This is a genomic window from Streptomyces sp. NPDC093510, from assembly GCF_040683555.1.
Classification (GTDB): Bacteria; Actinomycetota; Actinomycetes; order Streptomycetales; family Streptomycetaceae; genus Streptomyces.
This window is the reverse complement of the sequence record NZ_JBFBEE010000007.1, coordinates 57,979-115,649: the sequence shown is the minus strand read 5'-3', so window position 1 is coordinate 115,649 and position 57,671 is coordinate 57,979. Positions and strand designations below refer to the sequence as shown.

At 71.8% G+C, this 57,671-nt stretch carries 35 protein-coding genes (2 of these 35 only partly in view); 17 read left to right on the top strand and 18 right to left on the bottom strand.

All coding sequences use genetic code 11. The annotated features are described in order from the left end of the window. The 4 genes from AB0N81_RS13385 to AB0N81_RS13370 all read left to right on the top strand — a co-directional run. Nucleotides 1-4,048, top strand: the 3' portion of a protein-coding gene (locus AB0N81_RS13385) for an SDR family NAD(P)-dependent oxidoreductase (protein ID WP_365357928.1). 8,234 nt of this gene lie to the left of the window's left edge; only the last 4,048 of its 12,282 coding nucleotides appear in the window; the start codon falls outside the window, past its left edge; it ends in the stop codon at nt 4,046-4,048. 44 nt (nt 4,049-4,092) lie between these two features. Continuing rightward, a complete protein-coding gene (locus AB0N81_RS13380; RefSeq protein WP_365357927.1) occupies nt 4,093-9,183 on the top strand; it encodes a type I polyketide synthase in 5,091 nt (1,696 codons plus the stop codon). Further along, nucleotides 9,180-12,002: an AAA family ATPase gene (locus AB0N81_RS13375; RefSeq protein ID WP_365357926.1), complete on the top strand. Its 2,823-nt coding sequence runs from the start codon at nt 9,180-9,182 to the stop codon at nt 12,000-12,002. The genes AB0N81_RS13380 and AB0N81_RS13375 overlap by 4 nt, the downstream gene beginning before the upstream one ends. Before the next feature lie 80 nt (nt 12,003-12,082). Beyond that, entirely contained in the window at nt 12,083-12,475 is a 393-nt protein-coding gene (locus AB0N81_RS13370) for a hypothetical protein (RefSeq protein WP_365357925.1), read from the top strand. A gap of 23 nt (nt 12,476-12,498) precedes the next feature. On the opposite strand, the gene AB0N81_RS13365 is transcribed toward AB0N81_RS13370, so the two are convergent. From AB0N81_RS13365 to AB0N81_RS13335, 7 genes are all read right to left on the bottom strand, one after another. Next, nucleotides 12,499-13,407, bottom strand: a complete 909-nt coding sequence (locus AB0N81_RS13365; protein WP_365357924.1) for a hypothetical protein — start codon at nt 13,405-13,407, stop codon at nt 12,499-12,501. A gap of 153 nt (nt 13,408-13,560) precedes the next feature. Continuing rightward, complete coding sequence (locus tag AB0N81_RS13360) at nt 13,561-14,778, bottom strand: S1 family peptidase (RefSeq protein WP_365357923.1); 1,218 nt, start codon at nt 14,776-14,778, stop codon at nt 13,561-13,563. Between the two features lie 282 nt (nt 14,779-15,060). Continuing rightward, nucleotides 15,061-16,506 (bottom strand): FAD-dependent monooxygenase, encoded by a 1,446-nt coding sequence (locus AB0N81_RS13355; RefSeq protein ID WP_365357922.1) that lies wholly within the window; start codon nt 16,504-16,506, stop codon nt 15,061-15,063. Then, the gene (locus AB0N81_RS13350; protein ID WP_365357921.1) at nt 16,503-16,925 is read right to left on the bottom strand and encodes a nuclear transport factor 2 family protein; all 423 of its coding nucleotides are present in this window, start codon (nt 16,923-16,925) and stop codon (nt 16,503-16,505) included. The genes AB0N81_RS13355 and AB0N81_RS13350 overlap by 4 nt, the downstream gene beginning before the upstream one ends. Nucleotides 16,926-16,965: 40 nt before the next feature. Then, nucleotides 16,966-17,400, bottom strand: coding sequence for a nuclear transport factor 2 family protein (locus tag AB0N81_RS13345; protein WP_365357920.1), 435 nt, complete (start codon nt 17,398-17,400; stop codon nt 16,966-16,968). Then, nucleotides 17,397-28,535, bottom strand: coding sequence for a type I polyketide synthase (locus tag AB0N81_RS13340; protein ID WP_365357919.1), 11,139 nt, complete (start codon nt 28,533-28,535; stop codon nt 17,397-17,399). The genes AB0N81_RS13345 and AB0N81_RS13340 overlap by 4 nt, the downstream gene beginning before the upstream one ends. Before the next feature lie 135 nt (nt 28,536-28,670). Next, entirely contained in the window at nt 28,671-33,689 is a 5,019-nt protein-coding gene (locus tag AB0N81_RS13335; protein WP_365357918.1) for a type I polyketide synthase, read from the bottom strand. Nucleotides 33,690-33,926: 237 nt separating this feature from the next. On the opposite strand from AB0N81_RS13335, the gene AB0N81_RS13330 reads away from it, so the two are divergent. Next, on the top strand, nt 33,927-35,177 hold the full coding sequence (locus AB0N81_RS13330; protein WP_365357917.1) for a cytochrome P450: 1,251 nt from the start codon (nt 33,927-33,929) through the stop codon (nt 35,175-35,177). A gap of 66 nt (nt 35,178-35,243) precedes the next feature. On the opposite strand, the gene AB0N81_RS13325 is transcribed toward AB0N81_RS13330, so the two are convergent. Next, the gene (locus AB0N81_RS13325; RefSeq protein ID WP_365357916.1) at nt 35,244-36,050 is read right to left on the bottom strand and encodes an AfsR/SARP family transcriptional regulator; all 807 of its coding nucleotides are present in this window, start codon (nt 36,048-36,050) and stop codon (nt 35,244-35,246) included. Then, nucleotides 36,047-36,865: an alpha/beta fold hydrolase gene (locus AB0N81_RS13320; RefSeq protein WP_365357915.1), complete on the bottom strand. Its 819-nt coding sequence runs from the start codon at nt 36,863-36,865 to the stop codon at nt 36,047-36,049. Before AB0N81_RS13320 ends, AB0N81_RS13325 begins: the two co-directional genes overlap by 4 nt. Nucleotides 36,866-37,805: 940 nt before the next feature. On the opposite strand from AB0N81_RS13320, the gene AB0N81_RS13315 reads away from it, so the two are divergent. Continuing rightward, complete coding sequence (locus AB0N81_RS13315; protein WP_365357914.1) at nt 37,806-39,179, top strand: phenylacetate--CoA ligase family protein; 1,374 nt, start codon at nt 37,806-37,808, stop codon at nt 39,177-39,179. Between the two features lie 33 nt (nt 39,180-39,212). Here AB0N81_RS13315 and AB0N81_RS13310 read toward each other — a convergent pair whose 3' ends face one another. Next, nucleotides 39,213-39,944: a 2-phosphosulfolactate phosphatase gene (locus tag AB0N81_RS13310; protein ID WP_365357913.1), complete on the bottom strand. Its 732-nt coding sequence runs from the start codon at nt 39,942-39,944 to the stop codon at nt 39,213-39,215. Nucleotides 39,945-40,060: 116 nt separating this feature from the next. Beyond that, a complete protein-coding gene (locus tag AB0N81_RS13305; protein ID WP_365357912.1) occupies nt 40,061-41,569 on the bottom strand; it encodes an MFS transporter in 1,509 nt (502 codons plus the stop codon). 102 nt (nt 41,570-41,671) lie between these two features. Between AB0N81_RS13305 and AB0N81_RS13300 the strand changes: the two genes are divergently transcribed. After that, nucleotides 41,672-42,175, top strand: coding sequence for a MarR family transcriptional regulator (locus AB0N81_RS13300; protein WP_365357911.1), 504 nt, complete (start codon nt 41,672-41,674; stop codon nt 42,173-42,175). Nucleotides 42,176-42,181: 6 nt separating this feature from the next. On the opposite strand, the gene AB0N81_RS13295 is transcribed toward AB0N81_RS13300, so the two are convergent. The 4 genes from AB0N81_RS13295 to AB0N81_RS13280 form a co-directional block, all read right to left on the bottom strand. Next, nucleotides 42,182-43,174, bottom strand: a complete 993-nt coding sequence (locus tag AB0N81_RS13295) for an alpha/beta fold hydrolase (protein ID WP_365357910.1) — start codon at nt 43,172-43,174, stop codon at nt 42,182-42,184. Nucleotides 43,175-43,289: 115 nt separating this feature from the next. Further along, nucleotides 43,290-43,610 (bottom strand): hypothetical protein, encoded by a 321-nt coding sequence (locus tag AB0N81_RS13290; protein WP_365357909.1) that lies wholly within the window; start codon nt 43,608-43,610, stop codon nt 43,290-43,292. Next, nucleotides 43,562-43,873, bottom strand: a complete 312-nt coding sequence (locus AB0N81_RS13285; protein WP_365357908.1) for an aminotransferase class V-fold PLP-dependent enzyme — start codon at nt 43,871-43,873, stop codon at nt 43,562-43,564. Before AB0N81_RS13285 ends, AB0N81_RS13290 begins: the two co-directional genes overlap by 49 nt. A 399-nt stretch (nt 43,874-44,272) precedes the next feature. Beyond that, nucleotides 44,273-44,749 (bottom strand): hypothetical protein, encoded by a 477-nt coding sequence (locus tag AB0N81_RS13280; RefSeq protein ID WP_365357907.1) that lies wholly within the window; start codon nt 44,747-44,749, stop codon nt 44,273-44,275. Nucleotides 44,750-44,972: 223 nt separating this feature from the next. On the opposite strand from AB0N81_RS13280, the gene lipB reads away from it, so the two are divergent. Together lipB and AB0N81_RS13270 are read left to right on the top strand one after the other, a co-directional pair. Beyond that, a complete protein-coding gene (gene lipB, locus AB0N81_RS13275; protein ID WP_365357906.1) occupies nt 44,973-45,629 on the top strand; it encodes a lipoyl(octanoyl) transferase LipB in 657 nt (218 codons plus the stop codon). Between the two features lie 128 nt (nt 45,630-45,757). Then, the gene (locus AB0N81_RS13270) at nt 45,758-45,970 is read left to right on the top strand and encodes a hypothetical protein (RefSeq protein ID WP_365357905.1); all 213 of its coding nucleotides are present in this window, start codon (nt 45,758-45,760) and stop codon (nt 45,968-45,970) included. Between the two features lie 33 nt (nt 45,971-46,003). Here the strand turns inward: AB0N81_RS13270 and AB0N81_RS13265 are convergent, their stop codons facing one another. Further along, complete coding sequence (locus AB0N81_RS13265; protein ID WP_365357904.1) at nt 46,004-46,930, bottom strand: cation diffusion facilitator family transporter; 927 nt, start codon at nt 46,928-46,930, stop codon at nt 46,004-46,006. Between the two features lie 73 nt (nt 46,931-47,003). Further along, the gene (locus tag AB0N81_RS13260) at nt 47,004-48,095 is read right to left on the bottom strand and encodes a mechanosensitive ion channel family protein (RefSeq protein ID WP_365357903.1); all 1,092 of its coding nucleotides are present in this window, start codon (nt 48,093-48,095) and stop codon (nt 47,004-47,006) included. A 310-nt stretch (nt 48,096-48,405) separates the two neighbouring features. Here AB0N81_RS13260 and AB0N81_RS13255 point away from each other — a divergent pair, with 310 nt between their 5' ends. The 7 genes from AB0N81_RS13255 (at nt 48,406) to AB0N81_RS13225 (ending at nt 55,981) form a co-directional block, all read left to right on the top strand. Beyond that, nucleotides 48,406-49,506: an amidinotransferase gene (locus AB0N81_RS13255; RefSeq protein ID WP_365357902.1), complete on the top strand. Its 1,101-nt coding sequence runs from the start codon at nt 48,406-48,408 to the stop codon at nt 49,504-49,506. 123 nt (nt 49,507-49,629) lie between these two features. Continuing rightward, complete coding sequence (locus tag AB0N81_RS13250) at nt 49,630-50,763, top strand: ROK family transcriptional regulator (protein ID WP_365357901.1); 1,134 nt, start codon at nt 49,630-49,632, stop codon at nt 50,761-50,763. A 66-nt stretch (nt 50,764-50,829) separates the two neighbouring features. After that, on the top strand, nt 50,830-52,086 hold the full coding sequence (locus AB0N81_RS13245) for a sugar ABC transporter substrate-binding protein (RefSeq protein ID WP_365357900.1): 1,257 nt from the start codon (nt 50,830-50,832) through the stop codon (nt 52,084-52,086). After that, on the top strand, nt 52,083-53,030 hold the full coding sequence (locus tag AB0N81_RS13240) for a sugar ABC transporter permease (RefSeq protein WP_365357899.1): 948 nt from the start codon (nt 52,083-52,085) through the stop codon (nt 53,028-53,030). The genes AB0N81_RS13245 and AB0N81_RS13240 overlap by 4 nt, the downstream gene beginning before the upstream one ends. Further along, nucleotides 53,023-53,859 (top strand): carbohydrate ABC transporter permease, encoded by an 837-nt coding sequence (locus AB0N81_RS13235; RefSeq protein ID WP_365357898.1) that lies wholly within the window; start codon nt 53,023-53,025, stop codon nt 53,857-53,859. Before AB0N81_RS13240 ends, AB0N81_RS13235 begins: the two co-directional genes overlap by 8 nt. Before the next feature lie 50 nt (nt 53,860-53,909). Further along, on the top strand, nt 53,910-54,965 hold the full coding sequence (locus AB0N81_RS13230; protein ID WP_365357897.1) for a Gfo/Idh/MocA family oxidoreductase: 1,056 nt from the start codon (nt 53,910-53,912) through the stop codon (nt 54,963-54,965). Further along, entirely contained in the window at nt 54,962-55,981 is a 1,020-nt protein-coding gene (locus AB0N81_RS13225) for a Gfo/Idh/MocA family oxidoreductase (protein WP_365357896.1), read from the top strand. The genes AB0N81_RS13230 and AB0N81_RS13225 overlap by 4 nt, the downstream gene beginning before the upstream one ends. Here AB0N81_RS13225 and AB0N81_RS13220 read toward each other — a convergent pair. Next, nucleotides 55,933-56,919, bottom strand: a complete 987-nt coding sequence (locus tag AB0N81_RS13220; RefSeq protein ID WP_365357895.1) for a DMT family transporter — start codon at nt 56,917-56,919, stop codon at nt 55,933-55,935. The genes AB0N81_RS13225 and AB0N81_RS13220 overlap by 49 nt on opposite strands. A gap of 214 nt (nt 56,920-57,133) precedes the next feature. On the opposite strand from AB0N81_RS13220, the gene AB0N81_RS13215 reads away from it, so the two are divergent. Beyond that, nucleotides 57,134-57,671: the 5' end (the start) of a tetratricopeptide repeat protein gene (locus tag AB0N81_RS13215; protein ID WP_365357894.1), read on the top strand. The gene runs 1,598 nt beyond the window's last position; the window shows 538 of its 2,136 coding nt (coding positions 1-538); its start codon is at nt 57,134-57,136; the stop codon falls past the right edge of the window.

Below are 57,671 nucleotides of genomic sequence, written 5' to 3'. Positions count from 1 at the left end.
GTTCCCGGCCGACCCCGCGCCTCGCACGGTCGAGCTGCCCACGTACGCGTTCCAGCGGGAGCGGTTCTGGCTGGCGGGGCGTGCAGGCAGTGGGGACGCGGCGGGGCTGGGGCTGGTGGCGGCGGGGCATCCGTTGCTCGGTGCGGCGGTGGAGTTCGCAGATCGGGGCGGGTGCCTGCTGACCGGGCGTCTGTCGCGGTCCGGTGCTTCGTGGCTTGCCGACCATGAGGTCGGCGGGACGGTGCTGGTGCCGGGTGCGGCGTTGGTCGAGTGGGCGTTGCGGGCCGGTGACGAGGTCGGCTGCGCGACGGTGGAGGAGCTGATGTTGCAGGCGCCTGTGGTGGTGCCTGCGGCGTCGGGGCTGCGCGTGCAGGTCGTGGTGGACGAAGCCGGGGAGGACGGGCGGCGCGGCGTACACGTCTACAGCCGCCCCGACGCCGATGCCGGTGTTTCAGCTGCCGTGGGTGGTGAGGACTCCTGGATCCGCCACGCCACCGGCGTCCTCGCCCCCGAAGCCGAGCCTCAAACGGTCGAAGGGGCCGGGGCATGGCCCGGTGCGGGCACCGTGCCCGTGGACCTGGAAGGCTTCTACGAGCGCGTGGCCGACGCAGGCTATGCGTACGGCCCGGCGTTCCGAGGCCTACAGGCCGTGTGGCGGGACGGTCAGGACCTGCTGGCCGAGGTCGCCCTGCCCGAGGCCGCCGACGCGCACGACCGCTACGGAATTCACCCCGCCCTCCTCGACGCCACCCTCCACCCGGCCCTGCTGCTCGACTGGTCCGACGGTCAACCGCAGGACGACGGCAAGGTCTGGCTGCCGTTCACCTGGAACCAGGTTTCCTTGTGGGCTGCGGGAGCCGGCACCGTACGCGTGCGACTGTCGCCCGGCGAGCACGACGAGACCGAGCGGGAAGTGCGGGTCCTGGTCACCGACACCACCGGCGCGAACGTCCTGAGCGTGGCATCGGTGACGTTGCGGCCCGCCGACCTCGGGCAACTGCAGTCCGCGCGGACGCAGGACGATGGTCTGTTCACCGTCGACTGGACACCGCTTCCGGCTCCGCAGGCAGACGTGTCCGACGGTGGCGGTCGGGCCACGCTCTCGGACGAGGGCGGCGGTCTGGCCGGTGTGGTGGCGTCGGTGGGTGATGAGGTGCCGTGGGCGGTGCTGGCGCCTGTCGATGCCTCCGCGGGTGATGGGCTGCGGGTTGCCGAGCGTGTGCTGTCGTCGGTGCAGGAGTTCCTGGCCGCGCCCGAGCTGGTCGAGTCCCGGCTTCTCGTCGTGACGCGGTCCGCGGTCGCCACGGATGGTGACGACGATGTGGAGGCGTCAGCGGCCGCGGTGTGGGGTCTGGTGCGCAGTGCGCAGTCGGAGAATCCGGGCCGCCTCGTCCTGCTCGACATCGATGACGCCTTGCCCGCGGATGACTCCGGCGTGGTGCTGCCGCAGTCTCTGCTGCGCCAAGCCGTCGAAGACCTCGACGAGTCCCAACTCGCCCTCCGCGAAGGCACACTTCTGATTCCCCGACTTGTTCGCGCAAGCGGTGGTGCCGGTATCACTCTGCCCGATGACCGCGCCTGGCGCCTGGACAAGGGGAGCGCCGAGACGCTGGAAGGCGTGGCGCCGGTCGCGTACCCCGAGGTGCTTGAGCCTCTGGGGCCCGGCCAGGTGCGCCTCGCCATCCACGCGGCGGGCATCAACTTCCGCGACGTCCTGGTCGGTCTCGGCATGGTGCCGGGGCAGATCGGCCTGGGCGGCGAAGGCGCCGGTGTCGTGACAGAGGTCGGCCCGGAGGTGACGCACCTGTCGGTGGGCGATCGCGTCATGGGCGTACTCCACGGTTCCTTCGGGCCGACGGCCGTCGCGGACACGCGGATGGTCGCGCCGGTCCCGAGGGGCTGGGACATGCGGCAGGCGGCCGCGATGCCCGTCGCGTATCTGACGGCTTGGTACGGCCTGGTCGAGCTGGCCGGGTTGAAGGCGGGCGAGCGCGTGCTGATCCATGCCGCCACGGGTGGAGTGGGCATGGCGGCGGTGCGGATCGCCCGGCACCTCGGAGCCGAGGTGTTCGCCACCGCGAGCCCGGCCAAGCACGCCGTGCTTGAGGAGATGGGGATCGACGCCGCCCATCGTGCGTCCTCCCGGGACCTCGCCTTCGAGGACGCGTTCCGGCAGGCCACCGACGGCCGGACCATGGACGTCGTACTCAACAGCCTCACCGGCGAGTTCATCGACGCCTCCCTGCGGTTGCTGGGGGAGGGCGGGGGCCGGTTCCTGGAGATGGGCAAGACGGACCTGCGGGAGCCCGAGGAGGTGGGCGCGGAGTACCCGGGCGTCACGTACACCGTCTACGACCTCGTCACCGACGCCGGGCCCGACCTCATCGAGGTCATGATGCGGGACCTCGGCGAGAAGTTCGCGTCAGGGACCCTGGCCCCCCTGCCCGTGCGTTCCTGGCCGCTGGACAGGGCACGCGAGGCGCTCCGGTTCATGAGCCGGGCGAAGCACACGGGCAAGCTCGTGCTCGACGTACCCGCCCCGCTCGACCCTGAGGGCACGGTGCTGATCACCGGTGGCACCGGCGCGCTGGGGCAGGTCGTGGCGGAGCACCTGGTGCGGGAGTGGGGCGTACGGCATCTGCTGCTGGCGAGCCGACGCGGCCCCGACGCCCCGGGTGCTGAGGAACTCATGGCTCGCATAGCCGAGTTGGGCGCAGAAGCAACCCTCGCTGCGGCTGATGTGGGCGATCCCGCGTCAGTGGCGGAGCTCGTCGGCAAGACGGACCCAGCGCATCCGCTGACCGGCGTCGTGCACGCGGCGGGTGTGCTGGAGGACGCGGTGGTGACCGCGCAGACGCGGGACGGGCTTGCGCGGGTATGGGCGGCCAAGGCTGCCGCCGCCGCGAACCTGGACGAGGCGACCCGAGACCAGCGTCTCGGACTGTTCGTCGTGTTCTCCTCGGCGGCCGCGACGCTCGGCAGCCCGGGGCAGGCCAACTACGCGGCGGCCAACGCGTACTGCGACGCGCTGATGCAGCACCGCAGGGCTCGGGGGCAGGCAGGACTCTCGGTCGGATGGGGCCTCTGGGAAGCCGCGCACGAGAAGGGGGAGGCCGCGCACGACAAGGGGGAGGCCGCGCACGAGAAGGGGGAGGCCGCGCACGACAAGGGGGAAGCCGCGCACGACAAGAGGGGCAACGACATGGTCGGCGCGACCGAAGCCCAGCCGCCCGGCCACACCGAGAACGCGCCCGCCGGAATGACCGGCTCCCTCAGCGCCACCGACGTCGCCCGCATGGCCCGCATCGGCGTCAAGGCGATGACCACCGCCCACGGTCTCGCCCTCCTCGACGCCGCCCACCGCGACGGCCGCCCTCACCTGGTGGCCGCCGACCTCGACCCCCGCGTCCTCGCCGGCAAACCCGCCACCGCCCTCCCCCCGCTCCTCCGCGCTTTCGCCGGCGGCAGGGGAGCCGCGCGGCCGACCGCCGCCACGGCGGCCCGGCAGAACATCGACTGGGCGGGCAAGCTGTCCGCGCTCACCGCCGAAGAACAGCACCGCACCCTGCTCGACCTGGTGCGGACGCACGCGGCGGCCGTCCTCGGGCACGCGGGGACCGACGCGGTCCGCGCCGACGCCCCCTTCCAGGACCTCGGCTTCGACTCCCTCACGGCGGTCGAACTGCGCAACAGGCTGTCCGCCGCAACCGGCCTGCGCCTGCCCGCCACGTTCATCTTCCGGCACCCCACCCCGTCGGCCATCGCCGAAGAGCTGCGCACGCAGCTGTGCCCCGCGGGGGCCGACCCGGCGGCGCCGCTCTTCGGCGAGCTGGACAAGCTGGAGACGGTGATCGCGGGGCACGCGCACGACGAGGACACGCGTGGCCGCCTCGTGGCGCGCCTTCAAAGCCTGCTGTGGCGCCTCGACGACACCGCGAGCGCGGCGGGCGACACCGGCGGGGACGCCGCCGGGAGCGACGACCACGACCTCGAATCCGCGTCGGACGACGAGCTCTTCGAGCTGATCGACCGAGAGCTGCCCTCTTGACCAGGAGGGAACCAGGAGTGGACTTGACCAGGAGTGGAGAAGACATGCCGGGTGGGAAAGACATGCCGGGTACGGAGGACAAGCTCCGCCACTACCTGAAGCGCGTGACGGCGGATCTCGGGCAGACCCGTCAGCGCCTGCGCGACGTGGAGGAGCGGCAGCGGGAACCGATCGCCGTCGTCGCGATGGCCTGCCGGTACCCGGGGGGCGTGACCTCACCGGAACAGCTCTGGGACCTGGTGGCCTCGCAGGGCGACGCCATCGAGGAATTCCCCACCGACCGCGGCTGGGACGTGGGCGGCCTCTACCACCCCGACCCGGACCACCCGGGCACCACCTACGTACGCGAAGCCGGGTTCCTCCGGGACGCCGCCCGCTTCGACGCCGACTTCTTCGGCGTCAACCCGCGCGAGGCGCTCGCCGCCGACCCGCAGCAGCGCGTACTCCTCGAAGTGGCCTGGGAGCTGTTCGAGCGGGCGGGCATCGACCCGGGCACACTCAGGGACACCCTCACCGGCGTGTACGCGGGCGTGTCCAGCCAGGACCACATGTCGGGGGACCAGGTACCGCCGGAGGTCGAGGGGTACGCGACCACGGGCACCCTGGCCAGCGTCATCTCCGGCCGCATCGCGTACACCTTCGGCCTGGAGGGCCCGGCGGTGACCCTCGACACGGCGTGCTCGGCATCGCTGGTGGCGATCCACCTGGCCTGCCAGGCGCTGCGCCAGGGTGACTGCAACCTGGCCCTGGCGGGCGGCGTGACCGTGCTGTCCACACCCACGGCCTTCGTGGAGTTCTCCCGCCAGCGGGGCCTGGCCCCCGACGGGCGCTGCAAACCGTTCGCGGAGGCCGCCGACGGCACGGGATTCTCCGAAGGCGTCGGCCTGATCCTCCTGGAACGCCTCTCCGATGCCCGCCGCAACGGACACCAAGTACTCGGCGTCGTACGCGGATCCGCCGTCAACCAGGACGGCGCGAGCAATGGCCTCACCGCCCCCAACGACGTCGCCCAGGAACGGGTGATCCGCCAGGCCCTCACGAACGCACGCGTCACCCCCGACACCGTCGACGCCGTGGAGGCGCACGGCACCGGCACCACGCTCGGCGACCCCATCGAGGGCAACGCGCTCCTCGCCACGTACGGGAAGGACCGACCTGCGGACCGGCCGCTGTGGCTCGGCTCGGTGAAGTCGAACATCGGCCACACGCAGGCCGCCGCGGGTGTCGCGGGCGTCATCAAAATGGTGCTGGCGATGCGCCACGGAGAGCTGCCCGCTTCCCTGCACATCGACCGTCCCACGCCTCACGTGGACTGGGAGGGCGGGGGAGTGCAGCTCCTCACGGCCCCCGTGCCGTGGCCCCTTGCCGACCGCCCCCGCCGGGCGGGCGTCTCCTCCTTCGGCATCAGCGGCACCAACGCCCACCTGATCCTGGAACAGGCCCCCGCACTGTCCACACCGTCCGCCGCGTCCGCCGCCGAAGGTTCTGAGCCCCGGCAGGGTCTCGTGGTGCCGTGGGTCGTCTCGGCACGCAGCCGGGAAGCGCTGCGGGCGCAGGCTCGCGCTCTCGCCGAGCGGACCCCTGAAGGCGACCGGTCGGGTACCGCTGTCGACGTCGGCTGGTCCCTGCTGAAGGCGCGCGCGCTGCATGAGCGCCGGGCCGTGGTGGTGGGTGCGGAGCACGCCGAGCTGATCGCAGGACTTGAGGCGTTGGCGGCGGAGGAGCCGCATCCGGCACTGGTGGGACCGCCTGCGGTGCCGATCGGCGTGGGTAGGGACCTGGTCTGGCTGTTCAGTGGTCAGGGCAGTCAGGTGGTGGGGATGGGTGCTGGGTTGTATGAGCGGTTCCCTGTGTTTGCTGCCGCGTTTGATGAGGTGTGCGGGCTGCTGGGTGGGGAGTTGGGTGGTTCGGTTCGGGAGGTGGTGTTCGGGGGTCCGCGGGAGCGGTTGGATCACACGATGTGGGCGCAGGCGGGGTTGTTTGCGTTGCAGGTGGGTCTGGCGCGGTTGTGGGGGTCGGTGGGGGTGCGGCCGGATGTGGTGGTCGGGCATTCGGTCGGTGAGATCGCGGCGGCGCATATTGCGGGGGTCTTCGGTCTGGCGGATGCGTGTCGGGTGGTGGGTGCGCGGGCGCGGTTGATGGGTGCGCTGCCTGATGGTGGTGCGATGTGTGCGGTGCAGGCCACGCCTGATGAGCTGGCAGCGGACCTTGAGGGTTCCGGTGTGAGTGTCGCTGCGGTCAACACCCCGGATTCCATGGTTGTTTCGGGTCCTTCGGGTGAGGTGGAGAGGGTTGCTGCGCTGTGGCGGGAGAAGGGTCGTAAGACCAAGGCGTTGTCGGTCAGTCACGCGTTTCACTCCGCTTTGATGGAGCCGATGCTGGGGGACTTCACCGAGGCGGTACGTGGGGTGGAGTTCGCCGCACCGAAGATCCGGCTGATCAGCAATGTCACGGGACGGGAAGCCGGGGCGGAGATCACGGCTGCGGAGTACTGGGCCAAGCATGTGCGCCAGACAGTCCTCTTCCAGCCCGCCATCGCCCACCTCGCCGACCGCGCGCGTGTGTTCGTGGAGTTGGGGCCCGCCCCGGTACTGATCACCGCCGCCCAGCACACCCTCGACGCGGTCGCCGACCCGCAAGGAGGGTTCGAGCCCGTCGTCACCGCGTCCCTGCACCCGGACCTGCCGGACGACGTCGCCTTCGCGCAGGCCATGGCCCGCCTGCACACGGCCGGAATCACGGTGGACTGGTCCGGCTACTTCCCGGCCGACCCTCCGCCCCGCACCGTCGACCTGCCGACCTACCCCTTCCAGGGGCGGCGCTTCTGGCTGGCGGACGTCGCGGTGCCCACCGCCACATCTGTGGCGGACGGCGAAGAGGCCGGGTTCTGGGCGGCCGTCGAAGGCGCGGACGTCCAGGCCCTCTGCGACACCCTGCACCTGAAGGACGACGCACACCGGACCGCTCTGGAGACGGTGTTCCCTGCGCTGTCCGCGTGGCGGCGCGAGCGGCGGGACCGGTCCACGGTCGACGCCTGGCGGTACCGCGTGGACTGGCGGCGCGTAGACCTGCCGACGCCCGCGCCGGGCACCGGGGCCTGGCTGGTCCTCGCCCCCGAAGGCAAGGTTGAGGCCTGGTCGCGTACGTGTGCCCGCGCGTTGGAGGAGACAGGTGCGCCGGTACGTCTCGTCGAGGTCGGGCCGGGCGCCGGCCGCGCCGAGCTTGCCGGGCTGATCCGCTCGTGGCAGTCGACGTTCTCGGGCGACGACATACCGCTCGCGGGAGTGCTCTCCTTGCTGGCGCTCGACGACGGTACGGACGCCGACGCCGACGCCGACGTGGACACTGACGCCGAGGTTGACGTCAGCGCCGGCGCCCGTCGCCGGCCCACCGGCGCCTCGGCCACCCTCAACCTGCTGCACGGCCTCCTCGACGCCGCAGTCCAGGTGCCCCTCTGGTGCGCCACCCGGGGCGCGGTGTCGTGCGGCGACACCGATCCGGTCGTCTCCCCGGAACAGGCGCCCGTCTGGGGCATCGGCCGCGTGGCAGCCCTGGAGCACCCGGAGCTGTGGGGCGGACTGCTGGACCTGCCCGCCGATCCCGACGCACTCGACCCCACCGCGCTGTACGCGGTGCTGTGCGGGGACAGCGGCGAGGACCAGGTGGCGCTGCGTCGCGGAGGAGTCCTCGGCCGACGCCTGGTGCCCGACGCGCCGATCGGCGACGAGGCGGCCGGAAGCCGGCGGCCGGAGGGAGCCGTCCTCGTCGCGGGCGGCGTCGGCCGGCTGACGGAACAGGTCGTGCGGTGGCTCGCCGCGTCCGGCGCCGAACACGTCGTACTGCTGGACACGGCCCCCGACGACGGTCGCGGAAACCACCAGGACGGCCAGGACGGCCAGGACGGCGAGCTCGCCGCCGAAGTGGCGGCCCAAGGAGCGCAGTTCACGGTTCTGGCCGTCCCGTACGGCAGTCGGAGCGAGGACCGGAGCCTGAGCCGCGCACTCGCCGAACTCACGGACGTATACATCCGAACCGTCATCCACACCTCCCTGCCCGGCGAGCTCGCCCCCCTCGACGAGGTCACGCCCGACGCGCTCGACGCGGCCACGGCCGCAGCCATGGAGCTGGGAGAACTGGCGGCCGCTGTCGGATCCGGCGGCGGCTCCGTGGACACGGTGCTGTACTTCTCCTCCGTGGCAGCCACCCTCGGCAGCAGGGAGCACGGAGCGTACGCCGCCGCAAACGCCTATCTCGACGCGCTGGCCCAGCGGCACGGCGCCGAGGGACACGGCCCCCGAACCGTCTCCGTGGGATGGGGCATCTGGGATCTCCCGGAGGACGGCGACCTGGCGCGCGGCGCGGCCGGGCTGTCCCGGCGTCAGGGCCTGCCGCCCCTGGAACCCCGGCTGGCCCTCGGCGCGCTGCACGCCGCGCTCGACGCGGGCCGGGGGCACAGCCTGGTCGCCGACATCGAATGGGAGCGGTTCGCGCCGCTGTTCACCCTGGCCCGCCCGACCCGCCTGCTCGACGAGGTCCCCGCGGCCCAGCGGATTCTCGACGCCTCCTCGGAGAGCGGGGAAAGCGCCGAGAACGCCTCCGCTCTTCGGCGTGAGCTGGCCGTGCTGCCCCTGCGGGAGCGGACCGGAAGGCTGCTCGACGTGGTCCGCGAACAGGTCGCCGGCGTGCTGCGGTACGAGCCGGGGCAGGAGGTGGAGCCGGAGAAGGCGTTCAAGGACCTGGGCTTCGACTCCCTCGTCGTGGTGGAGCTGCGCAACCGGCTGCGCGCCGCCACGGGGCTGCGCCTGCCCGCCACCCTGGTCTACGACTATCCGACGCCCCGCGCCCTCGCCGAACACCTGCTGGACAGGGTCCTGCCCGACGGCGGCGCGGGCGAGCTCCCCGTGGCCGGGCACCTGGACGACCTGGAGGAGGCCCTCGCCGGACTCGCGGTCGACGACCCCCGCCGCAAGGGCCTGATCCGGCGACTGCAGACCCTGCTGTGGAAGCAGCCGGACGACACCGTGGCGACCCCGGGCCCCGCCGACGAGGACGGGCGGGGCGACGCGGACGACCTGTCGGCCGCGAGCGCCGACGACATGTTCGCGCTGATCGACCGCGAGTGGGGCACACAGTGACGCGCGCCGCCTGGCACAGTTCGGCCGCCCGGCACAGTGCGGTCGACCTGGTGGAGCGGGCCGAGGAACTGGCCGCCCTGCGGAGCGCGTACGAGGACGCGGCGGATACCCGCGGCAGCGTGGTGGTGCTCGGCGGAGCGATCGGCACCGGCAAGACCGCGCTGCTGCGGGCGTGGGCGGAGCGGATCGCGCCCGACGCGCTGGTGCTGACCGCCACCGCCTGCCGGGCCGAGCGCGACCTGCCCCTCGGAGTCCTGGAGCAGCTGGTGCGCGGCTGCCCGGAACTGCCCGCCGCGACAGCCGAACGTACGCTGGCGTGGTGCGACGAAGCCGCCTCCGCCTCCGCACCCGCCTCCGCACCCGCGCCGACACTGCCCGCGCCCCCGCCCGTTCCGGCCTCGCCCGCACTGCGCGGGCTCTGCGAGGCGCTGCGCGGCCTGGTCGCCGAGCGGCCCGTCCTGATCGCCGTCGACGACGCGCACCACGCCGACGCGGCTTCACTGCGGTGCCTGCTGTACGTGGTGCGCAGGCTGCGCTCGGCGCGGCTCCATGTGATGTTCACCGAGTACGTCCATCAGAAAGCGGACAACGCCCTGCTCGCCAGTGAGTTCCCCCACGAGCCCACGCTGCGGCGGATCCGGCTGGAGCCGCTGTCCAAGGCCGGGGTGGAAGCCCTGCTCGCCCGGCAGCTCGACCAGGAGACGGCCCACGACCTCACGCCCCTCGTCCACGGCATGAGCGCGGGCCACCCGCTGCTCGTACGGGCACTGGCCGACGACCACCGGACGACGGGCCGCGCCGGCGAGGCGTTCGGGCGGGCGGCACTCGGCTTCCTCTACCGGCACGAGGCGCCGGTGACCGAAGTCGCCCGTGCCGTCGCCGTGTTGGGGCAGCAGGCCACCCCGGCGCTGGTCGGCCGGCTCCTCGACGTGGACGCGGCCTCCGTGGCCCGTGCCGTGCACCAGTTGACGGTCGCAGAGGTGTTGCACGAGGGGCGCCTGTGCCATCCGGCGTTCGGAGCGGCGGTCCTGGACGGGATGCCGACGGAGGAGCGTCGAGCCCTGCACGGGCGGGTGGCTGTCCTCCTGCACGAGGAGGGCGCCCCGGCCGACGAGGTGGCCGCCCACCTCGTCGCCGCCGACCGTTCGGACGCACCGTGGGCGGTCCCCGTGTTCGAGGAGGCGGCTCAACTCGCCCTGGAGAACGACCAGGTGGAGACGGGAGTGGAGTACCTGCGGGCGGCGTACCGGCGGTGCCGGGGGCTCGCGCAGCGGACCGCGGTCGTGGGCGCGCTCGCCGACGCGGAGTGGCGCCTGGACCCCGCGAAGGTCCTGCGCCACCTCCCCGACCGGACCCCGGCACCAGCCCCCGCCCCGCCCTCCACCCCCGACGACCCCCCTCTCCCTCTGCCTCCCCCTCTCTCCCTCCCTCTCTCCCTCCCCACCCACCTCCTCTGGCACGGTCGCGTCGACGAAGGTCTGGACGCGATCAGTGCGCTCGCCGGACCGAACCCGGCCGGCGCACCGCCCATGAACGCCGCGGACCTCGACACCCCGTGGCTCTGGGGCGCCTACCTCTACCCCGGGCACGTCAAGGAACGCCTGGGGTCCGGCGTGCTGTCCGCGCAACGCTCGGCCCCGCCGGCGGTCACCCCCGAACTGCAGGGCGCGGGCACCCTGATGCACGACCTGCTGCACGGCGGCGGGAGCGACCCGGCCGAGGCGGTCGACGCGGCCGAACGCACCCTCAACCGCTACCGCCTCGGCCCCCGCACCGTCGCCGTCCAGACCGCCGCCCTCGCCACGCTCACCTACCGCGACCGGCCACACCGCGCGGCCGCCTGGTGCGACGGGCTCATCGCCCAGGCCGGCGAACGCAACAGCCCCACCTGGCAGGCCTGGTTCACCGCGTGGCGTGCCCTCATCCACCTCAGGCAGGGCGACCCGGCGGCGGCGAGCCGACGCGCCGACACCGCGCTCGACATGCTCGGCCCCAAGGGCTGGGGCGCCGCGATCGGCCTCCCGCTCGCGGCCGCCGTACAGGCGAAGGCGGCCGTCGGAGACGTCGACGGCGCGGCGGCCCTCCTCGAACGGCCCGTGCCCCGGGCGGTGTTCCAGACCCGCACCGGACTGCACTACCTGGCGGCGCGGGGCCGCTACCACCTGGCCACCGGCTGCCACTACGCCGCCCTGTGCGACTTCTACGCCTGCGGTACGCGGATGAGCAGCTGGGGCGTCGACCTGCCCGCGCTGGAATCGTGGCGGCTCGGCGCCGCCGAAGCGTACCTGGCCCTCGATGAGTCCTTCCTGGCCCGCCAACTCGTCGACGACCAGATGACGCTGCCCGCGCCGGCCGACGGCCGCACCTGGGGGATGACGCTGCGGCTGCGGGCCGCGACCTCCCCCGCCCCGGACCGCGTCGAGCTGCTCGACGAGGCCGTCGCCGTGCTCAGGGGCGCCGGTGACGTCTTCGAGCTGGCCCGGGCCGTGGCCGAGCAGAGTGAGGCCGTACGGGAAGGGGGTGAGACGGAACGCGCGCGGCTGCTCGCCCGCAAGGCCCAGCTCCTGGCCCGGCGCTGGGGCGGCGCGCCCCCGCCCGCGACCGGCCCCGCGGCACCGCCCCCGCCCGGCCGCCCGGAGCCGGACACCGAACTGACCGACGCCGAACGCCGCGTGGCCGAGCTGGCCGCCGACGGACTCACCAACCGGGAGATCTCCCGCAAGCTGTACGTCACGGTCAGTACCGTCGAACAGCACCTGACCAGGATCTACCGGAAGCTCGACGTCAAGCGGCTGGACCTGCAAGCGGTGCTCGGATGACACGCGGGCCGGCAGGCCGGAACGGCTGACCCGGTCCGCCGACCGTGCAACCTTTCCGCTGCTCGGGCGGTCATGCAGTCATGATCCTTGCGTCCGAGGACCCCGGTCTCTGGGCTCTGCCCGAACTGCTCTTCTTCGGGGCGGCCATCGTCGCGCCCCTCGCCGGTGCGGTGCTCGCCGGGCGCGTCGTCCTGCGCATCGCGCGATCCGCGGCCGCCGGTGACGTCTGGAGTGCGCTCACCCCCGGCACGTGGTTGCTCGCCGCGGGAGCGGGTGCGCTCGGCGCGGGCGTCCGTCTCTCCGCCGCGGTGTTCGACAGGTCCGCCGCATGGGCCGGGTCGGTGAGCCTCGTCTGCGGCAGCTTCGCCCTGGCCGCCGCGGCGATGGCGGGGCTCACGGCAGCCCTCGACCGGCACCTCAAGGCGGTGCGCGGCACGCCCCGGTCCTCTTCCGAGCGCGGTACGCGGCGGTGAGCGTCGTGCGCGGAGCGTGGCAGTCAGTCCGGCCACTCCCACTCGATCCCATAGACGCCGGGCCTGCAGTGCGTGGGCAGCAGGTGGGTCGTGTGGAAGGCGTCGAGTGTGGTGCGGCGGCGGTGGCGGGGCTCGGCGCCGATCTGCTCGCGCTGATAGCCCCAGCAGCCGGTGGGCAGCGCCAGGGGGTGGAAGCGCACGTGCAGCAGGTAGGCCCTCAGTGGCGTGGTGACGCGGCGCTCGTGCTGGTGGGAGACGTCCGATGCCGCCCGGAGCGTGTAGGCGACCACCGCGGTCTCGGTTCTGGCGAGTTGCCGCCCGAGCGGAATGTCGGCGGCCACACACCCGAGCTCCGGTAGGAAGCGGCTGCGCGGCGGCGGCCCGTAGGGGACGGCGAGGTCGACCGTGCCCGCCTTCGGGGAGTCGAGGAAGTGGACGACGGTCAGGTGCTTGACGGCGTCGCGGACGGCCTGCACGACGGTGGTGATCGACGTCTCGTGGATGGAGCGGTGCTCGTCGAGGCTCACCGTCTCCTGGACGGTCAGCGGCCGTAGGCCCTCGTTGAACCGTGGGAACGCGTCACCGAGGGCCTGTTCCACGTCCGAGTTCTCGCCGTAGACCGTGCGGGCGACGGTCGGGTCGACCGGTGAGGGCCCGCCGCGCGGCCGGTGCGGGCCCAGCAGGGAGCGCAGGGTGCCGTTGGGCAGGTTGAGGAGTGGTTCCAACGCGTCGACGGCGCGCAGGGACTGGGCGCGCTCCGGCTGGCTGCGTCCGCGCTGCCAGTGGCTGAGCGTGGCGAGGCTGACGGTGATCTGCTGGGCCCTGAGGTGGTCGCGTATGCGTTCCAGTGGCAGCCCACGCTGTTGGAGGGCTCGGCGGAACACGGTCGCGAAGGTCGTATCGGGCCCTCCGGCGTGGGGGGTGTTCGGCATGGCGTCTTTCGGCGGGCGGGAGGCGCCGTCGGCCTTGGGCCTCGGTCCCTCGCCCCGATGAAGGTGGCTGAACGGCGGTTTCAGGCCACACAGGCGACCAGGGGCCGCCCACCTTAGCCGGTGGGCGGCCCCTGGTCTTCCCTGGAAGGCCGGTCAGTTGGTGTTGAGCGTAAGACCGTAGTACGAGAGGGCGTCGTCGAGCGGCTGGAAGTAGGAGGAACCGCGCGAATTCACGCCCCCGGTGCACTGCTGGTTCAGCGGGCCGCCGGAGGTCATGCCCTGGGCCTGGTTGCCGGAGATGTACGCGCCGCCGCTGTCGCCGCCCTCGGTGCAGACGCTGGAGGTGGCGAGACCCGTGACGACCGTGTCGGGGCCGCCGTTCTGGTCGACGTAGGTGACGGAGACGTTGTACGAACCGACCTTGCCGCACGTCCACCCGGTGGTCGCGCCGGACTTGCAGAGCGTGGCGCCGGACGAGGCGCGGCGGCTGCCGTTCACGGCCACGTTGCCTGCCTGGCCCCAGGTGCCGACCTTGGTCGTGATCGAGTGGCCGGAGCCGATGGCGGCGACGCCCATGTCGACGCTGTTGGTGCCGACCCCGAAGCGGGTGTGGGAGCCCTTGGCGAAAGCGGTGCCGCCGTAGCGCAGGGTGGGCAGACCTTCGACGCAGTGGCCCGCGGTGACGAGGTACTGCTTGCCGGACCGGTCGCGGGCGCCGTAGCCGACGGAACACCAGCCGCTGGTGTCGTTGATCGTCATCTTGCTGCCGGGGGCGATCGCGGCCTGCGGGGCGCGCTTCTCCTGGTCCCGCACGATTCTGACGGCGGAGCCGTACGTCGCGGCCTTGGCGAGGAACGCCTTCGCTGCCGCCCTGCGGTCGCTGTTGACCTTGACGGTGACCTTGTCCGATGCCAGGTCCACGGACCAGTCGACGACACCTGCGGGGGTGCGCCGGGCGGCCGCGGCGTCGAGCCGTGCCTTGATCCCGTCGAGCTTGTCCTGCCCGCGGGCCGGCACGCGTGCGTCGAGGCCGGCCTTCTCGATGGCGGGGACATCGGCCTTGTCGTCGGCGTTGACGGTCAGCCGGCCGGAGGCGTCGAAGAACGCCCCGTCCTCGGATATCCCGCTTTTCCTCAGCTCGGCGAGCCGGGTCTGCTGGGCGTCCTGCCGGTCGAGTCGCTCGACCGCGGCTTTCTCACTCACACCGAGAGACGCGGCGAGCGCCCGCACCATCTCCGGCTGGTAGCGCGCGGCCGGAGCGGCGTCCTTCACCGGCGCCTGTGCCTGCGCCGTGGCCTGGGTTCCCACGACCACTGATGCCGAGAGCAGAGCGGCCACGGCGGCGAATCTGTATCTACGAGAATGCGACACACTGATTCCTTCCGAATGGCAGGCAGGAACTCTCCGTAATACGAGAAAAGGGGGGTGGGTTCCTGCCCGGCAGCGAGCGTGGGGCTCGCTGCGGCATGAACTCTGGCCCAGTGCTCAGCCCTTCAACAAGGTCTGTGACAAGGGCAGCTTTTAACAGAACATCAAGGGAACTGTTAAAACGGCACACTTCCCCATTGGCCATTCTGGGCGGGAATGACCGACGGCCCTCACCCGTGGTTCGGTGAGGGCCGTCAGCGGTCACACGGCGGGGGTGGCGACGCGTCAGGAGCGTACGGCCTCGGGTGTGATCTTGGCCGGATCCAGATCCACCACAGCCAGCTCCTCCGGGCGCAGTGGGGGAGCGGTCAGCTCGGGCAGGCGCTCGTCGGCGCGCATCGCCATCAGGAAGCGGTTGGAGCCCAGTTCGGTCTGCGGCGCGTTGAGGCTCATCACGTCGGTGACGATCTCGGACGCCTTCGGGGAGCGGATCGACGCCGCCGTGATGGCTTCGGCGAACCGCAGGCGCTGTTCCGTGTCCACACCGATGAGGCGCGGATCGGTCGCCGAGACGCGGCAGTTGACGTAGTCGATGTCCTTGGTGGCGGCCAGGATCCACGGGTCGTCGACGGCCGCACTGATCGCCTTCTGGAGCCGGAGCGCGGACCCCGCGCCTCCCTGCGGGTTCTGCCGGAACTCGCGGTCGATCGTGTCGGCGCAGCGCGCGGCCGAGCTCATCCCGTGCCCGTAGATCGGGTTGAAGGCGGTCAGCGAGTCACCGATGACGAGCAGTCCGTCGGGCCACTCGTCGAGCCGCTCCGGATACAGGCGGCGGTTCGCGCCGGAACGGGAGCCGAAGACGGGGGTGAGCGGTTCGGCGCCCCGGAGGAGTTCGGCGAGGATCGGGTGGCTGAGTTTCTCCGCGAACGGCAGGAACTCGTCCTCGCGGCCGGGGAGTTGTGCGCCGCGTGTGCAGGAGAGTGTGGCTAGCCAGCGGCCGCCCTCGATGGGGTAGACCACCCCGAAGCGGCCCGGCTCGCGGACCCGGTCGTCGGCGGCGATGTTGACGGCGGGGAAGTGCGTCGTCGCGCCGGGCGGGGCCTTGAAGAGGCGGGTGGCGTAGGCGACGCCCGCGTCCACGACGTCTTCCTCCAGGGCGGGTACGCCGAGGGCGGCGAGCCACGGCTTGAGGCGGGAGCCGCGGCCGGTGGCGTCGATCACCAGGTCGGCTCCGAGCGTCTCCTGCGCACCGCTGTCCACATCGCGTACGACGACACCGGTGACCCGGCTCCCGCTGCCCGAGAGCTCGACGGCCTCGGTACGCTGCCGGACAGTGATGTCGGCGGACGCCAGGGCCTGTTGACGTACCGTCAGATCGAGCAGTGGGCGGCTCGCGACCAATGCGAACTGGGTGGCGGGGAAGCGATGCTGCCACCCCTGCCCGGTCAGGGTCACCAGGTCCTCGGGGAAGCCGAGACGGCGGGCGCCGGCCGCGAGGAGGCGCTCGGTGGTGCCGGGCAGCATCTCCTCGATGAGGCGGGCGCCGTTGGACCACAGCAGGTGGGCGTGGCGGCCCTGCGGGACTCCCTTGCGGTGCTCGGGCTTCTCGGGCAGGGTGTCCCGTTCCACGACGGTGACGGCGTCGACGTGACGGGCCAGGACGTGGGCCGCCAGGGTGCCTGCCATGCTGGCACCCAGTACGACGGCGTGTGCGGGTCGGGTGGGGGTCACGCGCGTATCCCTTCGGGGTGGGGGGTGTCGGCGGGCTCCGCGGGATCGTCCATGGTCACGTCCGTGACTCCCCAGAACGCCTGGACCCGGCGGCCGAGCCCGTTCTCGTCGAGCTCGACGATGCCGACGATGCGGAACGTCATCGGCCGGGGCCGCTGCACGGTGACCGTGGTCGGCGTGACCACGAAGCGGTCGTCCATCGACGTCATCGGCGGGTCCGGCACCTCGTGCGTACCGCAGGACACGGCCAGTTCGAGATGCCTGCGGAGGTCGTCCTTGCCCACCATCGGCGGCCGCCCCACGGGGTCCTCGAAGACGATGTCGTCCGTGAACAGGTCGAGGACGCCCTCGATGTCGCCGGCGTTGATCCGCTGGGCGTAGTCGACGGCCATCTGCTTGCGCGCGGCCTCGTCGGGCATGGAACACCTCCAGGAAGGGTGGCGGGTCAGGGCTGCCGGTTCAGCCGAGGACCGTGAGATCGGATGTGCCCCAGTACGACTTCAGATGACGGACGAGGCCGGAGGCGTCCATGCGGATCACGAGCATCGCCGTGCGCCGCACGCGCGCCGTCTCCGGGGCGTCGGGGGCCTTGAGCCAGCCCCGCTCCGCGTACAGCGGACCCGCGGGCAGGTAGTCCATGACGGAGGTGACCTGGATCAGCGCGTGCGCGGCGTCCTGCCCGGCGACGGGCTCGGCCGCCTCCTCGCGCACACGCGCGGCGAGGAGCGGTTCGTAGTGGGCGCGCAGCGCGTCGTGCCCGGTGACAGGCGGGGAGCCGACGGGGTCTTCGAGGACCGCGTCGGGCGCGTACAGGTCGATGATCGCGTCCAGGTCCCCGGCGTTGATCCGCCGGCTGTGCTCCAGGGCGCGCTTCTTGCGGGCGAACTCGTTCATCGCTGTCCCTCCACTGCCTGTCCGTTGCCTCCGTCGGCACTGTCCTTGCCGAGGTCCCGGTCGATGAACGCGAAGATCTCGTCGGCCGACGCATCCTGGATGCGGGCGGCCACCGCGGCCTCGTCGACTGTCTCCCGCGGCACGTCGAGCCGGGCCAGCGTGGCGCGCAGCCGCCCGGCCAGTTCGGCCCGTGCCGTGCCGTCGTTCGAGGAGACCGAGAGGAGCGAGTTCTCCAGACGCTCGAACTCCGCCAGGACGTCGGCGAGCGGATCCGCGGCGCGCGGCGCCAGCTCCTGCCGCAGGTGCGCGGCGAGCTCGGCCGGGTCGGGGTGGTCGAAGACGAACGTGGCGGGCAGCTTCAGCCCGGTCGCGGCCGAGAGCCGGTTGCGCAGCTCCACCGCCGTCAGGGAGTCGAAGCCGAGTTCCCGCAGGCCCTGCGTCGCGTTGACGGGTGTGGCCGCGTCGTACCCGAGGACGGCCGCGATGTGCGTGCACACCAGGTCGAGCAGCGCCTCCTCGCGCTCCGCGTCGGACATCGCGCCGAGCGCCTTGAGGAGTGCGGACGCGCCCGCCGAAGCGGAGCCGCCACCACCGTTCCTGCCGCCGCCCCCGCCGCGCACCAGGTCCCGCAGGAGTGCGGGCGCGGGACGGCTCTGCGCCTGGCGGCGCATCCGGGCCAGGTCCAGGCGGACCGGCGCGTACAGCGGCAGGCCGCCGGCCCACGCCGAATCGAGGAGGGCGAGACCCTCGTCGGCGCCGAGCCCGACCACGCCGGCGCGGGCGTGGCGCGCCCGGTCGGCGTCGGTGAGCCGTCCCGACATGCCGTTCTCCAGATCCCAGTAGCCCCACGCCAGGGAGGTCGCGGCGGCTCCACCGTCCTGCCGGTGCCGGGCCAGCGCGTCCAGGAAGGCGTTGGCGGCCGTGTAGCTGCCCTGGCCGGGGCCGCCGAGCAGCCCGGCGACCGAGGAGTACAGGACGAACGCGGACAGGTCCGCGTCGCGCGTCAGCTCGTGGAGATGCCACGCGGCGTCCGCCTTCACGCGCATCACCTCCTCGACCTGCCCGGCCGTGAGGTTCTGCACCACGGCGTCGTTCACGGTGCCCGCGCAGTGGAAGACGGCGGTCAGCGGATGCGCGGCGGGCACCGCCTCCAGGAGGGCGACGGCGGCGTCCCGGTCGCCCGGGTCGCAGGCGGCGAAGGTGACGTGCGCGCCGAGCGCGGAGAGGTCGGCGGCCAGTTCGAGGGCTCCCGGCGCGTCGGCTCCGCGCCTGCTGGACAGCAGCAGATGCCTGGCTCCGTACCGCCCCACCAGGTGGCGGGCGGTCAGGGCGCCGAGTGCTCCGGTGCCGCCCGTGATCAGCACGGTGCCTTCGGGGTCGAAGGCGGGAGGCAGCGCGAACACGGTCGTGCTCGCCGGAGCCGGGGCGGACGCCGCCTGCGCGGCGGCGGCCTGCCGGATGTCCCACACGGTCACGTCGAGAGGCGTCGGAGAACCGTCGTCGCCCCACTCCGCCAGCTCCGCCAGGATCTCCCGTACGCGACCGGGTGCGGGCGGCGCCACGGCCTGCCCCTCGTCCGGCCCGCCCGCACGGCGGACCACCAGCCCACCCTCACGGAGGACGGTGACGTCGGGCGTGCGCCCGACACCCGCCCCGTGCGCGGACCGGGCCCCGCCGACGACATCGGCCTCCCAGCGCCCGGCGAGGCGCCGCACGGCACGGCCGACGGAGCCGGTCTCCTCCTCGACGAGCAGGGACTCCCCGCCGCGCGGCGCGACGACATCCGCCAGGACGTGATACGCGGCCACATAGGCCCCCAAGGACCCGGCGGCCTGCGCCCAACTCCAGCCGAGCGGCACCGAGGTGAGCAGCGCGGCGTCGGTCACGGCCACCGGGCCCACCGCGTCGAACAGGCCCATCACCCGGTCGCCCACAGCCACGGGACCGGCCTCGCCGCCCACCTCCGTCACCACACCGGCACCCTCGACATGGCCCGCGGCGAGCGGGTCCGTCCCCGGCGCCGCGGCCCGCAGCGCCACCCGCACCTCGTGCGGCTCCAGCACCCGCCCGGCCTCGGGAGCGTCGATGATTGCCAACTGCCCGCCCATGCCCACGCCTTCGGCCCGCGCCAGCCGCCAGGTGAGCGACCCGACGGGCGGCACCAGACGCGCCGACGCGTCGTCGCGCACCAGCCGCGGTACGTAGACCCGCCCGTCGCGCAGCGCCAACTCAGGTTCGGATGACGCCAGTACGCCCGGAAGCGCGGCCGCCGTGGACTCCAGCGCGTCCACGTCGAGCAGCGTCAGGCGGCCCGGGTTCTCCGCCTGGGCGCTGCGCACCAGGCCCCACAGCGACGCCCCCGGCAGATCACCTGCGGCCTCACCCGGCCGCGCGGCGACCGCGCCCCGGGTCACGACGACCAGACGGCTCGCCGCGAACGCGGGATCGTCGACCCACTCCTTGAGCAGCGACAGCAGGGACACGGCGGCCAGCCGCGCGTATCCGGCCGCGTCACCGCCCGAGCCGGTGCCCGCGCCGGGTGTGGTGCACACGGCGAGTACGACATCGGGTGCGTCGCCCCCCGCTGCCACACCGTCCCGCAGCGCCCCGAACGTGTCCCGCACAGGGGCACAGTCCAACGCATCGGACAGCACACCGGCCAGCGCGGCACCCATCGGGTCACCCGCGGAAGGCGCGACGACCGCGGCACGCGGGGCGCCGCCACCCTCCTCGGCCGGCGTGGCCGTCTCCGTCCACACGAGCCGGAAGAGCGCGTCACGGTCCGCCGAACGGGCGCCCGCGATCTGGTGGGCTGCCACCGGCCGCACGGTGAGCGACTCCAGTGTCAGAACCGGCGCCCCGCCCTCGTCCACGGCCGTCAGGGCCAGTTGGTCGGGCGCGCCGCGTGCGATACGTACGCGCAGCCTGTCCGCGCCCGACGCGTGCACCCGCAACCCGCTCCAGGAGAACGGCAGCAGGACCTGATCGGTGTCGGCGGACGACGTGACCGCGTCCAGAATCAGCGCGTGCAGCGTGGCGTCGAGCAGCACCGGGTGCACCTGGTAGCGGCCGGCCCTGCCGCTCTCCGTCCCGGGCAGCGCCACCTCGGCGAAGATGTCGTCCCCGAGCCGCCACGCGGACTCGAGCCCCTGGGAGCCCGGCCCGAAGTCATAGCCGTACGAGGAGAGTTCCCCGTACGGGTCCCGCCCGCCGACCGGTGTGGCGCCGGGCGGCGGCCACGCCCCGCCGAACGAGGCGTCCCCGGAGTCAGGCCCCGCGGGAGCGACCGTGCCCGCCGCGTGCCGGGTCCATATGACGTCCTCGCCCTCACCCGTGGGCCGCGAGTGGACGGTCACGGGACGCCGCCCGTCCTCACCCGCGGAACCGACCGCCACCTGCACGTCGACCGCGCCCTCGCCCTCGTCCCCGAAGGTGAGCGGCGTGTGCAGTGTCAGCTCCGCCAACTCCTCGCAGCCGGTGCGCACCGCGGCCTGCAACGCGAGCTCCACGAACGCCGAACCGGGCAGCAGCACCGTGTCCATCACCCGGTGCTCGGCCAGCCACGCCTGGTCCCGCGGCGAGATCCGGCCGGTCAGCAGGTGACTGCTGCCGTCCGCGAGCTCCACGGCGGCCCCGAGCAGCGGATGGCCCGCCGCGGCGAGTCCGAGCACCGCCGGGTCCCCGGCGATCCCCCTGCGGCCCTCCAGCCAGAACCGCTCCCGCTGGAAGGCGTACGTCGGCAGATCCACCACCCGCGGCAGCGGAACGGCCGGGAACCATCCCGTCCAGTCGACGTCGGCGCCCGCCGTGAACGCCTGGGCGGCGGCACGGGTGAGCTGAGCGGCGTCGCCGTGATCGCGGCGGAGCGTCGGGACCACGGTGGCAGGCATGTCGGCCTGCTCGATGGTCTCTTCCATGCCGAGGTTGAGGACGGGGTGGGGGCTGGCCTCGATGAACAGGCGGTAGCCGTCGGCCAGGAGTGCTTCGATGGTGTCGGAGAAGCGGACGGGTTGGCGGAGGTTGGTGACCCAGTAGTCGGTGTCGAGGGTGGTGGTGTCGTCGAGGGGTTGGGCGGTGACGGTGGAGTAGAAGGCCACGTCGGTGGGGGTGGGCCGGATGTCGGTGAGGCGCTCGGTGAGGAGGTCGTGGAGTTGGTCGATCTGGGGGCCGTGGGAGGCGTAGCCGACGTCGATGACGCGGGCGCGCAGGCCATGTGCTTCGGCCTCGGCGAGCACGGCGGCCACGTGCTCGGGTGGGCCCGAAATGACGGTGGACGAGGGCCCGTTGACGGCGGCGACGCACACGCCCGCCCGGTCCCCGATGAGCTCGGCGGCCTGCTCGGCGCTGGTACCGAGGGAGGCCATGTCGCCGTGCCCTTGCAGCTGACGGAGGGCGTCACTGCGTACGGCTACGATCCGTGCGGCATCCTCCAGTGACAGGGCGCCCGCGACGCACGCGGCGGCCATCTCGCCCTGCGAGTGCCCGATCACGGCGGCCGGGGTGATCCCGTAGTCCGCCCACACGGCGGCCAGTGACACCATGACCGCCCACAGCACCGGCTGCACGACCTCAACCCGGGACAGTTCACTCCCGTCCCCACGCAACACCTCCGTCAGCGACCACTCCACGTGAGCGGACAGGGCCTGCTCGCACTCCGCGATCCGCGCGGCGAACACCGGCGACTCATCCAGCAGTTGGGCACCCATGCCCGCCCACTGCGACCCCTGCCCCGGGAACACCAGCACCGGACCCGCGCCGGAAGCGCCCTGTACGGCGCCCTGGACGACGTTCGGTGACGGCTCGCCCGCCGCGAGGGACCGCAGCCCGGCGAGGAGCGCATCACGGTCCTTGCCCACGACGACCGCCCGGTTCTCGAACACCGACCGGCTCTTGACCAGGGACCAGCCCACGTCCAGCGGCGACGCCAGTTCCGGGTCGGACGTGGCACGGTCGGCCAGCACGGCGGCCTGAGCCCTCAGCGCCTCCTCGCCGCGCGCCGACACCACCCACGGCACCACTCCGGCCGGGGCATCGGCCACCTCCGACGGAGCGCTCGCGGGCTCCGGTGCGTCCGGGGCCTGTTCGAGGATGAGGTGCGCGTTGGTGCCGGAGATGCCGAAGGCGGACACCCCGGCGCGGCGCGGGCGTTCGCCGCGCGGCCAGGCGACCGGCTCGGACAGCAGACGGACACCGCTGCCGTCCCAGTCCACGTGCGGGGTGGGCGCGTTGATGTGCAGGGAGGCGGGCAGCTGTTCGTTGCGCAGCGCCATGACCATCTTGATCACACCTGCGACGCCGGCCGACGCCTGCGCGTGCCCGATGTTCGACTTGACCGAGCCGAGCCACAGCGGCCGGTCCTCGGGCCGCTCCTTGCCGTACGTGGCCACGAGCGCACTGGCCTCGATCGGGTCGCCCAGCATGGTGCCCGTGCCGTGCGCCTCCACAGCGTCGACGTCCTCGGCGGACAGGCGCGCGTTGGCGAGGGCCTGCCGGATCACCCGCTGCTGCGCCTGCCCGTTGGGGGCGGTGAGGCCGTTGCTCGTGCCGTCCTGGTTGATGGCCGAACCCTTGATCACCGCAAGGACCTTGTGGCCGTTGCGCCGGGCCTCCGAGAGCCGTTCGAGGACGACAAGACCGACTCCCTCGGCCCAGCCGGTGCCGTCGGCGGCGGCAGCGAACGGCTTGCACCGCCCGTCCTTGGCGAGCCCGCGCTGCAGCGAGAACTCCACGAACGCGCCCGGCGTGGCCATCACGGTCGCGCCGCCCGCGAGGGCCAGCGAGCACTCACCCTGGCGCAGTGCGTGCGCCGCCTGGTGGATCGCGACCAGGGACGACGAGCAGCCGGTGTCGATGGTCATCGCCGGGCCTTCGAGGCCGAGTACGTACGACACCCGGCCCGACGCGACGCAGCCGAGGTTGCCGGTGCCGATGTAGCCCTCCACCTCGGTGGGCCGTTCGCCGACGAGCGCGAGGTAGTCGAAGATGGTCAGGCCCGCGAACACTCCGGCGTTGCTGCCCTTGAGGACCTCACGGTCGAGCCCCGCGCGTTCGATCGCCTCCCAGGCGGTCTCCAGGAGCAGCCGCTGCTGGGGGTCCATCGCGATGGCCTCGCGCGGGCTGATGCCGAAGAATCCCGCGTCGAAATCACCCGCGTCGTAGAGGAATCCGCCTTCGCGCACATAGCTGGTGCCGCGGCTCTCCGGGTCCGGGTCGTACAGCGTCTCCAGGTCCCAGCCCCGGTCGTCGGGGAAGTCGCCCATGGCGTCCTCGCGGGCCGTGACCAGCTGCCACAGGTCCTCGGCGGAGCGGACCCCGCCCGGGTAGCGGCACGCCATGCCGACGATGGCGATCGGCTCGTCGTCGGCGGCGACGGCGACGGCGGCCCGCACCGAATCGGCGGCCGCCGTGTCACCGGACAGTTCGGCCCGCAGGACGTCGGTGAGCGCGTCGGGGGTCGGGTGGTCGAAGACGACTGTGGTCGGCAGTGCCAGGCCGGTGCTCTTGTTCAGCCGGTTCCGCAGCTCCACCGCGGTCAGCGAGTCGAAGCCCAGTTCCTGGAACGGCTTGGTGGCGGGCACGGCGTCGACATCGGAGTGCCCGAGCGTGGCCGCCGCCTGGGAGCGCACGTGCTGCAACAGCAACTGCCGCTGCTGCGCCGGTTTCGCCTCCGTCAGCTCCTGCTGCAGCGACGACGCCTCCGCGGTGTCCTCCTGCGCGGCGGCCGCGCTCGCCCGCCGGTTCTCGGGCAGGTCGGCGAGGAGCGGGCTGGGCCGCTGGGCGGTGAACGTCGACGTGAACTGCGCCCAGTCGAAGTTCGCCACGGTCAGTGTCGTCTCGCCCGCGTCCAGCGCTTGGTGCAGTGCCTTGACGCACAGGTCGGGGCTGAGCGGGTGCAGGCCGAAGCGGCTGAAGAACGTCAACGCGGCCTGGTCGGCGGCCATCCCGGCTTCCGCCCAAGGTCCCCAGGCGATGGAGGTGGCGGCGAGTCCCTGGGAGCGGCGGTGCTCGGCGAGCGCGTCGAGGAAGTGGTTGGCCGCGCCGTAGGCGCCCTGCTGGCCGCTGCCCCACACGCCGGCGCCGGACGAGAACATCACGAACGCCGAAAGGTTCGACTCCCGTGTCAGCTCGTGCAGGTGGAGCGCGGCGAGCGCCTTGGGCCTCAGTACCTCGTCCAGCTCGGCGCCCGACACCTCACCGAGTCCGATGTAGTTCGGCACGCCCGCCGCGTGGACGACGGCGGAGAGCGGGTGCCGGGCGGGGACGCCTTCGACGAGGTGACGTACCTGCTCGCGGTCTCCGACATCGCAGGCGGTGATGGTGACGCTGGCGCCCAACTCCTCCAACTCGGCCGCGAGGTCCCGCGCGCCGGGCGCGTCAGGCCCTCGACGGCTGGTCAGGAGGAGATGAGGGGCGCCCGCACGGGCGAGCCAGCGGGCCAGGACGGCACCGATACCGCCGGTACCACCGGTGATGAGTGTGGTGCCCCGGGGTTCCCAACTGGTGCCGCTGTTCGGCGAGTTTGCGGGGGCGTGGGCGAGGCGGCGGGCATGAGTGCCGGTGGCCCGTATAGCGACCTGGTCCTCGTCCTGGGGGGCGAGGGCCGCGGCCAGCCGCGTGAGGGTCTGGTGGTCGATACGGGCGGGCAGGTCGACGAGCCCGCCCCAGAGCCGCGGGTACTCCAGGGCGGCCACGCGCCCCAGACCCCACACCTGGGCTTGTACGGGGTTGGTGAGCGTGTCGGTGGCGCTCGTGGAGACGGCACCCTGCGTGAGGGTGCGTACGGTGGTGTCGGCGCCGTTGTCGCCGAGGGCCTGGACGAGAACGGTCGTCGCGGCGAGCCCGGCCGGTACGGCCGTGTGCTCCGGATGTGGCTCCTCGTCCAGGGCCAGCAGATTGACGATGCCCGCGTACGTCTCCCCGTCCATCAGGGAGCGCAGCCCCGCGGCCAGCTCGGCGCGCTCCACGGCGCACGCGTCGACGACATGGCGACGCACCTCACCGCCGTGAGCGGCCAGGGTCTGCGCGGTCGCCAGGACGGCGGGGTGATCGGTGTGCGCCGTGGGCACGACGAGCAGCCAGTTCCCGCCTAGCTCCGGCGCCCCCGCGTCGGGCAGGTGCTTCCACGTGACGTGATAGCGCCACGAGTCGACCGTCGACTGCTCGCGGTGCCGGCGCCGCCAGGCCGAGAGCACGGGCAGCGCGGGCTCCAGAGCCCCGACGGTCTCCGTCTGCCCCTCGATCTCCAGACTGGCGGCGAGAGCGCCGATGTCCAGGTCCTCGATCGCCTGCCACACCTGGGCCTCGACGGGATCGTGGCCCCCACCCGTGCCCGCCACCGCCGCGGGCGGCTCCACCCAGTAGTGCTTGCGCTGGAAGGCATACGTGGGCAGGTCGACGGTACGAGGGGTCGGGTCGGCCGGGAACCAGCGCCGCCAGTCGACGTCGGCGCCCGCCGTGAACGCCTGAGCGGCGGCACGGGTGACCTGAGTGCGGCCCCCATGGTCGCGCCGCAGGGTGGGAACGGTGGTGGCCGCGATGCCAGCCTGCTCGATGGTCTCCTGGATGCCGAGGTTGAGGACGGGGTGGGGGCTGGCCTCGATGAACAGGCGGTAGCCGTCGGCCAGGAGTGCCTCGATGGTGTCGGCGAAGCGGACGGGTTGGCGGAGGTTGGTGACCCAGTAGTCGGTGTCGAGGGTGGTGGTGTCGTCGAGGGGTTGGGCGGTGACGGTGGAGTAGAAGGCCACGTCGGTGGGGGTGGGTTCGATCCCGGTGAGGCGCTCGGTGAGGAGGGCGTGGAGTTGGTCGATCTGGGGGCCGTGGGAGGCGTAGCCGACGTCGATGACGCGGGCGCGCAGGCCACGTGCTTCGGCCTCGGTGACCACGGCGGCCACGTGCTCGGGCGGCCCCGAAATGACGGTGGAGGACGGCCCGTTGACGGCCGCGACGCACACACCCGGCCGGTCCCCGATGAGCTCGGCGGCCTGCCCGGCGCCAGTGCCGAGGGAGGCCATGTCGCCGTGCCCCTGAAGCTGACGGAGGGCGTCACTGCGTACGGCTACGATCCGCGCCGCATCCTCCAACGACAACGCCCCCGCGACACACGCGGCGGCCATCTCCCCCTGCGAATGCCCGATCACGGCCGCCGGGGTGATCCCGTAGTCCGCCCACACGGCGGCCAGTGACACCATGACCGCCCACAGCACGGGCTGCACGACCTCGACGCGGGACAGTTCACTCCCGTCCCCGCGCAACACGTCCGTCAGCGACCACTCCACATACGCGGACAGCGCCTGCTCACACTCCGCGATCCGAGCCGCGAACACCGGAGACTCGTTGAGCAGTTGGGCACCCATGCCCGCCCACTGCGACCCCTGCCCCGGGAAAACCAGCACCGGCCCCGGGCCCACATCCCCGGCAACCCCGGACACCACCGCGCCCGACGGCGAAGCCTCGCCCGAAGCCAGCGACCGGAGGCCCTCCGCAGCCTGGCCGGAGTCCTGCCCCATGACCACGGCGCGGTGCTCGAACAGTGGCCGGCCGGTGGCCAGCGACCAACCGACCTCGGCCACCGACGCGTCCGCGACCTCGGCCATCGACGCATCCGCGCCCTCGGCCACCGACGCCTTCGCGTCCCCGGCCACGAACTCGCCCAACCGCCGCGCCTGTTCACGCAGTGCGCCCGACGTCCGCCCGGAGACCACCCACGGCACCACTCCATCCGGTGATGCGGACGCGGGAGCGGGAGCGGCGTCCGGGGCGTCCTCCGGCGCCTGCTCCAGAATCAGGTGCGCATTCGTGCCCGAGATCCCGAACGCCGAGATGCCTGCTCGGCGCGTGCGCTCCGTCGGCCACTCCACGGGCTCGGAGAGCAGCCGTACGCTGCCCTGTTCCCACTGGACGTGCGGTGAGGGCGCGTCGATGTGCAGGGAGGCGGGGAGGACGTTGCGGATCGCCATGACCATCTTGATCACGCCCGCGACACCGGCGGCGGCCTGCGTGTGGCCGATGTTCGACTTCACCGAACCGAGCCACAGCGGACGGTCCTCCGGCCTTCCCTGTCCATACGTGGCCAGGAGCGCGTTGGCCTCGATGGGGTCGCCGAGGGTGGTGCCTGTGCCGTGCGCCTCCACGACGTCGATGTCCTCGGCGGAGAGGCGGGCGTTGGCGAGGGCGGCGCGGATGACGCGTTCCTGGGAGGGCCCGTTGGGGGCGGCGAGCCCGTTGCTCGTGCCGTCCTGGTTGACGGCCGAACCCCGTATCACCGCAAGGACCTTGTGGCCGCGTCGCCGCGCTTCGGAGAGCAGCTCCAGCGCCACCACTCCGGCGCCCTCGCCCCAGCCCGTGCCGTCGGCGGCGGCCGCGAACGGCTTGCACCGCCCGTCGGGCGCGAGCCCGCGCTGCCGGGAGAACTCCGTGAACGAGCCCGGCGTGGCCATCACCGTCGAGCCACCGGCCAGCGCGAGGGAGCACTCGCCCTGCCGCAGCGCCTGGCTCGCCAGATGGATCGCCACCAGCGACGACGAACAGGCCGTGTCGACCGTCACCGCCGGACCTTCGAGCCCCAGGGTGTAGGAGATCCGCCCTGACACCACACTGCCGAGGTTGCCGGTGCCGATGTACCCCTCGACGTCACTGGCCGTCTGGCTGATCAGCGTCAGATAGTCGTGGGCGCTCACACCGGTGAAGACGCCGGTGTCGCTGCCCTGCAACGCCTGCGGGTTGAGGCCCGCGTGTTCGATCGCCTCCCAGGCGGTCTCCAGGAGCAGCCGCTGCTGGGGGTCCATCGCCACGGCCTCGCGCGGGCTGATGCCGAAGAACTCGGCGTCGAAGTGCCCCGCGTCGTAGAGGAAGGCGCCGTCCCGCACATAGCTGGTGCCGGGGTGTTCCGGGTCCGGGTGGTACAGGGATTCCAGGTCCCAGCCACGGTCGTCGGGGAACGCCGACACCGCGTCGCCGCCGTCGCGCACGAGCCGCCACAGGTCTTCCGCGGACCGGGTGCCGCCCGGGTAGCGGCAGGCCATGCCGACGATGGCGACCGGTTCGGCCGATTCCTTGTCATGGAGCCGTTGGCGGGCCTCGCGCAGCTCCGCGGTGACCCACTTGAGGTGATCGAGAAGCTTCTCCTCGTTCGACATCTGACCCAGGCTCCTTGGCGCTACGTGGTGATCGGGACGTATGAGGATGGGGAGGTTGCGGGAGGGACGACGGGAGGGACGACGGGAGGGACAACGGGCGGGACGGGAGGACGGGGTGGTGGGGCCGGGCCGGGCTCAGGACTTCCCGAACTCGTTGGAGATGAGGTCGAAGATGTCGTCCGCGCTCGCCGCCCGCAGGTCGGCGTGGACGGAATCGGCCCCCTCCGGACCGTCCTGCGCCGGGCTCCACTTCGACACGAGCACTTGGAGCCGGCCCACGATGCGACGGCGGGCCGCCTCGTCCACCTCGCCCGCGCCGAACGTCGCGTCCCACTTGTCGAGTGCCGCGAGCACATCGCCCTCGCCCGTGGCATCGCCGTCGTCGCCCAGCAGCCCGCGCAGATGCGCGGCGAGGGCCTCGGACGTGGGATGGTCGAAGATCACGGTGGCGGGCAGCGAGAGCCCGGTCGTCGTGTTGAGCTGATTGCGGAGCTGGACGGCGGTCAGCGAGTCGAACCCCAGCTCCTGGAACGGCTTCGCCGCGGGAATGTCCTCCACCGTGTGGCCGAGCGTCGCCGCCGCGTACGTCCGGACTTGCTGGACCAGGAAGCCGAGCCGCTGCGACGCGGGCGTCTTCGCGAGTTCCTCACGGAACGCACTGCTCTCGGCGGCGGACCCGGATCGCTCGGCCTCCCGCTGGTTCTCCGGAAGGTCGTCGAGGAACGGACTGGGCCGCTGGGCGGTGAACGTCGGCGTGAACTTCGCCCAGTCGAAGTGGGCCACGGTCAGCGTGGCGTCACCGGCGTCGACCGCCTGGTGCAGCGCCTTGACGCACAGGTCCGGGCGGATCGGAAGGAGGCCGAAGCGCTTGAAGTACGACAGTGACTCCGGGTCCGCGGACATGCCCGCCTCGGCCCACGGGCCCCAGGCGATGGAGGTGGCGGGCAGCCCCTGGGAGCGGCGGTGCTCGGCGAGCGCGTCGAGGAAGTGGTTGGCCGCGCCGTAGGCGCCCTGCTGGCCGCTGCCCCACACACCGGCGCCGGACGAGAACATCACGAACGCCGAGAGATCCAGCCCCCGCGTCAGCTCGTGGAGGCGCCAGGCCGCATCGGACTTGGACCCCAGTACTTCGTTCAGGCGCGCGGTCGTGAGGTCGCCGATCGAGGTCAGGTCGGTCATGCCCGCAGCGTGGATGACGGCCGTGAGGGGGTGTTCCGGCGGCGTCCGGTCGAGGAGGCGGCGGAGCTGGTCGGGGTCGCTGACGTCGCAGGCGGTGAGGGTGACGGTGGTGCCGAGCCGGTCGAGTTCGGCGGCGAGTTCCCGCGCGCCGGGCGCATCGGGGCCGCGACGGCTGGTGAGGTGCAGGTGGGGGGCGCCCTGGCGGGCGAGCCAGCGGGCGAGGACCGCACCGATGCCACCGGTACCGCCGGTGATGAGGGTGCTGCCCCGGGGCTGCCACGTGCCGCCTGCGGAGCTGACGGAGCCGACGGAGCTGACGGAGCTCACGGTGCTGACCGAGCTCACGGTGCTGACCGAGCTGACGGCGCCTACGGGCGCGTTCGTGCCGCCGACGGCGTGGGTGAGGCGCCGGGTGTGGGTTCCGTTGGGGCGGACGGCGGTCTGGTCCTCGTCCTGGGGGAGGAGAGCGGCGGCCAGACGGGGAAGGGTGTGGCGGTCGATACGGGCGGGCAGGTCGACGAGGCCGCCCCAGAGACGGGGGTGTTCGAGGGCGGCGACGCGTCCGAGCCCCCAGACGTGGGCTTGGAGGGGGCGGGTGAGCGGGTCGGTGGCGCCCGTGGACACGGCGCCTTGCGTGACCGTGTGCAGGGGCGCGGTCGTACCGTTGTCGCCGAGCGCCTGGATGAGAGCGGTCGTCGCGGCGAGCCCGGCGGGCACGGCCGGATGCCCGGGGTGCGGCTCCTCGTCCAACGCCAGCAGATTGACGATCCCGGCCAGCCCTGCCGTCTCCACCGCGGCCAGATCGTCACGCCCGACCCGGCCGGTCTCGACAGGATGCAACCGGACGGCGGCCGCCCCGTGCTCGCTCAGCGCATCGACCGTGGCTCGTACGGCGGGGTGCTCCGCCTGGTCGGCGGGTACGAACAGGAGCCATTCCCCGCCCAGTTCAGGTGCCGGGCCGTCGGCCTTGTGCTTCCACGTGACGCGGTACCGCCAGGAGTCGATGGTCGCCTGCTCCCGGTGCCGCCGCCGCCAGCCCTGCAACACCGGCAGCGCGGGCTCCAGCGCCCGGACCGCCTCCTCACTGCCCTCCTCCGACCCCAGCGTCTCGGCCAGCAGCCCGAGGTCGAGCTCCTCGACGGCCTGCCACAGCCGCGCCTCCGCCGCCCCCGGCTCCCCGCCACCGGAGCGCGGGGCGGATGCGGAAGGGTCGAGCCAGTAGTGCTGGTGCTGGAAGGCGTAGGTGGGCAGGTCGACGGTACGGGGGGTCTTCGGCTCGGCCGGGAACCAGCGGCGCCAGTTGATGTCGGCCCCGGCGGTGAACGCGTGGGCGGCGGCGCGGGTGAGCTGGGTGGCGTCGCCGTGGTCGCGTCGGAGGGTGGGGACGACGGTGGCGGTCACATCCGCCTGCTCGATGGTCTCTTCCATGCCGAGGTTGAGGACGGGGTGGGGGCTGGCCTCGAAGAACAGGCGGTAGCCGTCAGCCAGGAGTGCCTCGATGGTGTCGGCGAAGCGGACGGGCTGGCGGAGGTTGGTGACCCAGTAGTCGGTGTCCAGCCTCGTGGTGTCGGCCAGCCGCTCGGCGGAGACCGTCGAATAGAACGCCACGTCGGTGGGGGCGGGTTCGATCCCGGTCAGGCGCTCGGTGAGCAGGTCGTGGAGCTGGTCGATCTGGGGGCCGTGGGAGGCGTAGCCGACGTCGATGACGCGGGCGCGGAGCCCCTGCTCCTCCGCATCGGCGACCACGGCGGCCACGTGCTCGGGCGGTCCCGAAATGACCGTGGAGGAAGGCCCGTTGACGGCCGCGACACACACGCCCGGCCGATCCCCGATGAGCTCGACGGCCTGCCCGGCACCGGTACCGAGGGAGGCCATATCGCCGTGCCCCTGCAACTGACGGAGTGCGTCACTGCGTACGGCTACGATCCGCGCCGTATCCTCCAGCGACAACGCGCCCGCGACGCACGCGGCGGCCATCTCACCCTGCGAATGCCCCACCACGGCGGCCGGGGTGATCCCGTAGTCCGCCCAGACAGCAGCGAGCGACACCATGACCGCCCACAACACCGGCTGCACGACCTCGACCCGGGACAGCTCACTCCCGTCCCCGCGCAACACCTCCGTCAACGACCACTCCACATACGCCGACAGCGCCCGCTCACACTCGGCAATGCGCGCCGCGAACACCGGGGACTCGACCAGGAGTTGGGCACCCATGCCCACCCACTGCGACCCCTGCCCCGGAAACACCAACACCGCACCAGCACCACCGGAAGCCGCGCCACCGGAGGTCGCGTTACCAGCCACGACATCCGAGGACACCGCCCCCGAAGCCAGAGCCTGTACACCGGCGATCAGTTCCTCCCGGCCCCGGCCCACCACCACAGCCCGGTGCTCGAACACCGACCGCGTCGTGGCCAATGACCAGCCCACCTCTAAAGGCGCCACATACGCGCCCTCCGCCACGAACTCATCCAACCGACGCACCTGTTCACGCAACGCATCCGGAGTCCGCCCGGACACCACCCACGGCACCACCCGCACCCCACCCGGCACCTCGGGCTCCGAGTCGGGAGCCGTCGCCTCCGTCGGCGCCTCCTCCAGGATCAGGTGCGCGTTCGTCCCCGAGAAGCCGAACGAGGAGACGCCTGCCCGGCGCGGGCGCTCGCCCCGGGGCCACTTCACCGGGTCGGTGAGCAGGCGCAGCCCGCTGCCGTCCCACTCCACGTGGGGCGATGGGGCGTCGATGTGCAGGATGGCGGGCATGAGGTCGTTCTGGAGGGCGAGGACCATTTTGATGACACCGGCCACGCCCGCGGCGATCTGCGTGTGGCCGATGTTGGACTTCACGGCTCCGACCCACAGCGGCCGGTCCGCCGGCCGTTCCCGCCCGTAGGCGGAGATGAGGGCGCCGGCCTCGATGGGGTCGCCGAGGGTGGTGCCGGTGCCATGGGCCTCCACGACGTCGATGTCCGTGGCGGTGAGGCGGGCGTTGGCGAGGGCGGCGCGGATGACGCGTTCTTGGGAGGGGCCGTTGGGGGCGGTGAGTCCGTTGCTGGCGCCGTCCTGGTTGACGGCGGAGCCGCGGATCACGGCGAGGACTTTGTGGCCGTTGCGGCGCGCGTCCGACAGCCGCTCCAGGAGCACCACGCCCGTGCCCTCGGCCATGCCCATGCCGTCGCTGTTCGCCGAGAACGGCTTGCACCGCCCGTCGGGGGCCAGGCCGCGCAGTTCGCTGAAGCCGATCAGGGGGGCGGGCGACGACATCACGTACGTACCGCCCGCCAGCGCCAGGGAGCACTCCTGTGTGCGCAGGGCCTGGGCCGCGAGGTGGAGGGAGACGAGCGACGAGGAGCACGCGGTGTCGACCGTCACCGCCGCGCCTTCGAGGCCCAGCGTGTAGGCGACGCGTCCGGAGGTGACGCTGCCGGAGTTGCCGATGGTGAAGTAGCCGGCGGTGCCCTCGGGGACTTCGGACGCGCCCAGGGCGTAGTCGAGTCCGTCGCAGCCGATGAAGGTGCTCGTGTCGCTGGAGCGGAGGCTGAGCGGGTCGATGCCCGCGCGTTCGATGGCCTCCCACGCCGTCTCCAGGGCGAGCCGCTGCTGCGGCGCCATGGCGGCGGCCTCGGTCGGTCCGATGCCGAAGAAGGTGGGGTCGAAGTCACCGGCGTCGTAGACGAAACCGCCCTCACGGACGTAACTCGTGCCGCTGCTCTCCGGGTCCGGGTCGTAGAGGGATTCGAGGTCCCAGTTGCGGTTGCCGGGCAGCGGGGCGACGGCGTCGCCGCTCGTGGAGATCAGCTCCCAGAACTCTTCGGGAGACCGGACCCCGCCGGGCAGCCGGCAGGCCATGCCGATGACCGCGACGGGTTCGTGTCCCGCCGACTCGACGTCCCGCAGCCGGCGTTCCGTCTGACGCAGGTCCGCGGTGACACGCTTGAGGTATTCAAGAAGCTTCTCTTCGGTGTGCGCCATCCCGGTGACAACCGCCCCTCTCCGCGAGAACAGACCGCAGACTCGTCGACGGCGCTAAAGCCCTCCTAATACTCGGCTGCGGGAGGAGTCTCTTAGGTGCGCTTAAGCGGTCCCTGCCAGGGTGTGCCGGTGTCAGGTGTCAGGCGCCGTCATGCTCTGATCAGCGCAATCGCGCCGTGCCGTGCCGTGCGGCCGGTGGGCCTGACCGTCGGTCCGGACAACGCGAAGCGAGGCATCGTGCCCATCACGGATAGCAAGCCGGCCGCCACCTTCCCCGACCTGGTCGACCCGTCCTTCTGGGCGCGGCCGCACGAGGAACGGGTGGCGCTGTTCGAGGAGATGCGCGGGCTGCCGCGTCCGGCGTTCATCCAGCAGAACATGCCCGGCGTACCGTGGGCGTTCGGCTATCACGCGCTGGTCAAGTACGCGGACATCGTGGAGGTCAGCCGCCGGCCGCAGGACTTCTCCTCGAACGGCGCGACCACGATCATCGGCCTGCCGCCCGAGCTGGACGAGTACTACGGCTCGATGATCAACATGGACAACCCGGAGCACTCCCGGCTGCGCCGCATCGTCTCGCGCTCCTTCGGCCGCAACATGATCCCCGAGTTCGAGGCTGTGGCGACGCGCACCGCCCGGCGCATCATCGGCGAGCTCATCGAGCGGGGGCCCGGCGACTTCATCAGGCCCGTCGCGGCGGAAATGCCCATCGCCGTGCTGAGCGACATGATGGGCATCCCCGAAGAGGACCACGACTTCCTCTTCGACCGGTCCAACACCATCGTGGGCCCGCTCGACCCGGACTACGTGCCCGACCGCGCGGACTCCGAGCGTGCCGTGATCGAGGCGTCACGCGAACTCGGCGACTACATCGCGCGTCTCCGTGCGGAACGCCTCGCCGCCCCCGGCAACGACCTGATCACCAAACTGGTGCAAGTGCGGGCGGACGGCGAGCAGTTGACGCGCCAGGAACTCGTCTCGTTCTTCATCCTGCTGGTCATCGCCGGTATGGAGACCACCCGTAACGCCATCTCGCACGCCCTGGTACTGCTGACCGAGCACCCCGAGCAGAAGCAGCTGCTGCTCTCGGACTTCGACGCGTACGCGACGGACGCGGTCGAGGAGATCCTCAGGGTCTCCACGCCCATCAACTGGATGCGCCGCGTGGCCACCAGGGACTGCGACATGAACGGCCACCGGTTCCGCAGGGGCGACCGGATCTTTCTCTTCTACTGGTCGGGCAACCGCGACGAGGGCGTGTTCCCCGACCCGTACCGCTTCGACATCACACGCGGGTCGAACGCGCACGTCACGTTCGGCGCGGTGGGCCCGCACGTCTGTCTCGGGGCCCACCTCGCCCGTATGGAGATCACCGTCCTGTACCGGGAGCTCCTCGCCCAGCTGCCCCAGATCCGTGCCGTGGGGCAGCCCCGCAGGCTGGACTCGAGCTTCATCGAAGGAATCAAGCACTTGCACTGCGACTTCTGAGCACGTACGCCGTCCCTCTGCACACATACGCTTCCCTCTGCGCACGTGTGCCTCACCAGGTTCCGGTCAGCGGCCGGAGAGGGCGAGGGGCGGCGTCGGCGCCATCAGGTTCATGTCACCCGTGAGGATGGCCCGCTGCAGATCCTGGAGCGGGCGCCCGGGCTCGAGACCCAGTTCGTCGTTGAGCGTCTTGCGCACCGACTGGTACACCTTGAGCGCGTCCGCCTGCCGCTCGGAGCGGTAGAGCGCCAGCATCAGCTGCCGGTAGAACGCCTCGCACATGGGATTCTCTGCGGTGAGCGCGTACAGCATCCCCACGGCCTCCCGGTGACGGCCGAGCTGGAGCTGGCATTCGACCAGCATCTCCTGGCACTCCAGGCGGATCTCGTTCAGCCAGGTCGAGAACCCGTCGATGATCGGGCCGTTGGAGACGGTGCCGTTCCCGCCCTGGCCGAGGATCGGGCCGCGCCACAGCGCGAGCGCCTGACCGAAGGCGGAGGCCGCTTCGCCGTAGCGCTGCTGCCGGAGCAACGACCGCCCCGTGTCGACGAGTTCGGGGAAGACCTGCGCGTCGATCTGGTCGTCGTCCTGCTTGCGCAGCACGTACCCCGGCGCGCGGGTCTCGACCGGGTTTCCCGCCGAGCCCGGCACCTTGAGGAACTTGCGGAGCTGGGAGATGTACACGTGCAACCCCGCAGTGGCACGCCGCGGCAGGTCCTCGCCCCAGATCTCCCGCATCAGCTGCTCCAGGGAGACCAGTTGGTCCGCGCGGATGAGGAGCACGGTCAGGACGATCTCCACCTTCTGCGCGTTGATGGTGGCGTACTTGTTCCCGTCCTTGATGCGGAGTGGGCCGAGCATCTCGTATCTCATCGCGCGTCCCCCCTCGCGCTCACGCGCCCCTGCTCGCCGTTGGCGTGCCCGCTGTCCGCGAGGGCCTTGGAGATGACCTCCGCGACGCCCTGTTGGTTCGTGTTCAGGTAGAAGTGGCCGCCGGGGAAGATCTTCAGGTCGAAGGGCCCGTCCGTGTGCTGCCGCCAGGCTTCCACTTCGTCGAGCGGGGCCTGCGGGTCCCGGTCGCCGACCAGGGCGGTGACGGGGCAGGACAGCGGCGGCGCCGGATTCCACCGGTACAGCTCGACGGCCCGGTAGTCGTTGCGCACGACCGGGATGATCTCCGCGAGCAGTTCCTCGTCGTCCAGGAACCGCGGATCCGTGCCCCCGGCCCTGCGCAGCTCGGCGACCAACTCGCTGTCGCTCAGGAGGTGTACGGTGCCCGGCCGGAACCGGGACGGTGCCCGGCGCCCCGAGACGAAGAGCCGGCAGGGCTCCTGCCCGGTCCGCTCGCGGAGCCGCTGGGCGACTTCGTAGGCGAGGACGGCGCCCATGCTGTGGCCGAAGAAGGCCAACGGCCGGTCGTCGAACGGCCCGAGCGTTCCGGTGATGAGGTCGGCGAGCTCGGGGATGTCGTCCAGGAGTCGCTCTTTGCGTCGGTCCTGCCGTCCGGGGTACTGCACCGCGAGGACCTCGGCGTCGGGCAGCAGGGTGGGGGATTGCGCGAGGGGGTGGTAGTAGGAGGCCGAGCCACCCGCGTGGGGGAAGCAGACCAGGCGGACAGTGGCTTCCGGCCGGGGTCGGAAGCGCCGTATCCATGGGTCCGACATATCGGGTGTGGGGGAGGCAGACAAGACTTTTCCCTTCGTCAGGATCGCTGACAACGGTGTCGCCACATCGCATAGCCGTTCCTGATCATGCACAGCTCAAAGTTTAAAGGGCAACGTCGCTAACTCGGCAACAGGGCGGAATCAGACATTCCCCATCGTTTATGCAGTGATTCTTGAGTGATCGAATCGAAGTCCGAAACTTGGGGTAAATTTCAATATGAATGCTTAACGCCGCACCCTGTTGCGTATGTGTCGAGGTTCGGGCGACCGGATGGCCGGGCGTGCCGCTGGTGCCGACGAACGGGCTGGTCAGGGCCCGTGTGTGCGGACCGGCCGGTCGGCGCGGCCGGTGGGGCGGGTCCCCGGGGCCCGCGTGGACCGGCGCCGTCCCGCCGCCGCGACGTTTTTTGCGGGATCATTACGTCGCATTGGTTTGACTCGTGCAGCGGCCGTTGGCCTGCACCACTTCTCCTCCTTCTCGTCACGTAAGGGAAACACTCTGCTTTCCCGCCGGAGCCGACGGGCGAATTCACGGGGGCCGCGATTGTGGCTTGTTGTTTTCTTGCGGCACCGGCCGGTGGGGATCGATCTTGATTTCGGCGTCGATGCGCCTCCGCGACCTGCGGGGCCCCGAAGTGCCGCCGCCCTGGGCCCTGGTGCGGGGCGGCGGCGGGCCCGGTGGCGGGGCGGCGACTGGCCGGATTCGGCCCCGTGTGAATCCGTGGCAGTCGGCCACTCGCCTTGCAGGCTCCAAAGGCGGGGTTGTCACCTTTTGGGGTGACTGTGCCTCGTTCAAGGCGCCCTGTCCCACAGGGCATCGGCGATCGTCGTGACATGGGTGAAGTACGGAGGCCGCGGGAAGACGGACCACCGGCCCCGCACCCGCCCACCGAGCCGCCGATCCCGCTGACCGTCGGCAAGCCGGCCGCAGGCCGGACCTGCCACCCGAAGGAGCACAAGACCGATGAGCGAGAGCATGTCGTGGCTGACGCGGGACATCCGCAAGGCCCGCAAGCAGGGCAGGGCCGAGGTCGCGCGGCGCCGGGGCGACCGACTGGCGGACCTGGTCGCTTACGCCCGCTCGGCGTCGCCGTACTACCGGGAGCTCTACCGCGGCCTGCCCGAGCGGATCGCGAACCCGGCACTGCTGCCGGTCACCGACAAGAAGCAGCTGATGGACCGCTTCGACGACTGGGCGACCGACCGTGACATCACCTTCGAGAAGGTCCGCGCGTTCACCGACGACCCCGGCCTGATCGGCCGGCGCTTCCTCGGCCGGTACCTGGTGGCCACCACGTCGGGCACCAGCGGCAGGCGCGGCCTGTTCGTGCTCGACGACCGGCACATGAACGTGTCCTCCGCCGTGTCCTCCCGCGTGCTCGCCTCCTGGCTCGGCCCCCTCGGCATCGCCAGGGCCGTCGTCCACGGCGGTCGGTTCGCCCAACTCGTCGCCACCGAAGGGCACTACGTCGGCTTCGCCGGATACTCCCGCATGACTCAGGAGGGCGGCGGCCGCAGCAAGCTGCTCCGGGCCTTCTCCGTGCACGAGCCCATGTCACGGCTGGTCGCCGAACTCAACGACTACCGCCCGGCGTTCGTCATCGGCTACGCGAGTACGATCATGCTGCTCACCGCCGAACAGGAAGCGGGGCGCCTGCACATCGACCCGGTGCTGGTCGAGCCCGCCGGCGAGACGATGACCGAGAGCGACACCGACCGCATCGCGGCGGCCTTCGGCGCCAAGGTGCGCACGATGTACAGCGCGACGGAGTGCACCTACCTCAGCCACGGCTGCGCCGAGGGCTGGTACCACGTCAACGACGACTGGGCCGTGCTCGAACCGGTCGACGCCGACCACCGGCCCACCCCGCCGGGGGAGTTCTCGCACACCGTCCTGATCAGCAACCTCGCCAACCGCGTACAGCCGTTCCTCCGCTACGACCTCGGGGACAGCGTCATGCTCCGCCCCGACCCCTGCCCCTGCGGTGTCTCGTCGCCCGCGATCCGGGTCCAGGGCCGGTCGGGCGACATCCTGACCTTCCCGTCCGGCCGGGGCGAAGACGTCAGCCTCGCCCCGCTCGCCTTCAGCAGCCTCTTCGACCGCATGCCCGGCGTCGAGCGCTTCCAGATCGAGCAGACCGCGCCGTCGACCCTGCGGGTCCGCATGGTCCGGGCCCCCGGCGCCGACGCCGACCGCGTGTGGCAGAAGGCCCACGACGGCCTGACCCATCTCCTCGCCGACAACAAGCTCGACAACGTGACCGTCGAACGGGCGGAGGAGCCACCGCGTCAGGCCTCGGGCGGCAAGTACCGGACGGTCATCCCGCTCGCGGCTTGAGAAGCCGCCGTCGCACGGCGGCCTGACCGACGATCAGGCCGGGCCCTCGCCGGTCGGCGGTGGCGGACCTGGAAGGCTCGCGCATGAACGCAGGACCATGAGCGGGCCTTCCACGGCCGCCACCATGGCGAAGGGGAACCGGTCGACCTCGAGGCAGAGGGCGATGTCATCGGGGTGCACGCCTTGGCGCACCCCCTCCGCCAGTTCGGCGGCGGCACGCGATTCTGCAGCGCGGCGGACGAACCCGGCCGCATCCGTCCCGGTCCCCGTGGCATCCGCGGCCCTCAGGGCGATGTACTGAGCACACGCCAGATCCTCTTCGGCCTGCCCGTCCTCGCCGGTGACCACGAACGTGACGTCGTCACTCCCGCGCTCCCGCAGGAGCCGGGCCGTCGCCTCCGCCACGACGAAGCCGGCGCACAGCACCAGCGGCGCCTCCTTGACCGCGAGGGCGCCGACCGTCCCTGCCGTGGTCTTCTGCACGACGGTCCGACTGCCGAGGTCGGCGGACCGCAGCAGGCCCGGCGAGTTGACCAGGTCGAACCCGGACGCGGGCGGACCGTCCTTGATCGCCACCCAGTCCGGATGACGGTCCTTGAGCGCCAGGGCTTCGTCCAGCGACTCGGCGAGAACGATCCTCTCCGCGCCCCGGGCGAAGGCCCAGGCGGCCACGGTGAAAGCGCGCATGACGTCGACCACGACCGCCACGGACGGGGGTTCGGCCAGATCGGCGATACCGGCGATACCGGTGAATCGAGCGTCCATGCCGGTCATGATCGCGCATGGCCGTCCCGGGGTGGCCGGGGGCGTCGCACCTCGCACGTGGGCGTCACGTGTGGGCGTCACGTGTGGGCGTCACGTGTGGGCGTCACGCGTGGGCGTCACGCGTGGGTGTCGGCGAGCTCGGGTTCCGGGTCGGGCCCGTCGTCGGGGCGCCCCTGCTCGGGCAGCAGGAAGGTGATGGCCAGGAACGCCACCAGCAGACACGCCTGGACGATCAGCGCGCGATGGAAGCCGCCCGTGAAGTCACCGGCCTCGGCCCGTGCGAAGAACACCGACCCGAAGACCGCGACGCCGATGGAGCCGCCGACCGCCTGCACGGCCGACAGGACGCCGGAGGCGGAACCGATCTCGTCGTCGTCGACCGCGGCGAGGACGAAGCTGAACAGGGCGGCGATCACCATGCCCGCTCCGACACCCGCGAGCGCCGCTCCGGGAACGATGTTCCAGATCGTGAACGAGGCGGCGTCGAGACCGTCCAGCTCGAACCACAGCACTGCCGCACCGGCCAGCTGGACAAGCGGGCCGACCTGCAGCACCTTGCGGCCGATCCGGTCGGCGAGGAACGCGCCGCTGACGGCTCCGCCGATCGCCGTGCCCACCGCGAGCGGCAGATTGCCGAGGCCCGCGTCCCCGGCGGTGAAGCGCTGTCCGATCTGCAGGAACAGGGTCAGCACGAGCTGCGTGCCGATCAGTCCGCCGAAGAACAGGGCGATGCCGCCGAGCCCGACGGTGAAGGCGGGCTTGCGCAGCAGGCCGGGGGTGACCAGGGCCGCACGGCCCGCCGCTGCCGTACGGCGCTGTTGTACGGCGAACAGGGCGAACCCGACCGCGGAGGCGGCCATGAATGCCCACGTCCACAGCGGCCAGCCGTCCTCCTGCCCCTGGTTCAGGGGAAGCACCAGCAGGGCGCACGAGGCCACGACCAGGCCCGCGCCGGTCACGTCCACCCGCACGGTCCGGTCGCCCGGCTTCCTGGGCACGAACTTCGCGGCGACGATCAGCGCCGCGATGCCGATCGGCAGGTTGACCAGGAACACCAACCGCCAGCCGAGGCCGAAGAAATCACCCTCGATGAGGAAGCCGCCCAGGACCGGACCGACGATGCCGCCCAGGCCGAGCACCGGGCCGAAGATCGCGAAGACCTTGGTGAGTTCGGGCCCGGAGAAGTTCTCCCGCAGCAGGCCGAGGCCCTGCGGCAGGAGCATCGCCCCGGCGGCGCCCTGCAGCAGCCTGAAGACGATCAGCGACCCGATGTTCGGCGCGATCGCGCACAGCAGCGAGGCGGCGGTGAAGGCGGTGAGGCCGAGCAGGAACATGCGGCGGCGCCCGTAGCGGTCGCCGAGGCGGCCGCCGAGCACGAGCCCGGCCCCCAGCGTCAGGGCGTAACCGCCGATCACCCACTGGAGGCCGACGGAACCGGCCCCGAGGGACTCCTCGAGCGCCGGCCCGGCGACGTTGACGATCGAGGCGTCCAGGAGGTCCATGATCTCCGCGACGATCATCACCGCCAGGATCAGCCATCGCCATCGGTAGGGCCCGGAGGTGTCGGCGGTCCCGGCGGGATCGGTGGTTGGCAGGGATGGGGCTTGCACGCTTAATGCCTCCATGATGAAGTAATTCCATCATGAAGGTAAAAGGGTGGCGGTAGGTTGTCAACGCGGGCCGCCGACGTGGACCGCGCGGCACGAGAGAGAGGTGGCGGGGCCTTCATGGAGGAAGCGATGCGCGACGGCGTCGCGGCGCAGCGCGAGCGGCTGATGGAAGGACTGAGGATCTACGGCGGTCACTACGCCGAGCTCAGTCGCCGCTTCGCCGCCTGGCTGGGGCTGCACTCCACCGACGCCACCGCGGTGCTGGAGATCGCCTCCGCCGAAGAGCGCGGCGCGCCGCTGTCACCGGCGCGGCTGAGCGAGCGCATCTCCCTCTCGACGGGCGCCACCACCGCGCTTCTGAACCGTCTCGAAGCGGCGGGGCACATCACCCGCAGCCGCGAACACTCCGACCGGCGCGTCATCACCCTGCGCAGCGGCGCACACATCCAGGAGCGCGCGGATGAATTCTTCGGCCCGCTCGCCCACCGCCTCGACACCGCCATGGCGCACTACCCGCAGGACCTCCTGGAACGGTTCGAGTCCTTCATGGCCGACCTGAACTCCACCATGGAGGCCCACCTGGCCGACGCCGAGGGCCGGACATCGGCGCCTCGCTCGTGACGGCGTTCAGCGCGCGTACGCACGCAGCGGAGGCTCCTCGGCGGCCCACGGCTGACTGTGGATCAGCAGCTCGACGGGGTAGTTCAACAGGCCGGGAAGGGCGTTGACGGCGCCCTCGCTGTTGAGCGGCATGACCGGCTTGGCGCAGTGCGCGCGGTCGATGCGGCTCATGTCGGCGGGCCCGGGGTGCTCGACCGCGTCGGCGACCAGGTCGTAGCTGACCTGGTCGACGACCATGGCGATGTGGGTGGGCCACGGCCGTGCGGGGCAGATGTCCTGGACGCCGATGCGGCGGGCGCCCGGCAGGGACGGGGGCTGCCCGTCGGCGATCACCGACTCGTCGGCGTACGAGAAGATCGTGGTGTACGACGGGCCCTCCGGCATGGGCGTGCCGTCGGCGCCGAGAGCCTTCGACCAGTTCGAGTCGCGGGCGAACTGCAGGACCGAGGCCGGGCAGCCGGTGATCTCGGCGATCGGGCGGCACGTACTGGCGAGCCGTGTCCCCTGGAACGGCGAGCCCAAGGTCACCATGTCGTCGACCTTCCCCGTCAGGTCGGGCCAGAAGCGCAGTGCCCAGGCCGTCAGGAGCCCGCCCTGGCTGTGTCCGACGAGGTCGACCTTGCGGCCGGTGGCCTCCTGGATCGTGCGGGTCGCGTGCACCACGTACTCGACGGACTCCTGCATGTCCCTGAGGCCGCGGCCGGGGGAGTCCACCCAGCAGGACTGGTAACCCCTCTTCTTCAGCTCGGCCATGTAGTTCCAGGCGTAGTTCTCCTCGCCCTTGAGGCCGGTGCCGGGCACGAAGAGGACGGTCGGCTTGTCGTCGGCCTCCCGCATGTCCTGGAGGTCCGTCCCGCAATGCAGGGCCTTCGCGAGCTCGGCGGCCGGAAGCTCCAGCGGCGGAGAGGGGTCGGCCGCCGCCAGGGCGCCGGGCGCCGGAAGCGCGGCCAGGGTCAGCACGGCCGCCGCGAGGCCGCCGAGCCATGAGGACAAGCGCACAGGGACCTCCACGGGAGTGCCGCTCCCGCCAAGGGGAGACCTCATCGACCTCATCGTGGAGCGACGCCACAGGAAACGTCAACAGCCCCACCGGTTACGGCAGTTGAGGTGTGTGTCACTCGTCCGGCAGGAGGGCGGACAGCCTAGCCCTGGCCAGGGAGGCAGCATCCTGCCCCGCCCGCACGGGGTCGACGCCGAGACGGACGAGCGGGAACGGGAGTCCGGTCGGGTCGGCGACAAGGGCCGCGTCGATGCCCGGCAGCGCACCGGCTTTCTCGACGAAACGTACGGCCTTGTCGGTCTGCGCCCGCCGCCACGCGCCCACGTCCGTCTCTCCCCGCACCTGGAGCGCGGCGAGCACACCGAGGACGGCCTCCTTGCTCGCCTTCATCGCCCGGCCGATGCCCTTCTCCTGCGCCCGGACCGCGTCCACCATCCCGGCACGCCCCAGCACCAGACCGGCCGTGGGGGCCCCAGGTACTTCTGCCCGCTGACCAGTACGAGATCGGCGCCCGTCGCCGGCAGTTCGCCGATCCGCAGATCCTGCGCGGCACCGTCGACGACGGCGGGCACCCCGCGGCGGTGCGCGGCCGCGACGGCTTCGGCGAGGGGGACGTCCGCCCCTCGGACGAGCCGGGACGACACGAGGAGAAGGCACGCCGTGTCCGGGTGGGCGAGGGCGTCCTCCAGATCCCGCACGGTGCACCCGGCCACCGCCCCCGTCGGAATCGGCGTGGCACCGGCCGGCCGGCCTGCGTGAGGGGATGCCCGTGGTCGACCGCGTGTCCGGCGGGCAGCACCACGCGCGGGCGCATGCCCCTCGTGTCCGGCAACGCCGCGACGCGCTCGGCGGAATCCCCGGTCATGGCCGCCGCGACCGACAGGGTGATCGCCGACGACGTGCAGTGCACGACGGCTGCGGACTGAGCCCCCGTGCCTTCGGCGACGACCCGGCTCACCACGTCCTGCAACTCCGCCATGACGACGAACTCACCCAGCGCTTCGGCGACGACCGCCGCGACCCGCCCATCGCTCCGCGAGACGCCCAACGGCGTACAGGTGCCCCTGGCGTTGACGACCCGCGTCAGCCCGTACTGCTCATGAAGTCCCCTGCGGGCCAGTCTCGGGCCTCTCGGCCCGGGCCGCGGGACGCACCGTGACGTGCACGACCGGCGAGAGCGCGCCGCCGCCCGTCACGCGGAGCGCGTTGGCGCCCTCGATGCCGAGTCTGACCCGCATGCTGTACGTCGCCCGGGGTGTGGTGTTCACCGTCGCGGGCAGGTCCACCCACCGCGCGCCCTGCTTCTGCTGCAGGGTGACGGGCGTACCCGTCGGCAGGTCGCGGCTCTCGCCGGAGATACGGAACTCCTCGGCGGCGCGCACGCTGCTCACCGAGGCCTTGGCGGTGAGCGCCGGGCGAGGGGCCTCGGGCCCGGGCGCGGGCGTGGCCGAGGAGCGGTCCGGGGCGGGTGGCGGCGTCGCGCCCGCCGTGACGGTCGCCATCCCCAGAACGGCGGTGGCGACGATTCCGGAGAGGGTCGATACGCGGGTGAGGTGCTTCGTGCTCGACTTCAATGTGGCGTCCGTGTCCAGGTGTTGGGGCGGGGGAGGAGCCGCGGGTTCCGCGACCGGATCAACATAGGCAAGCGCCCGCGGATCTGCGCGAACCGACGCGCTGGCGGCTCCTCCTGTTCCGTCGGCGCCTGTTCCGTCGGCATGAACCGGGGAATGCCCCGCCCGGCGGTCGAGTTGAGGCACGAGGAGAGCGTGGGAGAACGGAAAAGGAAGGCGGCGCGCGGTGGGCGTCCAGGAGCTGGAGCGGGTCGATCTGGGCGAGGTGCCCTACCTCGAGGCCATGGAGGCCATGCGGGGCTGGGTCGAGCAGCGCCGCGCCGGGACCATCGGCGACCGCCTCGTGCTCCTCACCCACCCGCCCGTGATCACGTACGGCACCCGTACCCCGCCCGACGAGCTGCCGCGCGCCGACTCGCCCGTTCCGCTCGTCGAGGTCGACCGGGGCGGTCAGGCGACGTACCACGGGCCCGGCCAGCTCGTCGGCTATCTCATCCTCAACCTGCGCGAGCGCGGCCCCGGCGACATCGTGCGCCGGGTCGAGAACGGCCTGATCGACGCGGTCCGCTCGCTCGGTCACGAGACGCTGCGCCGCGACACCCCCTCCGGCGCCCAGAGCCTCGTGGGCGTGTGGACGCCGCGCCACGAGAAGCTCGTGTCGATCGGGATGCGCATCCGCGGCGGCGTCACCAGCCACGGCTTCGCGCTCAACATCACCTCGGACCTCGACGAGTTCACGCGCTTCACCGCGTGCGGGCTGCCCGAGGTGGCGATGACCTCCCTCGCAGAGATGGCCGCCGAGCGGGGAGTCGAGGCCCCCGGCGAAGCAGCGGTGCGGGACGCGGTGGCACTGGCCTTCGGCGCACGCCGGACCGGCTCCTGACCGAGGAGCGGAGCCCGGCTCCCGGCCGGGTGCCCAGGGCGGCTGGACATCCCCCCGGGGCCTCTGGCATGGTCGCCCGTCCGTCCCCCTCCAGGACCGAAGGGAGAGTCACGATCACGATGATCGAAGTGAGCACACGGAGCGTCAAGGAAGCGGCCGCCGCCGAGCAGCTGCGCGCGGAGACCACGACGCTGGACATTCCGAAGGGTTTCGACCTGTGGACGGCCGAGGAGATCTCCGACTGGCTCGACCGGGTCGAGGACGACCCGGGAGTCTCCGACGCCGACTTCTACGCCGCCCAGCAGGCGGTGCAGCGGGTCCTCGACGCCGAGGGGCCCTGACCCGCCGGGGCCCCCGGATGCCGGAAGCCGGGGCTACGTGTGCAGCGCACCGTCCTCCTCCACATGCCCCTCCGGCTCCAGCTGGATCGTCGAGTGGGCCACGTCGAAGTGCCCCCCGACGCACCGCTGCAGCCGCCCCAGGAGCTCCCCGTAGCCGCTTGCGAGGGCCGCCTCCGTGACCACCACGTGAGCGGTGAGCACCGGCATCCCCGAAGTGACCGTCCAGCCGTGCAGATCGTGCACGGCGACCACGCCCCGCTCCGCCAGCAGGTGCCGGCGCACCTCGCCGAGGTCGACGTCCTGCGGGGTCGCCTCCAGCAGGACGTGCACGGAGTCCCGCAGCAGCCCGTACGCGCGCGGCACGATCAGCAGGCCGATGACGATCGACGCGATGGGGTCGGCGGCCTGCCACCCCGTGAGCAGGATGACGAGGCCGCCCACGATCACCGCGACCGAGCCGAGCGCGTCCCCGAGAACCTCCAGGTAGGCGCCCCGCAGGTTGAGGCTCTTGTCCTTGGCGTCGCGCAGCAGCCACAGGCCCGCCAGATTGGCGAGGAGCCCGCCCACCGCGACGACGAACATCAGGCCGCCCTCGACTTCCACCGGCTCGCTGAACCGGCCGATCGCCGACCACAGGACCCAGACGAAGATGGCGACGAGGAGCAGCGCGTTCAGGACGGCGGAGAAGATCTCGACCCGGTAGAAGCCGAAGGTGCGGCGCGGGGTCGGCGCCCGCTGGGCGAGGGTGATGGCGCCGAGGGCCAGCGAGACGCCGACCGCGTCGGTCAGGCTGTGGGCCGCGTCGGCGAGCAGCGCGAGGCTGCCGGACAGGAGCGCGCCGACCACCTGGATGACGGTGATCGAGCCGCTGATGCCGATGGTCCACAGCAGGCGGTTGCGGTACGTCCCGCTCAGCGTGCCGCCCGCCGCGCCGGCGGACGGGCCGTGGTCGTGCCCCATGCCCGCGAGTGGAACACGCGCTCCGGGGGGCCGCCACCGAGCGGTCGTCCACTCGGCGCAGCCCAGTGGGGCCTCAGTGCAGCTGCGAGGACACCGACGTGTCGCGCTGGTGCGGGATGCCGAGCGGCGGCGGCAGCTCACCCTGCTGCACCCTGACCGTGCGCACGGGGGCGGGGACCCGGATGCCCTCGGCGCGGTAGCGCTGGTGCAGGCGCTTGATGAACTCGTGCTTGATGCGGTACTGGTCGCTGAACTCGCCCACACCGAGAATCACCGTGAAGCTGATCCGCGAGTCGCCGAAGGTGTGGAAGCGGATGGCCGCCTCGTGGTCGGGGACCGCGCCGGTGATGCCGGCCATCACCTCGTCCACGACCTCCGTCGTGACCTTCTCGACCTGCTCCAGGTCACTGTCGTAGCTGACCCCGACCTGCACCATGATCGACAGCTCCTGCTCGGGGCGGCTGTAGTTGGTCATGTTGGTGCCCGCGAGCTTGGCGTTGGGGATGATGACGAGGTTGTTGGAGAGCTGACGGACCGTGGTGTTGCGCCAGTTGATGTCGACGACGTAGCCCTCCTCCCCGCTGCTGAGCTGGATGTAGTCGCCGGGCTGCACCGTCTTCGCGGCGAGGATGTGCACGCCCGCGAAGAGGTTGGCGAGCGTGTCCTGGAGCGCGAGGGCGACCGCGAGACCTCCCACGCCGAGCGCGGTGAGCAGCGGCGCGATGGAGATGCCGAGGGTCTGCAGGACGATGAGGAAGCCCATCGCGAGCACCACGACGCGCGTGATGTTCACGAAGATGGTGGCCGAGCCCGCCACTCCGGAGCGGGACTGCGCGACGGCCTTGACCAGGCCGGTGACGATCCGGGCCGCCGTGAGCGTGGCCGCCAGGATGAGCAGGGCGGTCAGCGTCATGGTGACGTTGCGTCCGGTGCGCGGCGTGAGGGGCAGCGCGCCCGCCGCGGCGGCGAGCCCGGCCGTGATGGCCGCGCAGGGGACGAGGGTGCGCAGCGCGTCGACGATGACGTCGTCACCGCTCCACCGGGTCCTGCTCGCCCGCTCGCCGAGCCACCGCAGGAGTGCGCGGAGCAGCAGCCCGGCGGCGATGCCGGCGGCGACGGCGATCCCGGCCATGATCCAGTCGTGCAGTGTGAGCGCACGGGTCATCAGTTCCCTCCCGTCGTACGGGGGGAGTGCGCCTGCGTGCGGCGTATGTGATGTGACGTCACCTTGTGATACCTGCTCGATTCCGGGGAGTGCGGTCACGCCGGGACGAGGGCTCGGTCCGGCGCGGTCGTCATCCTGCCCCATCCGTGCACGGCAGGCGCGCATACCCCCACCTGGACCTTCACAGAGTGGCCACGTCTGTCCATCCGGGGATGCGCGCGCAGTCCGTGGTAAAGCATTGATGGCGATTTATCGACGTGGTCGATCGGAATCGAGCCGGTCGATCGGTGCGAGCGGAGGCGGTTGAACCATGGCGACCATGCACGGGCCCGGGAATTCACCCGTCAATTCCCACAACGAGTGGGACCCCCTGGAGGAAGTCGTCGTCGGCCGCCTCGACGGCGCCACCATCCCGTCCAGTCACCCGGTCGTGACCTGCAACATCCCGCCCTGGGCCGCCCGGCTCCAGGGTCTCGCCGCCGGCTTCGCGTATCCGCACCGGCTGATCGAGCCCGCGCAACAGGAACTCGACCAGTTCATCGCTCTCCTGGAATCCCTCGACATCACGGTGACGCGACCGGCCGCGGTCGACCACAAGCAGCGCTTCGCCACCCCCGACTGGCATTCGCGCGGGTTCTGCAACGCCTGTCCGCGCGACGGCATGCTCGTCATCGGCGACGAGATCATCGAGACCCCGATGGCGTGGCCGTGCCGGTATTTCGAGACGCACTCCTACCGCGAACTCCTCAAGGACTACTTCCGGCGCGGCGCGCGCTGGACGGCGGCGCCGAGACCCCAGCTCACCGATGCCCTGTACGAGAAGGACTTCCGTCCTCCCAAGGACGGCGAGCCCATGCGCTACATCCTCACCGAGTTCGAACCGGTCTTCGACGCGGCGGACTTCGTGCGCGCGGGCCGCGACCTGTTCGTGACGCGGAGCAACGTCACGAACCGGATGGGCATCGAATGGCTGCGCCGCCACCTCGGGCCGGAGTACCGCGTCCACGAGATCGAGAGCCGCTGCCGCGTGCCCATGCACATCGACACCACGTTCGTCCTGCTCGCACCCGGCAAGGTCCTCGTCAATCCCGAGTACGTCGACGTCGACCGGCTGCCCGACGTGCTCAGCTCGTGGGACGTCCTGGTCGCCCCGGAGCCCGACCCGATCGACGAGCGCGTGCTGAAGATGACCTCGATGTGCGGCAAGTGGCTCAGCATGAACGTGCTGATGATCGACGAGAAGCGGGTGATCGCGGAGCGGCACCACACGGGCATGCTGCGCGCGCTCGAATCGTGGGGGTTCGAGCCGATCCCGTGCGACCTGCTCCACTACGCGCCGTTCGGCGGCTCGTTCCACTGCGCGACGCTCGACGTCCGGCGCCGCGGCACGCTCGAAACGTACTTCGACTGACCGCCGCCGGAGGGGTTCCCCTGCCGCCACGGTTATGCAAGTCTCCTCTCTAATTCCGCGCGCCGGGGGACATCACAGCCCGTCAAGCGGTCTGTCGCCGTGCGGATCCGGGGTGAAGCACTGATGCGGAACGGGGCTCGTGGGCACGACCTGATCGCGCTGCGGCGGCTCAACACCACCGTCGTCCTGCGTGCCCTGCACCGCCGCAGCCCGCGCACCCTCGCCGAACTCGCCGCGGGCACCGGCCTGTCCCGGCCCACCGTGGAAGCCGCCGTCGAAGAACTCGCCGAGCGCGGGCTGGTCGGCGAGTCCGCCGAGGAGTCGGCCGAGCGCACCCCCGGCCGCCCCGCACGCCGCTTCCGCTTCCGCGCGGAGGCCGGGTACGTGCTCGGCGCCGACATAGGGCTGCACAAGATGGTGCTGCTCCTCGCCGACCTCGGCGGCACCGTACTGGCCGTCCACCGGCGCGACATCGACCCGGGACTTGGCGGCGGCGCCCGCCTCGACCTGCTGCGCCACGCCACGGAGACCTTCCTCGACGCCCAGGCCCCGCGCCGCGCCGCCGTACTGGCCCGGTGCGTCGGCGTGCCCGGAGTGGTGGACAGGAGCGGGGTCGTGACCTCCATGGTGGTTCCCGAGTGGTCCGGCGTCGATCTCGGGCGGCTGCTGCGGGACGACCGGCCGGGGCACACCCTCGTCGAGAACGACGTCAACCTCGCAGTCCTCGCCGAGCGCTGGCAGGGCGCCGCCACCCTCGCAGGCGACGTCGTCTGCGTCCTCACCGGGCACCGCGTCTCGTGCAGCCTCACCATCGGCGGCCGGCTGCACCGGGGCAGGCGCGGCGGCGCGGGCGAACTCGGCATGCTGCCGCTGCTCGGCATGAGCACCGCGCAGGAGGCCCTGAAGTGGCCGGGCGGGCGGCGCGCCGGAGAGTCCGAAGTGGCCGCGCTCGCCCGCGCGGCGGACACGGCGGACCCGCGCGCACTTGCCGCAGTCGCGGACTTCGCCGACCGCATCGCGCCGGGCATCGCGGCCCTCGCCCTCGCCGTCGACCCGGAACTGATCGTGCTGACCGGCGGTGCGACCCCCGTCGGCCGGCACCTCGTGCCGCTCCTGGAGGAGCGGCTGCGGCCCATGACCCTGCACGTCCCGCGCATCGCGCTGAGCACGCTCGGCGAGCGGGGCGTGGCCATCGGCGCCGTACGCAAGGCGCTCGACCGGGTGGAGGAGGACCTGCTCGCGGACAAGGCGCCGTAGCGGCGGCCCGCCGTGCGCGGGACGGCCGTGGGGCGTCCGACGACTCATCGGGAGGCGAAGGCGCACATGCGCAGAAGGACTCTGCTCGGCGGGGCGCTGGCGGCCCCCTTGCTCGCCGCCTGCTCCGGAGGGGGCGACGGTACGGACAGCGGTGGCAGGACCACGCTCTCGTACGGGATGTGGGATCCGGCGCAGGTGCCGGGCATGGAGAAGATCATCGCCGCGTTCGAGAAGCGGAATCCGCGCATATCCGTGCGGATCCAGCTGACGCCCTGGGCGAGCTACTGGACCACCCTCAAGACGTCGATGCGCGGTGGCACGGCCCCCGACGTGTTCTGGATGAACGCCGTCAACTTCCAGCTGTACGCGTCGAACGGCGTCCTCGAACCGCTCTCCGGGCACATCAAGGCCGACGCCACCCCCGTGGACCGCCACCCCGAGGCCCTGGTGAAGCTCTACGCCTACCGCGGCACGCAGTACGGCCTGCCCAAGGACTTCGACACCATCGGCCTCTGGTACAACAAGCAGCTCTTCGACAAGGCGGGCATCAAATACCCCGATTCCACCTGGACCTGGGACGACGTGCGCGACGCGGCGGCCGAACTCACCGACTCCCACCGGGGCGTGCACGGTTTCGCCGCCGAGATGCAGCGGCAGATCAAGATCTACCCTGCCGTCTGCGGCGCCGACGGCTTCATCCTGCGGGACGGCCGGTCCGGCTTCGGCGACGACCGCTCCATCGAGGGCCTGCGCTTTCTGACCGACATGATCGACCGGGGCTGGTCGCCCCCGCAGAGCGCGATGGTCGAGTCCGTCGGGCGCGTGCGCTACTGGTCGGAGAAGGTCGCCATGAACTACGACCTCTCCGCGATGGCCGGGCAGATGTACGCCGTGCCCGCGATCAAGGACCACGGCGGCATCGCCGTCCTGCCCAGGGGCCGCCGCAGGGCCACCATCATCCACGGCCTGGCGAACGTCATCTCCGCCAAGAGCGACAAGAAGGCGGCCGCCTGGAAATTCGTGCACTTCATGGCGGGCCGTGAGGCCGCCGAGATCCAGGCCAAGGCGGGCGTCACCATCTCCTCGTACGCGGGAACGCAGGACGCCTGGCTCAAGTCGATGCCCGAATTCGACCTCAAGCACTTCATCGAGATGCAGAAGTACGCGGTTCCCTACCCGAGCTCCGAGAACACCCCCGTCTGGGAAAACCTCCAATACCCGCTGCTCGGCGCCGCTTTCAGCGGCAAGGGCGGCATCGAGAGCGCCGCCCGCACGCTGGGCGAACAGATGGACCGGGCCCTGAAGGAGGAACGCGCCTCATGAGTGTCTTTCCCGCGACGGCGGCCGCGAAGTCGGCCGGACGCGGCCGGTCAGCCGCGTCCGGCGCGCGCCCCGGCTCCCGCAACCAGCGGTCCGCCTACTGGTACATAGCGCCGCTCGGCCTCGGCTTCGCCGTCTTCTACTTCTGGCCGCTGCTGCAGACCTTCTACTTCAGCTTCACCGAATTCGGCGCGTTCGGCGGCCACACCTTCATAGGCACCGACAATTACCTGCGCGTCGTCAAGGACGTCACCGTCTGGCAGGCGCTCGGCAACACCCTGATCTACAGCGTCATCGGACTGATGGCGCTGCCCGTCGCCATCGTCGTCGCATCGCTCCTGAACCGGCGCGGGCTGCGCGGCGTCTCCGTCTACCGCGCCCTGTACTTCGTGCCGTTCGTGACGCTGCCCGTCGCCGTCGGACTCGTCTGGAACTGGCTCTACAACGGCGACTTCGGCCTCGTCAACGAAATCCTGAGCTGGTTCGGCGCCGACCGCCACTACTGGGTCTCCGACCCCTCCACCGCCGTCTACGCGATCGGCACGGTGATGGTCTGGTCGACCACCGGCTACTACCTGGTCATCTTCATGGCGGGCATCAAGGGGATTCCGCAGGACTACTACGAAGCCGCGGAACTCGACGGAGCCGGGGCGCTGCGCCGGTTCTTCACCATCACGCTCCCGCTGCTCAGCCCGACCATCTTCTTCGCCTCCGTCATCTGCATGATCAACTCCCTGCAGACCTTCGACCTGATCTACATCATGATGGCCGAGCAGAATCCCGCGATCGGCGATACGCAGTCGATCGTCGGCCTCTTCTACAAATGGGCGTTCGTCGAGAACGCGCAGGGCGCCGCCGCCGCGCTCGCCTTCCTGCTGATGCTGGTCATCGCGGCCCTGACGTATCTCCAGTTCCGGATGCAGAAGAGGTGGGTGCACTATGCCTGAGCCCCGAAGGCGCATCGACACCGGATCCGTCGCCACGCACGCCGTGCTCTCCCTCGGCGCGTTCGTGATGGTATTCCCGTTCCTGTGGCAGCTGCTCACCGCGCTCAAGACCCTCGCGGAGACCTCACGGGTGCCGCCCACCTTCCTGCCCGACCGATGGAACTGGGCGAGTTTCGAAGAAGTCTTCACCGCGATGCCGTTCCGCGAAATGCTCACCAACAGCCTCATCAACACCGTCGGGCGCACCCTCGGCCAGCTCGTGTTCTGCTCGCTCGCCGCCTACGCGTTCGCCCGTATGCAATTCCGCGGCCGCAACGCCCTGTTCGCGCTGTTCCTGTCCGTCCTGATGGTCCCGAGCTCCCTGCTCGTCCTGCCGCAGTACGACATCATCCAGTCGCTCGGCCTGCTCAACACCGCGCCCGCGCTCTTCCTGCCCGGCATGTTCAGCGCGTTCGGCACCTTCATGCTCCGCCAGTTCTTCCTCACGCTCCCCAAGGAGCTGGAGGAGGCGGCCCGCATCGACGGCGCGGGCTCCTTCCGCATCTTCTGGTCGATCATGCTGCCGCTGATCCGGCCCGCGCTGGCCGCACTCGCCGTCATCACCGCCATGTGGTCCTGGAACGACCTGCTGTGGCCCCTCATCGTCAACACCGACCCCGAGAAGATGCCGATCAGCGCCGGACTGACCTCACTGGAGGGCCAGTACGAGACCAACTACCCGGTGATGATGGCCGGTTCACTCATCGCGAGCCTGCCGATGCTGCTCGTCTACCTCTTCCTCCAGCGGCACTTCGTCCAGAGCGTCGCCCTCTCCGGCTCCAAGAGCTGACCGGCGCCCCGCACCTCTGCGTACCCCCCACAGAAAGGCAGCCCCTGTTCATGCCCCCGCTTCACATCGGCCTGCTCGGTGCCGGCGGCATCGCGCGCGCCCATCTGCCCGGCTGGCTGGCGCTCGGCGCCCGGGTCAGCGTGTACACCGTCGACGGCTCCGGGGAGAAGCTCGCCTCGGAGTACGCCGGACGCGGGCACGACATCCGCGCCGTCGGCAGCCTGGACGCGCTCCTCGCGGACACGGACGCCGTCGACGTCTGCACCCCCACCCCCACCCACAAGCACCTCGCCCTCGCGGCCGTCGCCGCGGGCCGGCACGTCGTCTGCGAGAAGCCGCTCGCCCTCACCGCCCACGACGCCGAGCAGATCGCGGCCGCGGCCGACGCGGCCGGTGTACGACTCCACCCGGCCCACGTGGTGCGCTACTTCCCGGCGTACGCGGCCCTGCGGCAGGCCGTCGCCCGCGGAGACCTCGGCGAACTCGCCGTGCTGCGCTTCACGCGCGGCGGGGCCAGGCCCCAGTGGGCTCCGTGGTTCGGCGACCCGGCCCAGTCCGGCGGCGTCATCATGGACCTGATGGTGCACGACATCGACATCGCCCGCTGGCTCGCGGGCGACGTGGTCCGCGTGCACGCCAGGACCCGCGGCGTCGAACACGCCACCGGCGCCCCGCCCGAGGTCGTCACCGCGTCAACCGTCCTCACCCACGCCTCGGGCGCCGTCAGCCACATCAACGGCCTGTGGGGCCTGCCCGACCAGCAGTTCCGCACGACGTTCCGGGTCGCGGGAGCCGACGGCCTGCTGCACCACGACTCCACCGCCGTCCCCGGCTTCCGGATCACCGCCCAGGGCGTACGCGCCGCCAACGAAGGCATCCCGACAAGCCCCATGACCGAGAGCCCCTTCCTCACCGAACTCCGCGAGTTCGCCGCGTCCTGGCGGGACGGCGGGCCCGAACCGAGGGTGAGCGCCCGCGACGGCGTCGAAGCGGTACGGATAGCCGAGGCCGCGGCGGAGTCCAGCCGCACCGGCCGTGTCGTCGAGCTCGCCACCGCCGCCCACGCACACCCCGTCAAGACAGTGACCGAGGAGGCAGCGCGATGAAGGTCGCCGTCCTGTCGTTCGCCCACGTCCACGCGGCGGGCTACCTGCGCCTCCTCGACCGCATGCCCGGCATCGAGGTCCTGGGCAGCGACCCGGACACGGACCTCGCCGCGCCCGGCGAGGTGCGGGGCCGCGCGCTCGCCGAAGCGGTGGGAGTCGCCTACGCGGACACGTACGAGGAAGCTTTCGCCTGGTGCCCGGACGCGGTGATCGTCTGCTCCGAGAACGCCCGGCACCGGCCGCTCGTCGAACGCGCCGCCGCGCACGGCGTGGCCGTCCTCTGCGAGAAGCCCCTGGCGGCCACGGTCGAGGACGGCGAGGCGATGGTCGCGGCCTGCCGCGCCGCGGGAGTGCGGCTCGCGGTCGCCTACCCCGTGCGTTTCAGCCCGGCGTACGCGGCCGTGAAGGCGGCCGTCGACTCGGGCGACGCGGGACGGGTCCTCGCGGTGTCGGGCGCGAACAACGGCGCCATGCCGACACGCGCCCGCCGCTGGTTCGCCGAACCCGAACTCTCCGGCGGCGGCGCCCTGATGGACCACACCGTGCACATCGCCGACCTGCTCGACGACCTGTTCTCCGAGGCCCGGCCCGTCGAGGTGTACGCGCAGACCAACAACCTCCTGTACGCCGACGAGGTCGCCGCCGAGACCAGCGGCCTGGTCAGCGTCACCTACTCCAACGGCGCCGTCGCCACCATCGACTGCAGCTGGTCCCACCCCCGCTCCCACCACTCCTGGGGCGGCCTGGAACTCACGGTCGTGGGCGAGCGGGCCACCCTGGAGATGGACGCCTTCGACCAGAAGGTGCACGGCTTCAGCGAACGCCAGAGGCGCGGCACGGAGGTGCCGTTCGGCGTCGACCTGGACGAACTGATGCTGCGCGCCTTCCTGTACGGGCCAGAGGAGGGCGGCATGAACGTCGCCGACGGCGAGGGAGGTCTGCGCACCCTGCGCGTCGTGGCGGCGGGCTACGCCTCGTCCCGCAGCGGAGTCCCGGTCACGCTCGACCTGGGCTGAGCGACGGACACGTCGGCCTTCTCTTCCTCTTCCTGGTGGGGTTCCGGTGCGGCCGGCCCTCCGGGCCGGTTCACCAGGAGTACGGCGCCGAGGCTGATCACGAAGCCGGTCACGGCCAGGGCGCCGACCGGGTCGCCGAACATCAGGAACGCCCAGAAGGCGGTGGTGGGCGGACAGAGGTAGATGAGGCTGTTGACCCTGGTCACCGAGTGGTGCTTCAGGTTGAGCCAGTAGAAACCGTAACCGCCGAACGTGGCCAGGAAGACCATCCAGAACAGCGCCAGCCAGAAGCCCCCGTCGCCGGGAGGCCGGGCGTTTCCGGAGGCGAGGCCCAGGCACGTGAACAGCACGGCGCTGGTGCAGCATTGGATCGCCAGCGAGTCGCCCAGGGGCACGGCCGCGCCGCGTCCTCGCTGCAGGAGCGTGGCCGCGGTGAGCGTGGCCATGCCGATGAACGGCACCGCGTAGATCCAGCCCGGTCGGTCGGAGGCCAGACTCAGACCGTCACCGATCACCAGGGCGACCGCGACGAGGCCGAGCACCAGCCCGACCCACTGGCGTCCGGTCACGCGTTCCTTGAGCAGCGGGCCGACCAGCGCCCCGGCGACCAGCGGCTGAAGGGACTCGATGAGGGACGTCGTGCCGGCCGGCACCCCCAGTTCGATGGACTTGACGGAGCTGAGCAGGTAGACGCTCTGCGCGAGCAGACCGACGACGACCTGGGTGGCGACATCACGGGACGACAGGCGGTGCCGGCGACGGCGGACGATCCACCACCACGGCACCACCAGGGCGGCCACGATGAGAAAGCGCCACATGAGGACGGTGAGCGTGTCAGCGGCGTCGGTCCCCAGACGGGCCCCGATGAATCCGGAACTCCACATCACGACGAGCGCGGCCGCGGGCAGCGGCCCGCTGGTCAGGGAGAGGGAACGCATCCGGCGGGGCTCCTTGTCCGGGTACAGAGTGGAGTGGTGTGCGGTGCGGCCGGTTCGGCTCTGCTTTGGGTCTTGGCCGGTTCCCCTCGGGTTCGGTCACATGCCCGACGCATCGTCCTGTGGCCGAGAACTGGCCACCTGCCCGCTGGAACTGTCCGGTTGTCGCCTCCTGGTCACTGCCCTCGAATGCGGCGCTCCTCCTAGAGTTGGGGCCGTGGACGAACGGACGCGGAACAGTGTGGGCGGGCAGGCGCAGGTCGGGACGGCCGTCCAGGTGGGCCGTGTGGAGGTGCTGAACGTGTACGGCGGCCCAGGTGACCCGGGCGGCCACGACGGCGTGACGTCGCATCAAATGCCACCGGACATCCGTTGCTTCGAGGACCGCGAGGCCCAGCGCAGCCACGTGCTGGACGCCGCCGCCCGCCCCAGGAACACCGGGCGCCCGCTGGTCGTCTCGGTCACCGGAGTGCACGGCGTCGGCAAGACCGCGCTCGCCGTGCACCTCGCCCACCGCCTCGCCGGCGAGCACAGGCACAGCTACGTGGTGCGGTACGTGGACCTCGACGACCACCGGCCCGACGGCGGAGCCGACCTCGCCGACGTCATGGGAGAGCTGCTGCGCTCCTTCGGCGTCACCGACCTCCTCGAAGGGGCCCCGGCGCGGCGCCGCAAGCAGTACTGGGAGCAGACGGGCAAGCGGCGCCTGGTCCTCGTCCTCGACAACGTCCGTACCGGCACCGAGATCACCCAGC

Excerpts from the sequence above, each read along its gene's own strand:
- AB0N81_RS13345 (WP_365357920.1), bottom strand. The coding sequence starts at position 17,400 with ATGAACGAGTTCGCCCGCAAGAAGCGCGCCCTGGAGCACAGCCGGCGG.
- AB0N81_RS13240 (WP_365357899.1), top strand. The coding sequence starts at position 52,083 with ATGAGTGTCTTTCCCGCGACGGCGGCCGCGAAGTCGGCCGGACGCGGC.
- AB0N81_RS13220 (WP_365357895.1), bottom strand. The coding sequence starts at position 56,919 with ATGCGTTCCCTCTCCCTGACCAGCGGGCCGCTGCCCGCGGCCGCGCTC.
- AB0N81_RS13245 (WP_365357900.1), top strand. The coding sequence starts at position 50,830 with ATGCGCAGAAGGACTCTGCTCGGCGGGGCGCTGGCGGCCCCCTTGCTC.
- AB0N81_RS13265 (WP_365357904.1), bottom strand. The coding sequence starts at position 46,930 with ATGGGGCACGACCACGGCCCGTCCGCCGGCGCGGCGGGCGGCACGCTG.
- AB0N81_RS13290 (WP_365357909.1), bottom strand. The coding sequence starts at position 43,610 with ATGGTGGACGCGGTCCGGGCGCAGGAGAAGGGCATCGGCCGGGCGATG.
- AB0N81_RS13380 (WP_365357927.1), top strand. The coding sequence starts at position 4,093 with ATGCCGGGTGGGAAAGACATGCCGGGTACGGAGGACAAGCTCCGCCAC.
- AB0N81_RS13255 (WP_365357902.1), top strand. The coding sequence starts at position 48,406 with ATGGCGACCATGCACGGGCCCGGGAATTCACCCGTCAATTCCCACAAC.
- AB0N81_RS13235 (WP_365357898.1), top strand. The coding sequence starts at position 53,023 with ATGCCTGAGCCCCGAAGGCGCATCGACACCGGATCCGTCGCCACGCAC.
- AB0N81_RS13300 (WP_365357911.1), top strand. The coding sequence starts at position 41,672 with ATGGAGGAAGCGATGCGCGACGGCGTCGCGGCGCAGCGCGAGCGGCTG.
- AB0N81_RS13350 (WP_365357921.1), bottom strand. The coding sequence starts at position 16,925 with ATGCCCGACGAGGCCGCGCGCAAGCAGATGGCCGTCGACTACGCCCAG.
- AB0N81_RS13310 (WP_365357913.1), bottom strand. The coding sequence starts at position 39,944 with ATGGACGCTCGATTCACCGGTATCGCCGGTATCGCCGATCTGGCCGAA.
- AB0N81_RS13325 (WP_365357916.1), bottom strand. The coding sequence starts at position 36,050 with ATGAGATACGAGATGCTCGGCCCACTCCGCATCAAGGACGGGAACAAG.
- AB0N81_RS13260 (WP_365357903.1), bottom strand. The coding sequence starts at position 48,095 with ATGACCCGTGCGCTCACACTGCACGACTGGATCATGGCCGGGATCGCC.
- AB0N81_RS13335 (WP_365357918.1), bottom strand. The coding sequence starts at position 33,689 with ATGGCGCACACCGAAGAGAAGCTTCTTGAATACCTCAAGCGTGTCACC.
- AB0N81_RS13370 (WP_365357925.1), top strand. The coding sequence starts at position 12,083 with ATGATCCTTGCGTCCGAGGACCCCGGTCTCTGGGCTCTGCCCGAACTG.
- AB0N81_RS13250 (WP_365357901.1), top strand. The coding sequence starts at position 49,630 with ATGCGGAACGGGGCTCGTGGGCACGACCTGATCGCGCTGCGGCGGCTC.
- AB0N81_RS13305 (WP_365357912.1), bottom strand. The coding sequence starts at position 41,569 with ATGGAGGCATTAAGCGTGCAAGCCCCATCCCTGCCAACCACCGATCCC.
- AB0N81_RS13365 (WP_365357924.1), bottom strand. The coding sequence starts at position 13,407 with ATGCCGAACACCCCCCACGCCGGAGGGCCCGATACGACCTTCGCGACC.
- AB0N81_RS13225 (WP_365357896.1), top strand. The coding sequence starts at position 54,962 with ATGAAGGTCGCCGTCCTGTCGTTCGCCCACGTCCACGCGGCGGGCTAC.
- AB0N81_RS13340 (WP_365357919.1), bottom strand. The coding sequence starts at position 28,535 with ATGTCGAACGAGGAGAAGCTTCTCGATCACCTCAAGTGGGTCACCGCG.
- AB0N81_RS13315 (WP_365357914.1), top strand. The coding sequence starts at position 37,806 with ATGAGCGAGAGCATGTCGTGGCTGACGCGGGACATCCGCAAGGCCCGC.
- AB0N81_RS13230 (WP_365357897.1), top strand. The coding sequence starts at position 53,910 with ATGCCCCCGCTTCACATCGGCCTGCTCGGTGCCGGCGGCATCGCGCGC.